This window comes from Pseudomonas sp. FEN (assembly GCF_904067045.1).
Classification (GTDB): Bacteria; Pseudomonadota; Gammaproteobacteria; order Pseudomonadales; family Pseudomonadaceae; genus Aquipseudomonas.
In genome coordinates, this window is sequence record NZ_CAJFDC010000001.1 from 453,648 (window position 1) to 511,318 (window position 57,671).

Here is a 57,671-nt window from a genome sequence, read left to right on the forward strand (position 1 = left end):
ACTCACGAACCAGGGCCAACTTGTCCCACTCGCGTAGCTGCCGGCAATCGACGATCCCCAGCCGCCCGAGCTTGTCCGCCGTGACCTTGCCGACCCCATGCAGCTTGTTGACCGGCAAGCCGGCAACGAAATCCTCCACCTGGTCCGGGGTGATCACAAACAACCCATTGGGCTTTTTCCAGTCACTGGCAATCTTGGCCAGGAACTTGTTCGGCGCCACCCCGGCAGAGACAGTGATATGCAGTTGTTTCGAGACCCGACGGCGGATGTCCTGAGCGATGCGTGTCGCGCTGCCGGCAAAGTGCGGGCTATCGGACACATCCAGGTAAGCCTCGTCCAGCGACAAGGGCTCGATCAGGTCGGTGTAGTCGCGAAAGATCGCCTGAATGTCCTTCGATGCTTCCTTATAGGCATCCATGCGTGGCTTGACGATCAGCAGGTCCGGACACAGGCTCAAGGCATGCCGTGACGACATCGCCGAACGCACGCCAAAAGCCCGCGCCTCGTAATTACAGGTGGCAATCACTCCGCGCCGATCCGCTGAGCCCCCTACCGCCATGGGCTTGCCAGCCAGGCTCGGGTTATCACGCATCTCGATGGCGGCGTAGAAGCAATCACAGTCGACGTGGATGATTTTGCGTTGCGTCATGAAAACAGTGTTCATTCAGGGAGCGGAGACGATACAGACCAGCAGTATCTCACTGACACCTGTATATAGCACCAGTAGTTTGATTCTTCCTCTTCATCTGTAGGAAACAGCTCGGTTAAATTTAGTTTCTCAATCGAAAAGCATTCAACGATAGAGCTGGAGGCCTTGCCCGGCATGGCTTCGAGGCTTGCCGCAGGCCCCGCTGAAAGCGCTAAGCATTTGAACAATAAAGGGGTTTTTCTCAATTAAGGTTTGACAGCAGAGCGATTCTCTGTAGAATGCCGACACACAGACGCGGGATGGAGCAGTCTGGTAGCTCGTCGGGCTCATAACCCGAAGGTCGTCGGTTCAAATCCGGCTCCCGCAACCAAACATCAAAAAAGGCTACCCGAAAGGGTGGCCTTTTTTGTGCGCGCTCGTTTCTTGCCCAAGACACAACACTCACGGACATCCGTGGGAGCTGAGCCTTGTACAACCGATGAGGGTGCTGCCGCTGACAAGCCTGGCGCATCGCGCCGCTTATCGGGCACTGAGAAGCCGACAAAAAACCTTGATTGTCGGACACTTATCGAAACGGCTCGGTCAAATCGAGACTTTGCGCATTATTTTGACCAAGCGGACCATTAATGGTTGACACCCCGGCGTTCGGCTGTAGAATGCCGCCACACAGACGCGGGATGGAGCAGTCTGGTAGCTCGTCGGGCTCATAACCCGAAGGTCGTCGGTTCAAATCCGGCTCCCGCAACCAAACATCAGAAAAGGCTGCTCGAAAGAGTGGCCTTTTTTGTATCCGCCGAAAAAACTTTCATCCAATCACGACTGGATTGATCGAACCCTCGACGGATACCGGAGTCAATGGCTGCACAGGCTAAGCTGAATCCGCAACAAACTTCCTCTACAACAGCCCGGGGCGTGGGTCGCCGTATAACGGCCAGACACGTTAATATTTGTACTTATTTTGTTCATAGGGATTGGTAACTTGGCCGGATACCCCCATCCTGTCGCGCACAATCCTAGAGGTGATTGATGCGCGCCAACTCGTCCGAACCACACGATACTGTTACAGCGACACACCCGATCATCGCCACCCGCCTGCGCTGGCTGGATCTGTTGAGCAAGTACCGACAATCCGTCGGTCTCGCCGTCACTCTGTTTCTGTTCGCTATCGCGCTGATCGCTTGTCACCACCTGCTGATCGAACTCGACCTGGACGCCCTGCACAGTTCGATTCTCAGCGTGCCGAAGCCTGCCTTGGGCGGCGCGTTGGCGGCGACAGCCATCGGCTTCATTATCTTGCTGGGCTATGAATGGTCCGCCAGTCGCTACGCCGATGTGAAACTGCCGGGGCGGACTTTGGTGCTCGGCGGCTTCACCGCCTTCGCCATCGGCAACGCTATCGGCCTGTCGCTGCTGTCCGGCGGCTCGGTGCGTTATCGACTGTATGCCCGTCACGGCCTGGGAGCCGCCGAAGTCGCGCGGATGACCCTGTTCGCCAGCCTCTCGCTCGGTTGCGCCCTGCCACCGCTGGCGGCCCTGGCGACCCTGAGCAACCTGCCCGCGGCATCCGAAGCCCTGCACCTGCCGGCTACCCTCCTCGGTGGCATCGCCGTGGCCGTACTGGCCCTGACGGCCCTGCTGGCGCTCGGCATCTACCGTCGGCGCCTGCCGGAACAGCCGATCAAGGACAACCTGCTGGTCAAGGTCGGACGCCGCACCCTGCGCCTGCCCAGTGCCCGCCTGACCCTGCTGCAACTGGTGATTACCGCCCTGGATGTGGCCGCCGCCGCGACCGTGCTCTATCTGCTGCTGCCCGAGGCTCCAGCGTTCGGTCCGTTCCTGCTGGTGTACCTGCTGGCCCTGGCCGCCGGCGTTCTCAGCCACGTGCCGGGCGGCGTGGGCGTGTTCGAAGCCATCCTGCTGGCGGCCTTCGCCAATGAACTGGGCGCCGCGCCGTTGGCCGCCGCGCTGCTGCTCTATCGCCTGATCTATGTGCTGTTGCCGTTGCTACTGGCCTGCCTGGCGCTGTTGAGTACCGAAGCCCAGCGCCTGATGACCACCCGGCAAAGCATGCGGGTCGCCTCCGGTTTCGCCGCGCCGATCCTGGCCGTACTGGTATTCCTTTCCGGCGTGGTCCTGCTGTTCTCCGGTGCGACCCCGGAAATCGACACCCGCCTGGAAGGTATCGACTTCCTAGTCCCGGACCGCCTGATCGACGCCTCGCACTTCGGTGCCAGCCTGGTGGGCGTATTGTGCCTGCTGCTGGCCCAGGGCCTGCGGCGCCGCCTGTCCGCCGCCTGGATGCTGACCATGACCTTGCTGCTGGTGGGCGCCCTGCTCTCGCTGCTCAAGGGCTTCGACTGGGAAGAAGCCAGCATGCTCACGGCCACCGCCTGTCTGCTGGGGATTTTCCGACGCTCCTTCTATAGACCCAGCCGCCTCACCGAACTGCCCTTCTCGCCGCTCTATCTGGTGGCCAGCCTTTGCGTGCTCGGCGCCTCGGTCTGGCTGCTGCTGTTCGCCTACCAGGACGTGCCCTATAGCCACGAACTCTGGTGGCAGTTTGCACTGGATGGCGATGCCCCCCGCGGCCTGCGTTCACTGCTGGGGGCCGCCGTGGTGCTGGTCGCCGTTTCGCTGACCTGGTTGCTGCGTACCGCGCGTCCGGTGATTCACCAACCCACCGCCGAAGAGATGGAGCGTGCGGTCAAGATCCTGATGGCCTCGGACCAACCTGACGGCGGCCTGGCCCTGACCGGTGACAAGGCGTTCCTGTTCCACCCCAGCGATACCGCCTTCCTGATGTACGCCCGTCGCGGCCGCAGCCTGGTGGCGCTCTACGACCCGATCGGGCCGACCCGCCAGCGCGCCGAGCTGATCTGGCAGTTCCGCGACCTGTGCGACACCCATCATGCCCGCCCGGTGTTCTATCAGGTGCGCGCCGAGAACCTGCCGTACTACATGGACATCGGCCTGACCGCCATCAAGCTCGGCGAAGAAGCCCGGGTCGACCTGCATCGCTTTGACCTCGAGTCCAAGGGCAAGGAGATGAAAGACCTGCGCTACACCTGGAACCGTGGCAGCCGTGACGGTCTGTCGCTGGAGATCTACGAACCGGGACAGGCCCCACTGGATGAACTCAAGGTCATCTCCGACGCCTGGCTCACCGGCAAGAACGTGCGCGAGAAAGGTTTCTCGCTGGGCCGTTTCAGCCCCGAGTACATCAATCACTTCCGCGTCGCGATCGTCCACTTCGAGGGGCGTCCGGTGGCCTTCGCCAACCTGCTCGAGACCCACAGCCATGAATTGGCCAGTCTCGACCTGATGCGTTCGCACCCCGAAGCGCCCAAGTTGACCATGGAGTTCTTGATGGTTGGCCTGATTCAGCACTATAAGGCTCACGGTTACGCCCGCTTCAGCCTGGGCATGGTGCCGCTGTCGGGCTTGCAGCCACGCCGTGGCGCCCCCTTGACCCAGCGCCTGGGCTCGATGGTGTTCCAGCGTGGCGAGCAACTCTACAACTTCCAGGGCCTGCGGCGCTTCAAGGACAAGTTCCAGCCTGACTGGGAACCCCGTTACATGGCCGTGCCGGCAGGACTCGATCCGCTGGTCGCATTGGCCGATACCGCCGCCCTGATCGCGGGCGGCCTGACTGGATTGGTGAAACGCTGATGATTCAACGCTCCTGGCGGTTTGTATTGATAATCGTGCTACTCCTGGTTGCGCTCGCGGGAGGCGGCTACTGGGTCTGGAACCGCCCCGCGCCGGAACCCACCCTTGAACACCTGAGCCAGCCCGACGGTTCCACCCTGACCCGCCTGGTCCCCGGCACCACGCCCAAGGCCCAGGTGGTCGTCGCGACTCTCGCCGAAGAGGCCCTGAGCGACAAGCAATTGTCCGCCCTGAGCCGTGGCGGCGCCGCGCAGATCGTCCAGGTGATCCTGCCCAAGGATGACTGCAAGCTGCAGCAGAAGGCCCTGGACAGCGCCCTGCAACAACTGAAGGGGCCGGCGACCCTGGTCAGCGGCATCGGCCCGGGCGCCTCCCTGGCCTGGAATTGGCTGGCGACCCAGAGCGACGACAAGGCCCAGGCCATCTCGGTGGGGTTCGCACTCGAGCAACCGGGTTGCACCACCGCGGTACCGAAGAGCGCCGCCCATGGCCACTGGCTGGTCGCGTGGAACGACGGCCCGGATGATCCGAGCGCGGCGTTCGTGCGCGACCAGCCGAATGCCGAAACCAGCATCAGCGACTATGACGTGCATCTGCCTCAAGTGCTGAACAACGAGCTGCGCAAGATGCTGGTGGGTTCGGACAACGGCGGCCTGGCCATTCCCGTGGTGGAAGTCCCGGCGGGCCAGACTACCGATACCGTGACCCTGTTCCTCTCCGGCGACGGTGGCTGGCGCGACCTCGACCGCGACGTGGCCGGCGAGATGGCGAAGATCGGCTACCCGGTGGTGGGCATCGACACCCTGCGTTACTACTGGCAGCACAAGAGCCCGGAACAGAGTGCCGCCGACCTGACCGAACTGATGCAGCACTACCGGCAGAAATGGGGCACCAAGCGTTTCGTCCTGACCGGCTACTCCTTCGGCGCCGACGTACTGCCGGCGATCTACAACCGCCTGCCGGAAGCCGAGCAGCAACGGGTCGATGCGATCATTCTGCTGGCTTTCGCCCGTAGCGGCAGTTTCGAGATTCACGTTGACGGCTGGCTGGGCAAGGCCGGCATAGAGCTCGATACCGGTCCGGACATGGCCAAGTTGCCGGCGGCCAAAGTGCTGTGCATTTACGGCCAGGACGAAGTGAAGGACAGCGGCTGCACCACCACGACCGCGGTAGGGGAAGCGGTCAAATTGCCGGGAGGCCATCACTTCGACGAGAACTACCCGGCGCTGGCCAAGCGCTTGGTGGATGCGATACAGAAGCGTCAGGTCAAAAGCGAATGATGCAAGCCCTGTAGGAGCGGTGCTTGCCCGCGAAGCTCTTGGCGATCTCAAGGCCCCATCGCCGGCAAGCCGGTTCCTACAAGGGTAGCGTAAGCCGCCCAAGAAAAAGCCCCCGCTGCCGCAAGGCAACGGGGGCTTTTTCATGCCCGGAGAATCAGATCTCGACCTGCGTCCCCAGCTCGATCACCCGGTTCACCGGCAGCTTGAAGAAGCGCAGGTTACCGTTGGCATTCTTCAACATGAAGGCGAACAGGCTCTCGCGCCAACGCGCCATGCCGACGATCTTCGAGGCGATCACCGTCTCGCGGCTGAGGAAATAGGTGGTGCGCATCGGACTGAAATCCAGATCATCCAGATGGCACAGCTTCAGCGCCTGAGGCACATCCGGCTCATCGATAAAACCAAAGTGCAGGATGACCCGGAAGAACCCCTCGCCATAAGAATCGACCTCGAACCGTCGCTGCGCCGGTACCCGTGGAATATCTTCATAGACCACCGTCAGCAACACCACCTGCTCGTGCAGCACCTGGTTATGCAGCAAGTTGTGCAACAACGCATGGGGCACCGCGTCCGGCCGCGCGGTAAGGAATACCGCCGTACCCTGCACCCGGTGCGGCGGCTGCACGCGGATACTGCCAATAAAGATCGGCAATGGCAGGCCTCCTTCGTCGAGGCGATCCATCAGCAGCTCCTTGCCGCGTTTCCAGGTGGTCATGAGGATAAACAGCACAATCCCCGCCAACACCGGAAAGGCACCGCCCTGGACGATCTTCGGCACGTTGGCGGCGAAGAACAGCCCGTCCACCAGCAAGAAACCCACCAGGATCGGTACGGTCAGGATCGGCGACCATTTCCACAGCAGCAGCATCACCGCCGCCACCAGGATACTGGTGATCAGCATGGTCCCGGTCACCGCCACGCCATAGGCCGAGGCCAGGGCATTGGACGAGCCGAAACCGAGCACCAGCAGGATCACGCCGATCATCAGGGTCCAGTTCACCGCACCGATATAGATCTGCCCTTGCTCGGCACTCGACGTGTGCTGGATATACATGCGCGGGATGTAGCCCAACTGGATCGCCTGGCGGGTCAGGGAGAACGCCCCGGAGATGACCGCCTGGGACGCGATCACCGTCGCCAGGGTCGACAGCACCACCAGCGGAATCAAGGCCCAGCCCGGCGCCAGCAGATAGAACGGGTTACGCGCCGCATCCGGCGTTTCCAGCAGCAAGGCACCCTGACCGAAGTAGTTCAGGACCAGCGCCGGCAGCACCAGGGCGAACCAGGCGCGGGCAATCGGCTTGCGACCGAAATGGCCCATATCGGCGTACAAGGCTTCGGCACCGGTCAGCGCCAGCACCACGGCGCCGAGAATCGCCACGCCCATGCCCGGGTGATTGGTAAAGAAGCGCACGCCCCAGACCGGGTTCAACGCGTTCAGCACTTCCGGGTGCAGGGAAATACCGTAGCCGCCCATGATCCCCAGCACCACGAACCACGCCACCATCACCGGCCCGAACAGCTTGCCGATACTCGCGGTACCGTGTTTCTGGATCAGGAACAACGCCACCAGCACCACCAGCGACAGCGGCACCACCCAGTGTTCCAGACCGTCAAAGGCGATCTCCAGGCCCTCGACCGCCGACAGCACCGAAATGGCCGGGGTGATCATGCTGTCGCCATAGAACAGTGCCGCGCCGATCAACCCGAGCACCACCAGCGTCGACTGCAATTTCGGATAGGACGCCGATGCTCGCCGCGCCAACGCGGTCAGGGCCATGATCCCGCCCTCGCCCTGGTTGTCGGCACGCAGGATAAACAACACGTACTTGATCGAAACCACCCAGATCAGCGACCAGAAAATCAGCGCCAGGATCCCGAAGACACCGTCATGGTTGACCTGCACCCCGTAACCGCCAGTGAACACCTCCTTGAGGGTGTATAACGGGCTGGTGCCGATGTCGCCGTACACCACCCCTACCGCCGCTACCAGCATCCCCAACGGCTTTGCCGTCGAGTGTCCGACCTGCCCCTCACTCACTGCCTGACCACCCATCTACTACTCCTACACCCCAGACGAAGGCTTCTTTCAAGAAGCACTATGCTTTTTCACGCAGCATGCGCTGTTTTTCTTACAGTTGCCGACGATTTATAAGTCATCGGTTATTTGAAACAAAAAATGACAGCGTCGCGCATTGCCGCGAAGCATAGCGCAGCACTCGTCGCATTTCCCTGTATAAAGCTGGTCAAGTGCCTCGGCCATCGCTAGAATTGCGCACTTTTTGATCAGAGGCGCGTCAGCGCCCAAGCGATGCCCCTGCCCCAAGCGGCTCGACACCCTATACCGAGGTTAGACATGTCCACCCCTACCGCGCCAGCCAACCCCAAGGTCGGCTTCGTATCCCTGGGTTGCCCGAAAGCACTGGTCGACTCCGAGCGCATCCTGACGCAACTGCGCATGGAAGGCTATGACGTGGTGTCCACCTACCAGGACGCCGATGTCGTGGTGGTCAACACCTGCGGCTTTATCGACAGCGCCAAGGCCGAGTCCCTGGAAGTGATCGGCGAAGCCATCAAGGAAAACGGCAAGGTCATCGTCACCGGCTGCATGGGTGTCGAAGAAGGCAACATCCGCAATGTGCACCCCAGCGTGCTGGCCGTCACCGGCCCGCAGCAGTACGAGCAGGTGGTCAACGCCGTGCACGACGTCGTACCGCCGCGCCAGGACCACAACCCGCTGATCGACCTGGTGCCGCCACAGGGCATCAAGCTGACCCCGCGCCACTACGCGTACCTGAAGATTTCCGAAGGCTGCAACCACAGCTGCAGCTTCTGCATCATCCCGTCGATGCGTGGCAAGCTGGTCAGCCGTCCGGTGGGTGACGTGCTCGACGAGGCCCAGCGTCTGGTCAAGTCCGGGGTCAAGGAACTGCTGGTGATCTCCCAGGACACCAGCGCCTACGGTGTCGACGTGAAGTACCGCACCGGTTTCTGGAACGGCGCGCCGGTGAAAACCCGCATGACCGAACTGTGCGAAGCCCTCGGCACCTTGGGTGTGTGGGTGCGTCTGCACTATGTCTACCCGTACCCGCATGTCGACGAGTTGATCCCGTTGATGGCCGCCGGCAAGATCCTGCCGTACCTGGACATCCCGTTCCAGCACGCCAGCCCGAAAGTGCTCAAGTCGATGAAGCGCCCGGCGTTCGAAGACAAGACCCTTGCTCGGATCAAGAACTGGCGGGAAACCTGTCCAGACCTGATCATCCGTTCGACCTTCATCGTTGGCTTCCCCGGCGAAACCGAGGAAGACTTCCAGTACCTGCTCGACTGGCTGACCGAAGCCCAGCTCGACCGCGTCGGCTGCTTCCAGTACTCACCGGTGGAAGGTGCGCCGGCCAACGACCTGGGCCTGGACGTGGTCCCGGATGAGGTCAAGCAGGAGCGTTGGGATCGCTTCATGGCCCATCAGCAGGCCATCAGCAGCGCCCGCCTGCAACTGCGCATCGGTCGCGACATCGAAGTACTGATCGACGAAGTCGACGAACAAGGCGCGGTCGGCCGTTGCTTCTTCGATGCCCCGGAAATCGACGGCAACGTGTTCATTGACGGTGCCGGCGATCTCAAGCCCGGCGACAAGGTCTGGTGCCGCGTCACCGATGCCGACGAATACGACCTGTGGGCTGAAACCATCTAAGCTGCAAAAATTTGAAAAGCCCCGCTCTTTCAACAAGATGCGGGGCTTTTTTACGTCTATAGTCTGGCTCATGAACAACCGCGACGGAAGGAATCTGCTGCATGCGCCAGCATTCGGTCATCCATACGCCCAAACCCGGCGACTACCCCGAGCTGGCCCGCCTCTGGGAGGCCTCGGTGCGCGCCACCCATGAGTTCCTTCCGGACAGCTACATCCAACTATTGAAAAACATGCTGCTGACCCATTACCTGGATGCGGTCATGCTGATCTGTACCCGCGATTCGCGCCAGCGCATCACCGGGTTTGCCGGGGTCGCGGCGGGCAAGGTCGAAATGTTGTTCATCGCGCCACAGGAACGCGGCAAAGGCCTGGGCAAACAATTGCTCCGCTACGCCATCGAGCAGTTGAATGCCGAGGAACTGGACGTCAACGAACAGAATCCCCAGGCCATCGGTTTCTACTTCAAGCAGGGATTCGAGGTGATCGGTCGCTCGGAGAAAGATGGCATGGGCCAACCCTACCCGTTGCTGCATCTGCGCCTGAAACGCCAGCCGTAGGGACCGACTTGCCGCGGTCGGCGCTCCGACGATGGCGCCGGCACAGTCACCGGCCTCATCGCCGGCAATCGAGTGTCGAGCGGCGTACAGAGGCCGCGCCTTGCCCGGGCCATGCGACAAATGTTGCCGGGCTTAACCGGCGCCAGGCAGGTACAATACCCGCCCCCCTTTTTTACGGCCGCCGTCATGTCTGAACCCATTCGCCTTTCCAAACGCCTGATCGAGCTGGTCGGCTGCTCCCGTCGGGAGGCCGAACTGTTCATCGAAGGCGGCTGGGTCACGGTCGATGGCGAAGTCATCGACGAACCGCAGTTCAAGGTCGAGGCGCAGAAAGTCGAACTCGACCCCGAAGCCAAGGCCACCGCGCCGGAACCGGTGACCCTGCTGCTGCACCAACCCGCCGGCCTGGACCCCGACGGCGCCCTGCAACTGCTGCGCGCCGAGACGCTCTCCGAGGAGCACCGCTATGGCAAGCGCCCGCTCAAAGGGCATTTCCTGCGCCTGACCGCCGGTGCCGACCTGCAAGCCGGCGCCAGCGGCTTGGTGGTGTTCACCCAGGACTGGAAAATCCTGCGCAAACTCACCGCCGACAGCGCCAAGATCGAACAGGAATATGTGGTGGAAGTCAGCGGCGATATCGTCGAGCACGGCCTCAACCGACTGAGCCACGGCCTGACCTACAAGGGTCGCGAGCTGCCTGCGGTAAAGGCCAGCTGGCAGAACGAGAACCGCCTGCGTTTCGCGATGAAAAATCCGCAACCCGGGGTGATTGCGCTGTTTTGCCAGGCTGTCGGGCTCAAGGTCGTGGCCATCCGGCGAATCCGTATCGGCGGCGTGTCCATCGGCAAGGTGCCCGTGGGCCAGTGGCGCTATCTGTCGACCAAAGAAAAATTCTAACCCCCTTTTCAACGTCGCGCAGATGCGTGGCGTCTACCTCTCAGGATGGCTCACATGATTCACAACGACGTACTGCGTAGCGTGCGCTACATGCTCGACATCAGCGACAACAAGGTCGTCGAGATCATCAAGCTGACCGGCTTCGACGTGGCCAAGGCCGATGTCGTCAGCTATCTGAAAAAGGACGAGGAAGAGGGCTTCGTGCATTGCCCGGACGAGGTCATGGCGCATTTTCTCGATGGCCTGGTGATCTTCAAGCGCGGCAAGGACGAAAGCCGTCCACCGCTGCCAGTCGAACTGCCGGTGACCAACAACATCATCCTGAAGAAACTGCGGGTCGCCTTCGAGCTGAAGGAAGACGACATGCACGCCATTCTCAAAGCCGCCGAGTTTCCCGTGTCCAAGCCTGAACTGAGCGCGCTGTTCCGCAAGTTCGGCCACACCAACTACCGTCCCTGCGGCGACCAGTTGCTGCGCAACTTCCTCAAGGGCCTGACGTTGCGCGTTCGCGGCTGATCCGCGGCAACGTGCATGACGCATCATTGCGCCGCCCAATAGTGGCTCCGCTTTTGGCACCTGACGGCTAGGGTATCAACACCTTTTCGCGCTCAGGATTCGTCATGCACCCTTATTTCTCCCTGCAAGGCCGCACCGCGCTGGTCACCGGCGGAACCCGCGGCATCGGCAAGATGATCGCCAAGGCCTTTGTCGAGGCCGGTGCCCACGTCTACGTCTGTGCCCGGGACGCCGAAGCCTGCCAGCAGACCGCTGTCGAGCTCGGCGCCCTGGGCCACTGCCAGGCCCTGGCCGCGAATCTCGCGACCGAGGAAGGCGTGGCCGCGCTGGCGACACACCTGGGCGAGCGGATCGACCGGCTGGATATCCTCGTCAACAACGCCGGCACCACCTGGGGTGCGCCGCTGGAAAGCTACCCGATCAAGGGCTGGGAAAAGGTCATGCAACTGAACGTGACCTCGGTCTTCAACTGCATCCAGCAATTCCTGCCGTTGTTGCGCAAGGCCGGTTCGGTGGAGAGCCCGGCGCGAATCATCAATATCGGTTCGGTCGCGGGGATTTCCTCGTTCGGCGAACAGGCCTATGCCTACGGTCCGAGCAAGGCCGCCTTGCATCAGTTGTCACGGATCCTGGCGCGGGAACTGGTCAGCCAGCACATCAATGTCAATGTGATCGCGCCGGGGCGTTTCCCGAGCAAGATGACCCAACATATAGGCAACGATGAGCAGGCATTGGCCGAAGACACGGCGTTGATTCCGATGAAACGCTGGGGCCGCGAGGAAGAGATGGCGGCACTGGCGATCAGTCTGGCGAGCACCGCCGGGGCTTATATGACGGGCAATATCATCCCGCTGGATGGCGGCTTCAGCCTGTAACGCCAGGAACGGTCGGACGCTGATTTGTGGTGAGTGGGCTTGCCCACGCTGGGTCGCGGAGCGGCCCCAAAACCAGCTATCGCGGTCTACCTGACACACCTGGCTCTCCGGTTTCAGGGGGCTTCGCCCCCAGCGCGGGCAAGCCCGCTCGCCACAAGACCGGGCCCGGCTTCAAAAGTCCTTAACTGGATACTGCCGGGACAAGCCCGCTCGCCACAAATCTCATCGATCCGGAAACCCTGAGCGAATCAGATCCCGGCCCGCAACACGCTCTCGGGCAACGCCTCGCCGCGTTCGACGCTGGCTGCCACGGTCGCGACCAGGCCGTCCAGTTCATAGCCCTGGGCCTTCAGCCATTGCGCATCGTAGTAGGTGGCGGCGTAACGCTCGCCGCCGTCGCACAGGATCGCCACGATCGAACCGCTCTCCCCGGCCTGGACCATCTGCCGCGCCGCCATCAGCGCACCGATCAGATTGGTCCCGCTGGAGCCACCGACCCGCCGCCCCAAGCGTTGCGCCAGGTAGTGCATGGCCGCCAGGGACAAGGCGTCAGGCACCTTGACCATGGCATCGATCACCTTGGGCAGGAACGACGCTTCGACCCGCGGACGCCCGATCCCTTCGATACGCGACCCGCAGTCCAGGCGCAGGCTGGCATCGCCGGTCTGGTAGAAATCGAAGAACACCGATCGCTCGGCATCGGCGCACAACACCCGGGTGCAGTGCTGGCGATAACGCACATAACGGCCAAGGGTCGCCGTGGTACCGCCGGTACCAGGGCTGGAAATCAACCAGCTCGGTTCCGGGTGACGCTCGAAACGCAACTGCTGGAAAATCGACTCGGCGATGTTGTTGTTCGCTCGCCAGTCGGTAGCCCGCTCGGCATAGGTGAACTGGTCCATGAAATGACCGCCGCTCTCCCGGGCCAGGCGCTCGGACTCGGCATAGATCTGTGTCGGATCCTGCACCAGGTGACTCTGGCCGCCATAGAAAGCGATCTGCTTGATCTTTTCCTGAGAGGTACTGGCCGGCATCACGGCAATAAACGGCAGTCCCAGCAGGCGCGCGAAGTAGGCTTCGGAAACCGCCGTTGAACCGCTGGACGCCTCGATCACCGGCGCCCCCGGACGCAGCCAGCCATTACACAGCGCATAGAGGAACAGCGAACGCGCCAGGCGGTGCTTCAGGCTGCCGGTCGGATGACTGGACTCATCCTTGAAGTACAACTCGATGCCCGGCAAGCCCGGCAACGGCAAAGGGATCAAGTGAGTATCGGCACTGCGCTGGAAGTCGGCTTCAATGATCCGGATAGCTTCCCGGGCCCACTGTCGGTTGTCGCTCATGATGGGTTACTCGTCTTGGAACGGATGCGCTCGAAAGCACTGACGGATGGCTGCGCCACTGGCCCATGGCCAAACCGCTGAAGGATAAAGAGAGATCGGGGCCCTGACAGGCCTTAGCGCAATAAAGGGTTAACTATAGGAAGTTTCCTACGCGACGCACAGATACAGTGAAGACGCATTTCGACACACAACTGCTAGGCTCTTGGCAATCACCCTCTAGATCACTACTTATAACAAAAAAGAATATAATTTTTGTTTTAACAACTAACAGTACGGGTTAGGGTGTCCCACCTTTCGAATTCATCAATGGAGAGCGACCTTGCCTCTGCGTAGCACTTTCACCCGTTTCTTTCAGTTGGAAGCTGCCAGCGGTCTGCTATTGATCGCCGCGGCAGCCTTGGCCCTGATCATCAACAACTCGCCGCTGTCGCATCTCTACGGCGGCCTGCTGGACGTACCGGTGGTGGCCCAGGTTGGCGCCCTGACAATCGCCAAGCCGCTGCTGCTGTGGATCAACGACGGCCTGATGGCGCTGTTCTTCCTGCTGATCGGCCTGGAGGTCAAGCGCGAACTCCTCGACGGCCATCTGTCCAAGCCCTCGCAGGTGGTGCTGCCGGGCGCGGCGGCCATCGGCGGCATGGTGGTGCCGGCGCTGATCTACTGGTTTCTCAACCGCGACAATCCGGCGGCATTGGCCGGCTGGGCGATTCCCATGGCCACCGATATCGCCTTCGCCCTCGGCGTGTTGGCCTTGCTCGGCAAACGGGTGCCGGTGTCGCTGAAACTGTTCCTCATGACCCTGGCGATCATCGACGACCTGGGCGCGATCATCGTCATCGCGATTTTCTATTCCCATGAACTGTCGACCCTGTCACTGATGCTGGCGGGGGCCTGCCTGGTGGCGCTGATCGCGATGAATCGCCTCGGCGTGGTCAAACTCGGGCCCTATCTGGTAATCGGCCTGATTCTCTGGGTCTGTGTGCTCAAGAGCGGCGTGCATGCCACGCTGGCCGGCGTGACCCTGGCATTCTGCATTCCGTTGCGCACCCGCAATGCCGAAAGCTCGCCGTTGCTGAGCCTGGAGCATGCGTTGCATCCCTGGGTGGCGTTCGGCATCCTGCCGCTGTTCGCCTTTGCCAATGCCGGGGTATCCCTGGCGGGCGTGAACCTGGAAAGCTTTACCCATCATGTGCCACTGGGCATCGCCGCCGGCCTGCTGCTCGGCAAGACGGTCGGCGTCTTCGGCCTGACCTGGCTGGCGGTCCGGGCCGGCCTGGCAACGCTGCCGAAAGAGGCCAACTGGGGACAACTGCTCAGCGTGGCGATTCTCTGCGGGATAGGTTTCACCATGAGCCTGTTCGTCGGCTCCCTGGCCTTTGTTCCGGGTAGCAGCGACTACGCGGGCATGGATCGCATGGGGATTCTTACCGGCTCCATCCTCGCGGCAGTGATCGGCTATGCGGTGATGGCCATGGCCAGCCGCAAGCCCGGCACGCCCCTGTAGACGCACCAAAAAAGAAAACCCCGACCAGTTGGCCGGGGTTTTCTTTTGACAGCGGATCGCGAAATCAGTGAGTCACGCGGCTGGTGCCGCCAACGGTGGCAATACGCACGCGCTCGCCAACCCGGAAGATTTCGTTCGGCTGAACTTCCTGCACATAGGCACGCATGCTGCCGTCATCTTCACGCACGGTGATTTCAACGCCCTGGGCGCTGGTCAGGCCTTTTTCGGCCATGTTGCCGAGCACGCCACCGGCGACCGCACCGATCACCGCGGTCACGATACTGCCACGGCCACCGCCGATGGCGCTGCCGCCAACACCGCCGACAATCGCACCGGCACCGGCACCGATAGGCGAATTGGTACCTTCGATTTTCACCGGACGCAGCGACTCGATAGTGCCCATGCGAATGGTCTGGACGCGACGTGCTTCGTCACGGGAATAGGAATCGCCGGTCAGGCTGTTGGTGCAACCACCCAGCAGCATGGCCATCGTGGAGAAGGAAGCAATCAACAAAACAGACTTACGCATAGGATCAACTCCAAAGGACATGACTTTAATTAAACTCCGCAGCTTGATCCCTGTCACGGCAGCGCACGGATAAAATGCTTTCATTCAGCGCCAGTACAGCCTCGGCGTCCAAATGAACAGGGGCATAGGGTAGCGCGATTTCGATCCGCCTGCCCGGGCAGCCAAACACTTGAAACAATCCGCGACAACTGAATCGCCACGATCCCCCCTCAACCCGCAAAGAACCGACATGGACTACTTCATCATCGCAATCACTACGGCAGCCGGATTGTATTTCCATGGCTGGCTGTATATCAGGATCAGACGCTGGACGGACCGCGACCTGGCGTTATCGCTAGCGGGAGACAACGAAGGACGCAAAAAGTTCATGCTCGAACGCCTGGCGGCCGCCAGGGAGCAAAAGGTCAAACGCCGGGACTTGCAGCAATGGCTTGAGGCCGCGGCGGCGAGCTATCCAGAGCAGGGCCTGGACCCGCACTCGCCGGGCGGCAATCAGGCGAGCCCGCCGGCAATGCCGCCCGATAGCGGTGTAGACAGCCCACGCAACTAAGGCGCGAGACGCCGGCGGGTCCAGTCCGCCCCCGTCAGACGGTAGTCAAGGCGGTCATGCAGGCGGCTGGCGCGCCCTTGCCAGAACTCGATGCGCTCCGGCAGCAAACGATAGCCACCCCAGTGTTCGGGACAATGCGGCTGTGTATCGCTGAAGCGCGCTTCGGTGTTCTTGAGCAAGGCCTCGAGCTCTGCCCGATCAGCAAGCGCCCGGCTTTGCGGCGAGGCCCAGGCCCCCAGCCGACTGCCCAATGGACGCACCTGGAAGTAGGCGTCCGACTCCTGCGCCGAGACCTTGACCACCCGTCCCTCGATCCGCACCTGACGCTCCAGGGTCGGCCAGAAGAATGTCATCGCGGCAAAGGGCCGAGCCGCCAGTTGCCGACCCTTGTCGCTTTCGTAGTTGGTGAAGAAGGTAAACCCCGCCTCGTCCAACCCCTTGAGCAACAGAATACGGCAATGCGGGCGCCCGTCCTCGTCCACCGTCGCCAGGGTCATGGCATTGGCTTCGACAGGCGCCTGCTCGGTCTTCACCGCCTCGGCAAACCACTGGTGGAACAGCGCGAACGGCTCGACCGGGGCCAGGGCCTCGGTGAGTCCGTCACGGATGTAGTCGCGGCGCATATCCGCCAGGGCTTGAGTCATGACGCGCTCCTTCTCGATAGTCGGGTCAGTTCTTGGCCGTGCTGTCGCTGGTGGCGTCTTTCTTCGCCGGCGCAGCCGCTTTGTCCGTCGCCGGCTTGGTTGCAGCCTTCTTCTTGACCGGTGCCTTCTTCGCCGCATGAGCCGGAGCTTTCTTACCCTTGGTGGATGCAGCGGCTTTCTTCGTCGGTGCTGGGGTAGCCGCCGGCTTGACGTCCGCGGCCGCTACCAAGGTGGCCGGAGCTGGAGGTGGAAGCGGAATGCTGTATTTGCTCAACAACGCGACCATGGTGTTCTGCGGCGTCAGGATGATTTCCACGCGACGGTTCAGGGCACGACCTTCGTTGCTGTCATTGGCGGCACGTGGCATGTCCGCGCCCATGCCACGCAGCATCAGGCGATCACGATGCAAGCCGCTGAGGCCGAAAATCGCCGCGACGGACTGGGCCCGTTGCTGGCTCAGGGCCTGGGTCGACTCGGAGGAGGTGCTATTGTCGCCGTGGCCGAGGATCAGCACCGCGGTCTTGGGGTCACCCTCGACAGTCTTGGCGATGCGAGTGAAGGGACCGAGGGTGACCGGCAGCAACATCTCTGGACGTTTGGGGTTGTAGAAACCGTCCACCGGGGCGATCACCACCAGCACGTTTTCACGCCGCTCCAGCTTCAGGGAGCTGTTCTGGATCGCGGTACGCAGACGCGGTTCGTAATCATCGAGCCAGGCCTGGGTAACTTTTGGATCAGGCATCGGCACGGCCTTGACCGGCGCCGGGGCGGCTTCCTTGGCCTTGTCCGAACTGCCAAACGGCCACCACCAGTGACTGGCGGAGTCCGCCTGCGGGGCCGGGTTCGTCGCGGCGGCGACCGCCGTGGCCAGTGGCACGGGCTTGTCCTGCGCCTTGGCAGCCGGCGCGACGGCCTGGGCAGAATCCTTCACGGCAGGTTTATCGGACGAACCGAACGGCCACCACCAGTTGCTGCCAGTGTCCGCGCTGGCTGCCGGCGCGGCGACAACGGCTGGCGCGGCGGCGGGTGCTGCCGGGGTGGCCGGTGCGGTTGCCTTGGCGGCGTCCTTGAGCGCTGGCGCCGGAGCGCTGACGCCCGGCTTGGCCTGGGGCTTGGCGGTGTCCTTGCTGGCCACAGGTGCTACAGGTGCCGCTGGCGTACTCGCGGGGGCTGTCGCCGGGGTATGAGCAACATCCTTGTCCGCACTTTGTGGAGTTTGTGCGCAACCGGTCACGGTCAGGCAGATGGCCAGGGCGAGAGACTTGTTCGATGACATTGGATATCCACAAAATGAGATAGAGAAACAAGAGCCGGTCAGGCCCGATGAAACCATAGATTAGAAAGCAAAAAAGCCACGGGGTTCCGCCCCCGGACTTTATCCACGCATTCTACAGACAGCCGGCGAAAATCCGTACCAGCTTCTGTGCCCGCGGGTCCATCAATACATAGGGGCCGAGGGTATTGGTGACGAACCCGAAGGCGACATCGTGCTCGGGATCGGCAAAACCGACGGAGCCGCCAGCACCAGGGTGTCCGAAAGCCTTGGCCCCGAGACCGAAGGTGGCGTTGGCGACAGCCGGCTGGTCGAGCATGCAGCCCAAGCCGAAACGGGTCTGGGTCAGCAGGGTCTTGTCCATGCCCAGGCTGTGCTGACGCGTCAGCTCCTCCAACATGTCGGCCTCCAGCAGGCGACCGTCGAGCAGGCCGCTGTAGAACCCCGCCAGGCTACGCGCATTGCCATGCCCATTGGCGGCGGGCTGCTGCATGCGCCGCCATTCCGGCTTGTTGGTGCTGGTCATGATCGATGGTGGATTGGTGAAGGCCCGGGTGCTCATCGCCTCGGGCTCGCGCAGGGTCACTTGCAGCAGACGCTGGGCCGCCGCGTCGCCGAAATTGCCCTTGCTCCGGGCGATATGGGCCACACGATGGAACTCCTCATCCGCCAGGCCGACATGGAAGTCCAGGCCCAGCGGCCGGGAAATCCGCGCCACGATGGACTCACCCGGCCCGCGCCCGTCGGCGCGCCGCAGCAACTCGCCGACCAACCAGCCATAGGTGATCGCGGCATAGCCATGGCCCTCGCCGGGCGTCCACCAGGGCGCTTCGGCCGCCAGGGCGTCGACCATGGTCTGCCAGTTGTAAAGTGCTTCGGGGGGCAGCAACTGGCGCAAGGCCGGCAAACCGGCCTGATGGCAGAGCAACTGGCGCAAGGTGATGCCGGCCTTGCCGGCGGCGGCGAATTCCGGCCAATAGTTGGCAACCGGAACATCCAGCTGCAATTTACCCTCGGCCACCAGTTGCAGCGCGGTGACGGCGGTGAAGGTCTTGGTGCAGGAAAACAGGTTGGCGATGGTGTCACTGTGCCAGGCCTCGGCACGGTCCTTGTCGGCGGTACCGGCCCAGAGATCGACCACGGTCTCACCGCCGATCTGGATACAAAGCGCGGCGCCACGCTCCTGGGGATCGTCGAAAAGGGCCGCGAAGGCTTCGCGCACCGCCTCGAATTGAAGTTCGAAATGACCCTGAATCTGCACCCGTGACTCTCCTGCCGCAACACCTTCGAAAATGGCCTGCATTGTTCCAGCGATTGACGGGTTTGGGAACAGACGTGGGTCGGACAATTCGTAACGCCTTGCAAGGGCTATCTGACATTGCACGGCGATTTGCAGGAATGGGAGCGACTCACCGAAAACAGCCTGCGCTGCGTGTGTGGGAGCGGAGCTTGCCCGCGAAGGACGCACCGCTACGCTTCAGTTGGACCGCATCACCGTTCTTCGCGGACAAGCTCCGCCCCCACACCCATGCGCCAGGCTTTCACTCAATGGCCGTTGCCGGAATGGCCGCCAGGGTCGGGATGGCCGGCTCCCGGCCCACCCGTACTGGCCGCCCGAGCGTTGGCGCCGCTGTCCTCCTGGTCGATACCCTTGGCGGCTTTCTGCTGTGCGGCCACCTTGGCTTTCTCGGCTTCCTTGTTGAGCAGCTCAAGGGCCTGCAGGTTGCTCTTGCGCACGCTCTCGACAAACCCCTGGAACGGCACATCGGTAATCCCCACCAGGCCGAAGTGACCGTTTTCGCCGTCCAGCAGACGACCGGTCACCGGCTGGTCGAGGTACTGGAACCAGTGCACGCCGACGATCGAAGGCTCGGCCACCGCCTGTTTGAGGAACGCGGCATAGGCCGGGCCACGATCCTCCTCCCGGGCCAGTTCGGTCACGCCGCCCCAGAACGGGCCGCGATCCTTCGAACCGAAGTTGAATTCGGTGATCAGCACCGGCTTGTTCAGCGCCTCCAACTGATCGAAGTCGTAACCATCCTGTGGCTTGAGGGTGTAGAAGTTGAAGCTCAATACATCGCAGTACTGGGCACAGGAGGCAACGGCCTCGGGGGTGCTGACGGCAAAACGACCGCCCAGCAGCAAATGGTTCGGCGCATGCCACTTCAGCGAGTCGGAAATGGTCTTGAAGTAGGCGTCGGCAAATACCTTCTGGAAATACTTCAAGTCCGCCTCGATTTGCGGGTGCGCGGGATCGGGCAACGGCGCCTCGAAACCCGGGTCTTCCATCTGCTCCCAGGTCGGAATCTCCACCCCCCAAGCCTTGGACAGCCCCTGCTGGTTGCGGTACTTGTCCCGCAACTGCTTGAGGAAGGCGCGCTTGGCCGGCACGTCGGTGGTCATGCGCAAAGTGCCGTAGGCCAGGGCATAACGGGATTTCGGATCATCGCCATGACCGGCCCAGGCCAATTCGTTATCGGCGAAATAGCCCACCAGCCAGGGGTCGTCGCGATGGTCGCGGGTGGCAATCGCCACCGCGCGCTCGGTGGCCATGGCAAAACGCGGGTCGAACGGATCGGGCATGCCGCCCCACCAATCGCTGCCGGTGCTGATGCTGGCGTAGTCACCGACGATCGACAGCGGCAAGGTGTAAGGCATGCGCTCGCTCACGCCGAGGGCCGGATCGCTCCAGTTGCCGACGGTGTTGAAACCCCAGGCCTGCAGGCGGTCGAGCGTGTGCTTCTGCCAGCGCTGCGCGTCCAGACCCGGGGCACACGGCACCTTGGGCTGCTCTGACTCGGCCGCCAGGCACGGCGCGCCATAGGTCCGTTGCAAGTTGGCGGCATAGAAATCGAACCAGCGTCCGGACTTGAAGGCCCGCCCCTGGGAGGCCCCGGTGGTAATGCCGTTGTCGCCCTTGCCATAGTAGGCGGCCAGGGGCTCACCCTCCTTGGGCAGATCGCTGAACATGCCCTCACGACCTTCGATATAGGTCTGCTGATCGCCGGCAGTCACGGTGTTGACACCCAGGGAGTAGAACGGATGCCCCTCGGGAGTCACCAGGTACCAGCGGCCATCCTGCTTTTCGCTACGAAAGAAGCCCGTGGCCTCGAACAGTGGGCCCTTGAGCGAACCGCCGAACTTGTCCCGGGCACTGTGCTCGCGCTCGGCCAGCCAGGTTTTCAGTTGCTGGCTCTCCTTGCTCGCGGCGGCCTTGAGCTGGTCGTCGCTGCCGACCTTTTCCGGCCATTTGGCCCGGGTCGACTGGCCGTAGCCGTCCACCAGCGTGCCATAGACGGCCTTGACCACATCGTCGCCGTTCTGCACGCCGAAACGTTCCAGCAGGATATTCTGGGCCACTCTGGGCGCGTCCATCGACAGGGTCACGGACACCACCTGCTGGAGATTCAATTCACCCTGGCTGCTGGCCAGCAACACACGCTGGCCATCGACGGTCATCGGCATCGGCGGACCGGCACGCATGCCCTGGCTCAACGGAGAACTGGCCTGCAGCGGCACCAACAAGGTCTGGGCGGGGCCGGCCGGCAGGTCGACACGACTGGTGAGGGTCTTGCCGTCGCTGCTCTGGATCGTCACATTGAGGGTCAGTGCCCAATCCATCGCACTCTGGATCCGCAGGCTCATGGCCCCGGCCTGCGACCAGTCCCAGGCCCCGGTCTGGGGCGTGAGGCGCAAGCTTGGGCGCGCCGCCGGATTGAAGGTGATCCGCCGTAACACCTCGCCCTCGGCCGTCTGTTCCGCGTTGTATTGCGGCAGGCTGGCATCCACGGTTGCCACCTGTACCACGTCGGCGGGACGAACGAAGTTGAACAGCGTCTGTTGCCCGGCAGGCGCAGCCCACAGCGGCGTGGCGAACAACAAGGCAAAAACGGCGGGCAGCGTACGGCCAATCATATGAATCAAACTCTCCCTTACGGCCAGTCAAAGGCCAGCGTGACGCCAAGCGGCGCCATCCGTAGACAACGAAGTTGGTAATTTAACCTACATCACATCAAGAAATTTCTCGCCGAAAGGGCGGCAAGGCGTTGAGGATAGCTTTACCGTAGCGCTGGGTGACCAAACGCCGGTCCAACAAAGTGATAATCCCCCGGTCTTCCTCGGTACGCAGCAGCCGGCCACAGGCCTGGACCAACTTGAGGGAGGCGTCCGGCACGGAGATCTCCATGAACGGGTTGCCGCCACGGGCTTCGATCCATTCGGCCAGCGCCGCCTCGACCGGATCGTCCGGGACCGAGAAAGGAATCTTGGCGATCACCACGTGTTCACAGTAAGCACCGGGCAAATCCACCCCTTCGGCGAAGCTCGCCAGACCGAACAGCACGCTGGAGTCGCCACCATCGACGCGGGCCTTGTGCTTGTTGAGGGTTTCCTGCTTCGACAGGTTGCCCTGGATGAATACCTGCTTGCGCCAGTCGCGATCCAGGCCGTCGAACACGTCCTGCATCTGCTTGCGCGAGGAGAACAACACCAGCGTGCCCTTGGAGCCTTCCACCAGTTCCGGCAGGTCGCGGATGATCGCCGCGGTATGCGCCATGGCATCGCGGGGATCGGCATTGAGGTTCGGCACCCGTAGCACGCCGGCATCGGCGTGATGGAAGGGACTCGGTACCACCGCGGTCACGGCTTTCTTCGGCAGGCCGGCCCGCATGCGGAAACGGTCGAAGGTGCCCAGGGCGGTCAGGGTCGCCGAGGTCACCAGGGCACCATAAGCCACGTTCCACAAGTTGCGGCGAAGCATTTCCGCGGCGAGGATCGGACTGGCGTTGACCTCGATGTCAAACAGCGCACCACTCTCGGCCAGGCTCAACCAACGGGCCATGGGCGGATTGTCTTCCGGGTCTTCGGCGGTGAAGGCAGTCCACAGCTCCCAGTTGCCCTGGGCGCGGGACAGCAAACTGCCGAACAGCGGGTACCACTCCTCGGCCTGGTGGCTGGCGATGCCGATATTGACCTCGCCGTCCATGCCCTCCTTGAGCAACTCGGTCAGGCGCGTGAACAGGTCGTTGAGGCGGGCAAAGCCTTTCTTCAGCTCGATGCCCATCTCACGGATATGCTGCGGAATCACCCCGCCGACGAAACGATGGCGCGGCCGCTCGCGGCCCTCGGTGTCTTCGCCGGTCTTGAAATCGGCGAGTTGCTCGCAGGCGCTGAACATGAACTGCTGGTGGGTCTTGATCTCCCGCGCCAGTTCCGGCACCTGCTCGATCAACTTGCCCAGGTCTCCGGGCAGCGGATGCTGGGCCAGCAACTTGGTCAGGTTCTTGGCGGTCTGCTCCAGCCAGTCGGCGGTGGAGCGCAGGCGCGTGTAGTGGGCGAAGTGGCCGATGGCCTTGTCCGGCAGGTGGTGACCTTCGTCGAACACATACAGGGTATCGCGCGGGTCGGGGAGCACCGCGCCACCGCCCAGGGCCAGGTCGGCGAGGACCATGTCGTGGTTGGTCACGATCACGTCGACCTTGCCCATGCCTTCGCGGGCCTTGTAGAAGGCGCACTGGCCAAAATTGGGGCAATGGCGGTTGGTGCACTGGCTGTGATCGGTGGTCAGGCGCGCCCAATCGGCGTCTTCCAGGGCGCTGGGCCAACTGTCGCGGTCGCCGTCCCATTTGTTCCCGGCAAGCTTCTCGATCATGCTGGTGAACAGCTTCTGGCTGGCCTCGTCGACCTCGATGCGGAAACCCTCCTCTTCGAACAACTGCGCGGTAGCCGTCTGCGCGTGGCCTTCCTGCAACAGCATGTCGAGCTTGGACAGGCACATGTAGCGCCCACGGCCCTTGGCCAGGGCGAAGCTGAAGTTCAGGCCGCTGTTGCGCATCAGGTCGGGCAGGTCCTTGTAGACGATCTGCTCCTGCAGCGCGACGGTGGCGGTGGCGATCACCAGGCGCTTGCCGGCGGCCTTGGCGGTGGGAATCGCCGCCAGGCTGTAGGCCACGGTCTTGCCGGTGCCGGTGCCGGCTTCCACCGCGACCACGGCCGGATCGCCACTGCGCCGGCCTTCGTCATCGGTGTCGATATCGCCGAGGACCTTGGCCACTTCGGCGATCATCAGGCGCTGGCCGTAACGCGGCTTGAGGCTCTTGGCCTCGAGAAAACGCGAATAGGCGCCCTGGATCGTGGTTTTGAGTTCGGTGCTGATCATGAGTCTTCGGGCGCAAGAAACGCTGGATAAATTTTCAGTGGTTCGAATGGACGGCTATCATACCCCGCTAAATCCTCGCGTGCCGCACGGAGTACCTGAATGACACCTTTTGCCCTTGTCTACACCCTGCATGTCCTGGCCGCACTGGTCTGGGTCGGCGGTATGTTCTTCGCCTGGATGATCCTGCGCCCGGCGGCCATGGCCGCGCTGGAAGGCCCGGCCCGACTGAAGCTGTGGGTCCAGGTGTTCCAGCGTTTCTTTGTCTGGGTCTGGGTCGCGGTGGTGCTCCTGCCGGTCAGCGGCGTGGGCCTGATCCAGTTGCGCTTCAGCGGCTTCGAGACCGCACCGCGTTATGTGCAGGTCATGATGGGGCTATATATCGTGATGGTTGCACTGTTTATTCGTATCCAGTCGTTGCAATTGCCGGATTTGCGCCGCGCGGTGGAGGCCCAGGACTGGGCGGCGGGTGCTGCCGCGCTGGGGCGGATTCGGCGACTGGTGGGGATCAATCTGCTGGTCGGCTTGGTGCTGGTGGCCATCGCGGCGGCACGTCCGATGTTTTGACTGGAACTGACTGAACGCAGGCGCAAGGCTTCCCACTAACAGGCTGGGAGCCCGGCTTGCCGGCGATGACGACCGCGAGAGCGATGCAAAACTCGCGGGCCCCTTCGCGAGCAAGCTCTGCTCCTACAGGTCCGAGGTGTTTTTGAGACCTGTTACAGGCGCTGAACCGTCACGCTGCCCGCCGGGCCAACCGGTCCCGGCTTGCCCGCCTGGCCCGGACGACCTGACTTGCCACCGGCGGTGTCGTAGACAAAGCAGCCCTTGGCCTTGCCGCCAGCACCCGGATGCCCCGCCGCTCCGGCAAGTCCTCCGGTACCGCCATCGACCAGCACCTGGATCTGCGCCGCCGGGTAATCCCGGGGCAACTGCAAGCGAACCTGCGCGCCCGCCGCGCCCGGATGACCGTCGCCACCGTTATCACCGTCCGCGCCTTGTCCGGCCGCGCCCCAGGTGCATCCAGGTTCCTCGCCATTCGCGCCGTCGAGCCCGACGTAGCCCGGCACGCCGGCGCCACCACGGGCATCCACCGACAACAACGGGCCGCTGAGGGCATCGATGCGCAGATCCAGGTTACGTCCCGGCGAAGGGGCTCTCTGGTAGGTACCCGGCGCACCGCGCGCGCTGATCTGGCTGCCACTGCCCAGTTCGGCGCGCGTGGCCTTGAGGGCGAAACCCTGCTCGCTCGGTACGATGGCAATACGTGCCTCATGCCCCAGGTGCAGTTCGCCGATGTTCAGTTGCGTGACGCTGGCGGGGACCAGCAAGGTGCCAAAGTCGGCCACATCCAGGCGCTCGAGTTGCAGCACCGAGGTACTGGCGGGCAAGCGCAGCATGGAATTGGTTTCGACGCTGACGACCTGGGCGAACGCCAGGGGGCTGCACAAGGCAGCCAGCAGGCACAGGCTACGCATGTTGGTGTTCCTCACGAGTGGGCAAAGGCTGGATTTGCAGGTGGAACAAACCGAACAGCAGGATCTGCGCCCGGTCACGCCAGGGATGGGCACGCTCGCGCACGCTGCCATTGAACAGCAGCACTTCCAGCAAGTGCGTCAACAACAGCAGACTCCCCGCCAGGTCGACCAGCACCCGGAACGGACTGATCAACGGCTGCACCAGGTTGACCAGCACCACCAACCAGAACACCAGCGTCAACACTTTCCCCAGCCCCCAAAGCACCTTCATATGCCCCCCTGATGAGTTATTCTTTGGCGCACAGTAAGGCGAGTCAGGGCAGTTTGCCAGTGGCCGTTGAAAATTCGCCCGTGTTTGCCGTTCCGACCGAGGTATCCCGATGATAGAAAGCCTTTCCACGCGAACGCCCCAGCAAGCACTGGCGGCCTTGCTGGACCGTTACGCCCCGCAAACCCTGCTGCTCGTAGGGGCTGGCAGCTTTCCGGCACTCGAGGCGTTCCAGGCCGCCCACCCCGAGGCCCAGCTAGCCTGCGCCGCACCGGGTGCCCTGCCGGCCGAATTGGCCGCCCGACGTTTCGACCTGGCCCTGGTGGTCGACTGCCTGGAACACCTGCCCAAGCGTGACGGTCGGCAATTGCTCGGTGGCATTCGCAATCTCAATGCCAGCCGTATCGCGGTGCTGGTGGACATGACCGCCAGCGGTTGGCAGGACAGCGACTTCTTCGCCCTGGCCCTGCAAAGCAGCGAACGTTTTGCCCGCGACGAACAGGTGCTGACGCTATTCACCTATGATCTGAAGGAATACAAACAGGTGCCGGACTGGCTGAACGCCAAGTTCTGGGCCAATCCGGAAAATTTCGGCAAGTACTGGTGGTGATTCCCGTGAGCACATCCATCTGTCCCTGTGGTAGCGGCAACCCGCTGGAAGCCTGCTGCGGCCACTATCACTCAGGCTATCCCGCCCCCTGCGCCGAAGCCCTGATGCGTTCGCGCTACTGCGCCTATGTGTTGGGCCTGGTGGACTACCTGGTGGACACCACGCTGCCCCTGCAACAACCCGGGCTGGACCGCCAGGCCATCGGCGAATGGAGTGCGCAGAGCACCTGGCTGGGCTTGCAGGTGGAAAGCTCGGAGGTCTTCGGCGGCCAGCCCGAGCATGCCTTCGTGACCTTCACCGCGCGCTGGCACGACAGCAACGGCGAGCACAGCCATCGGGAAAAATCGTCCTTCGTGCAAAGCGCCGGGCGCTGGTATTTCATCGACCCCACCGTACCGCTCAAGGCCGGGCGCAACGACGCCTGCCCTTGCGGCAGCGGGCAGAAATTCAAGAAGTGCTGCGCAAGCTACCTGCTCAGCTGAAGCTCAGGTGTGAGATGTCGGGCATCGCGATGGCGGGAGCGCCCGGCAGTTGCCCCATGTCGGCACCTACCGGCGCGACGCTGAACGCCGACAGATCCACCGCCACCGCGACCGGTTCAGGCTTGGGGTCCTGCAGGTCGCTGCCGACCTCGGCGATCCCGAAGTCCGGGGCGTCGACCGCACTGAACGCCGCCATATAAGCATCGCGCGGCACCACCTGGGCATGGCCTGGCATCGGCGGCAACGCCGCCATCTCGATCTCCTCGACCGCCATCTCGACCACCGCGACCAGCGCCCCGGCCCGCTCGATGGTTACCCGATATTTTTCCGCCGCGGCCGCATCGAGGTTGCTCTTGAGCACCAGGCGCCGCCCGGAAAACAGCAGTTCGATACGCTGGGCATCGGCCTGGAACAGCCGGGCCAGGTTGCTCTTGACCTGATCGACCGGCGCACCGGGCAGCGACTCGCCACTGAAGACAATCTCGTAAAGCGTCATGATCACACTCCTGTGCGCCAGCCTGATCCGTTGCACGAATGGTCAGCAGTATCACCCAGTGGATTTACCGCCACAACCACGCGCTTTTTTTGCCACGGGCTTGCTATGCTGGGGCTTAGGCGGGAGGAACCCCATGTATTCACGAACACTCGGCACGCTCGGCCTGCTCATGTTGTTGACGCTTTCCGGCTGTGCGTCCTGGTTCGATAATGGTGCCCGCGAGCCCGAGGTTCGCCTGGTGCGCGTCGAGCTGATCAAGGCACGGCTGGTGCAGCAGCAGTTTCGCCTGCACTTTCGTATCGACAACCCCAACGACGACAGCCTGACCGTGCGCAGTCTGCACTATCGCCTCTATCTCGATGACTGGCTGCTGAGCGAAGGCGAATCCAATGGCTGGTTCAGCGTGGAAGGCAACAGCCATGCCTTGCTGGTGATCCCGGTCAGGACCAACCTCTGGGAACACCTGCGCGACCTGCACAAACGCCTGAAACATCCCCATGAGCCGATCCCCTACCGACTGGAAGGCGAGCTGGAAACCGGACTATTCCTCAGTCATGACGTGCACCTGGAGCGCAAAGGCGAGATAATTCCCGCCGATATTACTGCGGAGTGACACCAGCATGACCCAGCAACCCCATGTCCACGGCCCTGATTGCAACCACGATCACGAACACCATGAGCACCACGATCACGACCATGGACATGTCCACGGTCCGAACTGCGGTCACGCTCACCAGGAGCCCGTGCGCAATGCACTGAAAGACGTCGGGCGCAACGATCCGTGCCCGTGCGGCAGCAGCAAGAAATTCAAGAAGTGCCACGGGGCCTGAGGCCCGAAGAAATGCGTCTGGCAACGCGAAACCCGTAGGAGCGAGCGTGCTGGCGATGTCGTTCGCAAGCACGGTGCGAGGTTCAAGGGCCTCATCGCCGGTAATCAAGCCTCGACCGGCCGCTCCTACAAGTGGATGGGCGCTACTGGAACAGCGCCTCGCTGGACAGCCCGTTCTTCTCGAGGATCTCACGCAGGCGCTTGAGCCCCTCGACCTGGATCTGCCGGACGCGCTCACGGGTCAAGCCGATCTCCAGCCCGACATCCTCCAGGGTGCTGCTCTCATGCCCGCGCAGACCAAAACGTCGTACTACACCTCACGCTGCTTGTCGGTCAATTCCGATAGCCACTGGTCGATGCTCTGGGACAGGTCGTCGTCCTGAAGCAACTCGCAGGGATCGGTAGGCCGATCATCGGTGAGGGTATCGAGCAACGTCTTGTCGGAGTCCGGTCCCAGCGATACATCCACCGAAGACACCCGCTCATTCAGGCCGAGCATGCGCTTGACCTCACCCACCGGTTTCTCCAACAGGTTGGCGATTTCTTCCGGGGACGGCTCATGATCGAGCTTCTGGGTCAGCTCCCGGGCCGCCCGCAGGTAGACGTTCAATTCCTTGACCACATGAATCGGCAGGCGAATGGTCCGGGTCTGGTTCATGATCGCCCGTTCAATCGTCTGGCGGATCCACCAGGTAGCATAGGTTGAGAAGCGAAAGCCGCGTTCCGGATCGAATTTCTCGACGGCCCGGATCAAGCCGAGGTTGCCCTCTTCGATCAGGTCCAACAAGGAAAGACCGCGATTGACGTAGCGTCGGGCGATTTTCACCACCAGCCGCAGGTTGCTTTCGATCATGCGCTTGCGGCCCGCGGGATCGCCACTTTGCGACAAGCGCGCAAAATGAACTTCTTCTTCCGGGGACAACAAGGGGGAAAAACCGATTTCATTGAGATACAACTGGGTCGCATCCAGCGCCCGTGTGTAGTCAATGTACTTATGCTGCTTAAGCGAAGCAGCACTTTTGGCCTTGGCACGAACTGGGGTTGGAGAACTGTCGTCCTCCGGCATCATGTCCATGACGATGTCGGAGTCCATAAGGAGCACCTCATCATCGATGTCAAACCCCGGGGCTTCTTTACTGAGAGCCATTGTTATAGTCCTTTGGTGAGTTCGACCTCAAGCTCAAGCGACGCCTTTATCCTTGGCAACGCTGGAACCTGTTCCCGCTACATCAGGAGAACAGGCTGGAAAACGGATCAACGACGCGGCAGGAATTGCAGTGGGTCTACGGGTTTCCCCTGGCGGCGAATCTCAAAATGCAGTTTCACCCGGTCTGTACCAGTTGATCCCATTTCGGCAATTGTCTGTCCGACCTTGACCTGCTGCCCCTCCCGAACCAACAGCCTACGGTTGTGACCGTAAGCACTGACGTAGGTATCGCTGTGTTTGATGATGACCAGTTCACCGTAGCCCCGCAACCCACTCCCGGCGTAAACAACTGACCCATCAGACGCAGCTAAAACAGGCTGTCCCAAATCCCCGGCGATATCAATACCTTTATTCAAACTACCGTTTGAAGAGAATTTTCCAATCAAAATACCATTCGAAGGCCACGCCCAGCCCTTGGGCGCGGGACCCGCCGGCGGGCTCGGCGTCGCCGCTGGAGGCGCCTGGGTCGCGGGTTGCGCGGCGGTTGCGGGAGTGGATGCGGAGTTGGCCGGGTGCCGGGTGATGGTGAACTTGCCCGACGGCGAAGCCGTTGACGCTGCCGAGGCTGTCGAGGCGACGGCCGTCGGCGTTGAATTTGAACGGCTGTCGAAACGAATCGCCTGACCGACGTGAATCGTGTACGGCTCGGGGATATTGTTGCGCGCGGCCAGGGCTTTCCAGTCCCAGCCGTAGCGAAAGGCGATCGAGAACAAGGTATCGCCTTTCGCGACCACGTGCTGGCCGGTGGTGGTCATCGGCTTCTGCGGCGTGGCACTGGCGGTTGCATTGTTACCGTTACGATCGACGACGCGCACGCCGCCCTTTGGAGCACTGGAGCAACCAGCCAGTAAAGCACTGAGGGCAAGGCCGATCATCAGGCACTGAACGCTTGCTTTACCCATACGCTGCCGAATGACTGTGAGACTCACCCGCCGCTCCCTTTGTGGTGGCTGAAATATAGAGTGCCTGTGCAGGCGATAATATGGCGTAAGTATAACTGGCTGTTGGAATTTCACGGACAACAAAGCCGAATCGGCTGACCCCGTGTAGCGGGCATCAGGAAAAACCCGAGGCATTTTAAACATTCGCGTCCCATCAGGTCCCGCCCTAAGACCCACGACCTTAAACAGAATTCATTGCCGTTCAACAAATGTTCAGGCCAAGGGTCCGTTAAGCAGCGGGACGAAACGGACCGCGCCCAATACATGTCGGGAAAAACCCTGTTCTTCGCGCACGATCAGCAGCAACTGCTGGACTTCACCGGCACCCACCGGAATCACCATGCGCCCGCCCGGGGCCAGTTGATCGAGCAACGCCTGCGGAACATCCGTGGCTACCGCGGTGACAATGATGCCATTGTAGGGTGCCAGCGCCGGCCAGCCCTCCCAGCCGTCGCCCCAACGGAACACCACGTTGCGCAGGTTGAGCTCGACCAGGCGCTCCTTGGCGCGATCCTGCAAGACCTTGATCCGCTCCACCGAAAACACCCGCTCCACCAGCTGCGACAACACGGCCGTCTGGTAGCCCGAACCGGTGCCGATTTCCAACACTTTGTCCAGTGGCCCGGCCTCCAGCAGCAGCTCGCTCATGCGCGCCACCATATAAGGCTGGGAAATGGTCTGGTTGTTGCCGATCGGCAACGCGGTATCTTCGTAGGCACGATGGGCCAGCGCTTCATCGACAAATAGATGCCGGGGCGTGCGACGGATCACTTCCAGAACCTGGGCGTTGGACACGCCTTCTTCATAAAGCCGCTGAATCAGGCGTTCGCGGGTTCGCTGGGAAGTCATGCCGATACCGCGGCGCATCAGCTCGTCTTGCTCACGGGACATCAGGCAAGTCCCTCCAGCCAACTGCCCAGCGACTGGAAGGCATCGTTGAAGGTACGATCCAGTTGCAGTGGCGTCACCGAGACAAAACCTTGCATCACGGCATGAAAATCGGTACCCGGACCGCCATCTTCGGCATCGCCGGCGGCGGCGATCCAGTAACCGGCCTTGCCCCGTGGGTCGACGACCCGGGTCGGCGCCGCGGCCCGGGCACGATGCCCCAGGCGCGTCAGCTGGATACCGCGGATGCGCTCCAGGGGCAGGTTGGGAATATTCACATTGAGCACCGTTCGCGCTGGCAGCGCCAGCCCTTCATGGGCCTGTACCAGCAGGCGCGCGAAATGCGCGGCGGTGGCCAGGTTCTCGACCTGGCGCGAAACCAGCGAGAACGCGAACGAAGGCCCACGCAGAAAGCGTCCTTCCAGGGCCGCCGCCACCGTACCGGAATACAGCACGTCATCCCCCAGGTTGGCCCCCAGGTTGATACCGGACACCACCATATCCTGTTCCTGCTCCAGCAAGGCATTGAGCCCGAGGTGCACGCAGTCGGTGGGTGTGCCGTTGAGGCTGATAAAGCCGTTGGGCAATGTATGCGGGTGCAGCGGGCGGTCCAGGGTCAGCGAGCTGCTGGCACCGCTTTTGTCCTGGTCCGGGGCAATCACCTTGCACTCGGCATAATCCGCCAGCGCAGCATGAAGCGCGGCGAGACCGGGGGCGAAAACCCCATCGTCGTTCGAAATCAGAATACGCATGAGCTGTCCGTCTGCCCTGCCGGCACCAGATCGACGAGTTCGCGCACCAAAGCAGTGGCGAAGCATCCGGCCGGAAGGACGAATTCCAGTTGCAGAATGTCCAGCGAGGGATAATGCCACGACAGCCGGCCAATGGGCAGCCGCAGGATGCGACGTTCGTGTTCCATTGCGGCCTTGACCAGCCATTGACAGAGTTCGGTCTCGCGCTCGGCCACCGCCTGTTCCAGCGCAAAGGTCATGCCCGACGCGGGGGACGGGCCCTCGCCCCACTGCGGACCGGTGGGGTGCAGGTCGAGAATGGCCAGGCGCGGGTCATCGCACTCGGCTTCACCGGCCGGGAAGAAACTGCGACTGTCGGTGAACGCCAGCAGGTCGCCGACCTGGGCACGGTTCCAGCTGCCGTCGGCGACACGCGCCGCCAGCACCTGGTTGAACAGGTAGCTACGGGCCGTGGACAGCAGCCGCGAACGGACATTGCGTTGTTCGGGCAAAGCCTGGCGGGCCGCGTAGGCACGGGCCTCACCGAGGTTGCCGCCGAGGTGGCCGAAACGCTGGGCACCGAAATAGTTGGGAATACCTTGCTCGGCGATCCGCTCGAGGCGTTGCTGCAAAGCGTCCTTGTCCGCGTTCAATTGGGTCAGGCGCAAGGTGAAGCCGTTGGCGGCATGGGCACCGCGTTGCAGCTTGCGCTTGTGCCGGGCGGTCTTGAGGATCAGCAGGCTGTCGTTCTGCGCCGCCGACAGGTCCGGGTCGGCCTTGCCCGGCAGTTGCACGCTGAACCATTGGCGAGTGAGGGCCTGGCGGTCCTTGAGGCCAGCATAACTGACCGTGCGCAACGGCACGCCGGCGGCCTTGGCGATACGCCGGGCAGCCTCCTCGGTGTTCAGGCCGCGTTTCTCCACCCACAGCCACAGGTGCTCGCCTTCCCCCGTCAGAGGGATATCGAGGACCTCATCAACCTGGAAGTCTTCGGCCGTGGCCTTGAGCACCGCGCTACCCAGGACATCGCCGTAGGCACGTGGGCCCAGCAGTTCCAGTTCGGTCATGCGCGCAGCAACAAAGCGACGCAATGCACCGCGATGCCTTCTTCACGGCCGGTAAAGCCGAGCTTTTCAGTAGTAGTGGCTTTGACGTTCACTTGATCCAACTCGACTTCAAGATCCGCGGCAATCAGCGCGCGCATCGATTCAATATGCGGCGCCATTTTCGGCGCCTGGGCAACGATGGTGCTATCGACGTTGCCGACTTTCCAGCCCCGGGCCTTGATCAGCGACACCACGTGACGCAGCAGCACACGGCTGTCGGCGCCCTTGTAGGTCGGATCGGTATCCGGGAAATGCTTGCCGATGTCGCCCAGGGCAGCCGCCCCCAGCAGCGCATCGCTCAAGGCATGCAGCAGCACGTCGCCGTCGGAATGGGCCAGCAGCCCGTGGTGGTGCGCAATCCGCACGCCACCCAGGGTGATGAAGTCGCCTGCGGCGAAACGGTGCACATCATAGCCGTGGCCAATACGCATAAAAAAACGCCCCGATGTAAGTCAGGGCGTGATTCTACCTATTTTGTTCAACATTAGGTTCTAGTACGAGAATTAGCCAGGCGAAGCTCAGGCAAGGCAAAAATAGGCGAGGAAGCGCGGTTGACTGTAGTCAATGAGCATTCCGAGCCTATTTTCAACGCGGCAGGAGCGAGTACGGGCAATTATCGTGCGGAACCTGGGCTAAGAGCTGCGCTGTGATGTCGCAGGTGATCGTCAATGAAACTGGCGATGAAGAAATAGCTATGGTCGTAGCCCGGCTGCAAGCGCAATGTCAGCGGATGTTGCGCCAGCTTCGCCGCCTGCTGCAGCGCCTCGGGCTTGAGCTGGTTGGCCAGGAAATCGTCACGATCGCCCTGATCCACCAGGATCGGCAGCTTCTCGGTCGCCTCGGCAATCAGCGCGCAGGCATCCCACTCACGCCAGCGCGAGCGTTCTTCGCCCAGATAATGGGAAAAGGCCTTCTGCCCCCAGGGACAATCCATCGGGTTGCTGATCGGCGCGAAGGCCGACAGCGACTGATAGCGTCCTGGGTTGCGCAAGGCACACACCAGCGCGCCGTGCCCGCCCATGGAATGACCGCTGATACCACGCTTGTCCGAAGCCGGGAAATGCGCCTCGACCAGTGCCGGCAGCTCATGCACCACATAGTCGTGCATCCGGTAATGCTGGGCCCAGGGTTGCTGGGTGGCATTGAGATAGAAACCGGCGCCCAGGCCGAAGTCCCAGGCCTTGTCCGGGGCCCCCGGCACATCGGCGCCACGCGGGCTGGTGTCCGGCGCGACGATGATCAACCCCAGCTCGGCCGCCAGGCGCTGGGCGCCGGCCTTGTGCATGAAGTTCTCGTCGGTGCAGGTCAGGCCGGACAGCCAGTACAACACTGGCAGCTTGCCGCCCTGCTCGGCCTGCGGCGGCAGATAGACGGCGAACACCATGTCGCAGCCGAGGACTTCGGAATGATGCTTGTAGCGTTTGTGCCAGCCGCCGAAGCTTTTCTGACAGGACAGGTTTTCCAGGCTCATGACCGACCTCAGAAATGGATGACGGTACGAATGCTCTTGCCTTCATGCATCAGGTCGAACGCCTTGTTGATATCCTCCAGGCCCATGGTGTGGGTGATGAAGGTATCCAGCGGGATTTCGCCCTTCTGCGCCATTTCCACGTAGCTCGGCAATTCGCTGCGCCCGCGCACGCCACCGAAGGCCGAACCGCGCCAGACGCGTCCGGTCACCAACTGGAACGGCCGGGTCGAGATTTCCTGGCCGGCACCGGCCACGCCGATGATCACCGACTCGCCCCAGCCCTTGTGGCAGCATTCCAGAGCGGCACGCATCAGTTGCACATTGCCGATGCACTCGAAGGAAAAATCCACGCCGCCATCGGTCATGTCGACAATCACGTCCTGGATCGGCCGATCGAAATCTTTCGGGTTGACGCAATCGGTGGCGCCCAGTTGCCGGGCGATTTCGAACTTGGCCGGGTTGATGTCGATGGCGATGATGCGTCCGGCCTTGGCCTTGACCGCGCCAATCACCGCCGACAGGCCGATGCCGCCGAGGCCGAAGATTGCCACGGTGTCGCCCGGCTTGACCTTGGCGGTATTGATCACCGCACCGATCCCGGTGGTGACGCCGCAGCCGAGCAGGCAGACCTTCTCCAGCGGTGCGTCTTTCGAAATCCTGGCTACGGAAATTTCCGGCAACACGGTGTACTCGGAGAACGTCGAGGTGCCCATGTAGTGGAAAATCGTCTCGCCTTTATAGGAAAAGCGCGAAGTGCCATCCGGCATCAAGCCCTTGCCCTGGGTAGCGCGAATGGCCTGGCAGAGGTTGGTCTTGCCCGACAGGCAGAATTTGCATTTGCCACATTCCGGGGTGTAGAGCGGGATGACGTGGTCGCCCACCGCCACCGAGGTCACCCCCTCGCCGATCGCTTCGACAATCGCCCCGCCTTCATGGCCGAGGATCGAGGGGAAGATGCCTTCCGGGTCGGCGCCGGACAAGGTGTAAGCGTCGGTATGGCAAACGCCGGAGGCCACGACACGCAACAGCACTTCGCCGGCCTTGGGCATGGCGACATCGACTTCGACGATCTCGAGGGGCTTCTTGGCCTCGAAGGCAACGGCGGCACGTGACTTGATCATCCAGCAACTCCTGAAAAAGTGAATAACGAAACGCCAAGTGTAAATCAGCCTTGATTGATTAATAATCCGGTCAAAAGCAAAACATTATTGCTGAGCAGGGACAATCTAATGAATGACAACCGCTGGGAGGGCATCGACGAGTTCGTCGCCGTGGCCGAATGCAGCCAATTCACCGCGGCAGCCGAGCGCCTGGGGGTGTCCTCTTCCCACATCAGCCGGCAGATCGCCCGGCTGGAGGAACGCCTGCAAACCCGTCTGCTCTATCGCAGCACCCGGCGCGTGACCCTGACCGAGGCCGGTCAGACCTTTCTGCAACATTGCCAGCGCCTGCAGGATGGCCGCGAAGAAGCCCTGCGCGCGGTGGGCGACCTGACCAGCGAACCCAAGGGCATGTTGCGCATGACCTGCGCCGTGGCCTATGGCGAACGCTTTATCGTGCCGCTGGTGACCCGTTTCATGGGGCTGTATCCGCAGTTGCGGGTGGATATCGAGTTGAGCAATCGCACCCTGGACCTGGTGCATGAAGGGCTGGACCTGGCGATCCGCCTGGGCCGCTTGCAGGATTCACGACTGGTGGCGACCCGGCTGGCCCCACGGCGGATGTATCTGTGCGCGTCGCCGTCCTACCTGGCGCGCTATGGGCGCCCGCATAGCTTGTCGGAATTGAGCCGGCATAACTGCCTGATCGGCAGCTCGGATATCTGGCAACTGGAGCAGAACGGGCGGGAGTTTTCCCAGCGAGTACAAGGCAATTGGCGCTGCAACAGTGGGCAGGCGGTGTTGGACGCGGCGTTGCAGGGGGTCGGGTTGTGTCAGTTGCCGGACTATTACGTGCTTGAGCACTTGCACAACGGCACGTTGATTTCCTTGCTTGAAGCCCATCAGCCACCGAATACGGCGGTGTGGGCGCTGTATCCGCAACAGCGGCACCTGTCGCCGAAAGTGCGCAAGCTGGTGGATTATCTCAAGGAGGGGTTGGCCAAGCGGCCCGAGTACAGCGTTTGATGGTCGCCTTGCTGGCGATGGTGTCCGTTTGAGCGGCGCCAGTCTCAAGGGACTATTCGTGGGCAAGCCCGGCTCCTACAAGTTTGTGTCGTACACAAAACAGGTGTACGGCGCCGAACGGTAGGAGCCGGGCTTGTCGGATCGCCGCAGCGCCGTGAAGACGCCGGTGCTAACGACACAAGACTTGAGGCTCTCAGTGACGGTTGGCCCAACGCAGGCGCAACCACTCCAGGTCCTCGGGACGGGTGATCTTGATATTGTCCGAACGCCCTTCGATCAGGCGCGGCGCCTGGCCTGCCCATTCCATCGCCGAGGCTTCATCGGTGATGATCGCATCGGCCACCAGGCTGTCGGCCAGTGCCCGGTGCAAGGCCCCCAGGCGGAACATCTGCGGCGTATAGGCCTGCCAGATCAAGCTACGGTCGATGGTTTCCAGCACCCGCCCGTGCTGGTCCACGCGCTTGAGCGTGTCCCGGGCCGGCACGGCCAGCAGGCCGCCCACCGGGTCATTGGCCAACTCCGCGAGCAAGCTGTCGAGGTCGTGACGCGACAGATTCGGCCGCGCCGCATCGTGGACCAGCACCCAATCATCCTCCGCCGCCCCCAGGGTATGCAGGTGCAGCAAGGCATTGAGTACCGAGTCGGCCCGCTCGCCACCGCCGTCGACCCGCTGGATACGCGGGTCCGCGGCGCAGGCCAGGCCCGGCCAGTAGGGATCGTGCGGCGCCAGGGCAACCACCAGGCCCTTCAAGCCCGGATGATCGAGGAAACAGCCAAGGCTGTGTTCAAGAATTGTGCGCCCGCCCAGTAACAGATACTGCTTGGGACGGTCCGCGGCCATGCGAGCACCGACGCCCGCGGCAGGAATCACGGCCCAGAAGGCCGGTAGAGAGAAGTCAGTCATTGCGCCAGCTGATAAAGGGTTTCACCGTCCTTGACCATGCCCAGCTCATGGCGAGCGCGTTCTTCAACGGTCTCCATGCCTTTCTTCAGTTCAAGAACTTCCGCGTCGAGCACGCGATTACGTTCCAGCAGACGCTCGTTTTCGGCGTGCTGGTCGGCAATCTGCTGTGTCAGGTCGGCCACCTGCGCCAGGCTCCCATTGCCCACCCAAAGGCGATACTGCAGGCCAGCCAGCAGCAAGAGCAGAACGAGGAACAACCAATAGGGACTGCGCATCGAATTTCAGTTATCCAGTGGAAAAGACAGCCTTGCCAACCATTTCGAACCGACTGATAGCACGAAGCCTGGAAGAACCAGGCTTGTGCTATCAAAGCATCAGATTAGTGCTAAAAAACTCGCCATAGCGACTTTTCCGACACAATCCAGTGTCTTTTTACCATCTACGGCTTAACCGCGAAACTCGGCGCGACCGTTGTACCTGGCCTTGGCACCCAGTTGCTCTTCGATACGCAGCAGTTGGTTGTACTTGGAAACGCGGTCGGAACGGCACAGCGAACCGGTTTTGATCTGGCCCGCGGCGGTGCCCACGGCCAGGTCGGCAATGGTCGAATCTTCGGTCTCACCGGAACGGTGCGAGATCACCGCGGTGTAGCCGGCGGCCTTGGCCATCTGGATGGCTTCCAGGGTTTCGGTCAGGGTGCCGATCTGGTTGAACTTGATCAGGATCGAGTTGGCGATCTTTTTATCGATGCCTTCTTTCAGGATCTTGGTGTTGGTAACGAACAGGTCATCGCCTACCAGTTGGGTCTTCTCGCCGATCTTGTCGGTGAGAATTTTCCAGCCCGCCCAGTCGGATTCGTCCAGACCGTCTTCGATGGAGATGATCGGGTAGCGCTCGGTCAGGCCTTTGAGATAGTCGGCGAAACCTTCGGCGCTGAACACCTGGCCTTCGCCGGACAGGTTGTACTTGCCGTCTTCGTAGAATTCGCTGGCGGCGCAGTCCAGGGCCAGGGTCACGTCGGTGCCCAGGGTGTAACCGGCATTGGCCACGGCTTCGGAGATCACTTTCAAAGCGTCTTCGTTGGAGGCCAGGTTCGGTGCGAAACCACCTTCGTCACCCACGGCAGTGCTCAGGCCACGCGCCTTCAGCACGGCTTTGAGGTGGTGGAAAATCTCGGTGCCCATGCGCAGGCCTTCGGAGAAGGTCTTGGCGCCCACCGGCTGAACCATGAATTCCTGGATGTCGACGTTGTTGTCGGCATGCTCGCCACCGTTGATGATGTTCATCATCGGTACCGGCATGGAGTAGACACCCGGCGTACCGTTGAGGTTGGCGATGTGTGCGTACAGCGGCAGGTCCTGGTCCTGGGCGGCGGCCTTGGCGGCAGCCAGGGACACGGCGAGGATGGCGTTGGCGCCCAGGGTCGCCTTGTTCTCGGTACCGTCCAGCGCGATCATCGCCCGGTCCAGGGCTTTCTGGTCGGAAGGGTCCTTGCCCAGCAGCAACTCACGGATCGGGCCGTTGATGTTGCCGACGGCCTTCAGCACGCCCTTGCCCAGGTAACGACTCTTGTCGCCATCACGCAGTTCCAGCGCTTCACGCGAACCGGTGGAAGCACCGGACGGCGCGCAGGCGCTGCCGATGATGCCGTTGTCCAGAAGCACGTCCGCTTCCACAGTGGGATTACCACGGGAGTCGAGAACTTCACGACCTTTGATGTCGACGATTTTTGCCATTGTTGTAAGCACTCCAAAGTTGACGAAAACGCTGTAGGAGCCGAGCTTGCTCGCGATGAACGATAACGCGGTCGGTCTGATAGAACGAGGCGCCAACATCGCGAGCCAGCTCGACTCCTACAAGAGCCATTCGGCCGGCAGGCCAGAGCGATAGATAAAACGTGCGGTACTTTACCGGAGATTTGAGGATTACGCGGTTTCTACCGTCGGAAAACTCTTCACCAGTGTATCCAAAGCCTTGAGTTGGGCCAGGAATGGCTCCAGTTTGTCCAGACGCAAGGCACAAGGTCCGTCGCACTTGGCGTGGTCCGGATCCGGATGCGCTTCCAGGAACAGGCCGGCCAGACTCTGGCTCATGCCGGCCTTGGCCAGGTCGGTGACCTGGGCCCGACGACCACCGGCGGAATCCGAGCGACCGCCGGGCATCTGCAAGGCGTGGGTCACATCGAAAAATACCGGGTATTCGAACTGCTTCATGATCCCGAAGCCGAGCATGTCGACCACCAGGTTGTTGTAGCCGAAGCTCGAACCGCGCTCGCAGAGGATCAACTGGTCGTTGCCCGCTTCCACGCACTTGCTCAGGATGTGCTTCATTTCCTGGGGGGCGAGAAACTGGGCTTTCTTGATGTTGATCACCGCGCCGGTCTTGGCCATGGCCACCACCAGGTCGGTCTGGCGCGACAGGAAGGCCGGCAACTGGATGATCTCGCAGACCTCGGCGACCACGGCGGCCTGGGCCGGCTCGTGGACGTCGGTAATGATCGGCACGCCGAACGCCTGCTTGATGTCCTGGAAAATCCGCATCCCTTCTTCCAGGCCTGGGCCACGGTAGGAGCTGACGGACGAACGGTTGGCCTTGTCGAAGCTGGCCTTGAACACGTAGGGGATACCGAGTTTCTCGGTAACCTTCACGTATTCCTCACAGACCTGCATCGCCATGTCACGGCTTTCCAGTACGTTCATGCCGCCGAACAGCACCATCGGCTTGTCGTTGGCAATCTCGATATCGCCTACGCGGATGATCTTTTGGGCCATGCTTCTATCTCTCCGAGATCACGCGTTCTTCTGGTGTTGAGCCAAGGCCGCCTTGACGAAACCGCTGAACAGCGGATGGCCGTCACGCGGGGTCGAGGTGAACTCAGGGTGGAACTGGCAAGCGACGAACCAAGGATGATCCGGGGCCTCGACCACTTCCACCAGCGCGCCGTCACCGGAGCGACCGGAAACTTTCAGGCCGGCTTCGATGATCTGCGGCAGCAGCTTGTTGTTCACTTCGTAGCGGTGACGGTGACGCTCGACGATCACGTCCTTGGCATAGCAGTCGTGCACCAGCGAGCCGGCTTCGAGCAGGCAGTCCTGGGCGCCCAGGCGCATGGTGCCGCCCATGTCCGAGGTTTCGGTACGGGTCTCGACCGCGCCAGTGGCGTCTTCCCACTCGGTGATCAAGCCAACCACCGGATGACCGCTGCTGCGATCGAACTCGGTGGAGTTGGCGTCTTTCCAACCCATCACGTTACGGGCGAACTCGATCACCGCCACTTGCATGCCCAGGCAGATACCCAGGTAGGGCACCTTGTTTTCCCGAGCGAACTGGACGGCGGTGATCTTGCCTTCCACGCCACGCAGGCCGAAACCACCGGGAACCAGGATGGCATCAACCCCTTCGAGCAGCGCGGTGCCCTGGTTTTCGATGTCTTCGGAGTCGATATAACGCAGATTGACCTTGGTACGGTTGGTGATGCCGGCATGACTCATCGCTTCGATCAGCGACTTGTAGGCGTCCAGCAGCTCCATGTACTTGCCGACCATGGCGATGGTGACTTCGTGTTCCGGGTTCAGCTTGGCGTCAACCACCGCGTCCCACTCGGACAGATCGGCGCCGCCGCATTGCAGGCCGAAACGCTCGACGACGAAATCATCCAGGCCCTGGGAGTGCAGGATGCCCGGGATCTTGTAGATGGTGTCGGCGTCTTCCAGCGCAATCACCGCACGCTCTTCAACGTTGGTGAACTGGGCAATCTTGCGACGCGACGAGACATCGATCGGATGGTCGGAGCGGCAGACCAGGACGTCCGGCTGCAGGCCAATGGAACGCAGTTCCTTGACCGAGTGCTGGGTCGGCTTGGTCTTGGTTTCGCCGGCCGTGGCAATGTACGGCACCAGGGTCAGGTGCATCAGCATCGCGCGCTTGGCACCGACTTCGAAACGCAACTGACGGATGGCTTCAAGGAACGGTTGCGACTCGATGTCGCCCACGGTCCCGCCGATTTCCACCAGGGCCACGTCGGCGTCGCCGGCACCCTTGATGATGCGGCGCTTGATCTCGTCGGTGATGTGCGGGATCACCTGGATGGTGGCGCCCAGGTAATCGCCACGACGCTCCTTGCGCAGCACGTGCTCGTAGACACGGCCGGTGGTGAAGTTGTTGTTCTGGGTCATGGTCGTGCGGATGAACCGCTCGTAGTGACCCAGGTCCAGGTCGGTCTCGGCACCGTCATGGGTGACGAAGACTTCACCGTGCTGGAACGGGCTCATGGTGCCCGGATCGACGTTGATGTACGGGTCCAGTTTGAGCATGGTGACTTTCAGCCCCCGCGCCTCCAGGATGGCCGCCAATGAAGCCGAGGCAATGCCTTTCCCCAATGAAGAAACAACACCGCCCGTGACGAATATGTAGCGCGTCATGAAAAACCCTAGAAGTCTGCGTTAAAGCGGTCCGAGCCGCCGGGGAAAGCGAAGGAAGGCCGAAGCCCCCGATTACCTGCGATCATCACAGTGCACCTTTCGAAAAACTGCTGCGTTGAGACGGTCCGCGGGAAAAACCCACGGTACGGTGCGCGCTACACATTTTTTGGAATCGCCCGGCAAAGACAGCCTGGTAATCGGCAACTCCTGCAATTGCTGGCAATCCACAGAAGTTGTATCAAGAAGGGAGCGTAGTCTACCGGAAAGCACCTTTCAGCTCAAACCTTGATCGCTCGAAGGTGGCTGCCAATGTAAATGCCAGTCCCCCAACGCCCCGCCATCCAGGCCTGGCAGGTTCGCCACGGCAAGCAATTCCTCGCCCCGATAGAGCAGCGGCAATCGGCCGCGGACAAACCAGGGCACGCCACTTTCGTTAAGCAGGCGCTTCAGATCGCGGTGTCCGCGGTCCGGCAGGTTCAGCACTTCGCCGCCCTGGCGATAGCGGACCTGCAAAGGACCGGGCGGCGCGTCACCGACCACCAGCAGTTCGCCGTTATCCGGCAGTTCCAGCGGACGGTTCGGACAGTTCCAGTCGATATTCGCCAATGGCTGGCGTAACCAGGAACCGCTCAACCACCACAGATGCTCGTCGGCACGGTGCAATTCGCCCTCCGCCAGGCGCCACTTGGGGCGGGCGTCATGGGCGGCATCGCGCAGATCGTCCCAACCGGCCCAGTGATCGCTGTCCGGCAGCCGGGTCAGGGGCGCCAGCCAATGCCGCAGGGCGTTGCGCTGGCGCGCCGGGGACAGGTCGATCAAGGCGTCGAGGGCCAGCGAGGGCATGCCCAGCCAGACGTGCCGGGAATGCGCCAAGGCATCGTCGAGGTCGACTTCGGCCAGTTCGTCGAGCAGCTCCTGGGCCTCGCGCAGGTGCGCGGCGCTCCGCACCATGCTGCTCACCGCCTGCGGCCAGCGCTCGGTCACCTCGGGAAAAATCCGCCGGCGCAGGAAGTTGCGCGAGAACTGTTGGTCACTGTTGGACGGATCCTCGATCCAACTCAGGCCGTGTTCCTGGGCATAGCGCTCGAGTTCGGCCCGGGAAACCTCCAGCAACGGCCGCACCAGATAGCCACCACCGACCTCGCGCTGCCCCGGCATGGCCGCCAGGCCACGCACCCCGGCACCGCGCAGCAGGCGAAAGAGCAGGGTTTCGGCCTGGTCTTCGCGATGCTGGGCGGTCAGCAGCACGTCGTGCAACTGAGTGACACCGGCAAAGGCCAGGTAGCGCGCGTCGCGGGCGGCACGCTCAAGGCTGGCCCCGAGCTGGACACTGACCCGGATCACCTGCAACGGCACCCCCAGCCCGTCACAAACCGCCTGGCAATGGGCCGGCCAGCCGTCGGCGACCGCCTGCAGTCCATGGTGGACGTGCAAGGCGGCAAGCCTGGGCAGGGGCCGGGTTTTCGCCAGGGTGGCGAGCAGATGCAGCAGGACCGTGGAGTCCAGGCCGCCGGAGAAGCCGATCCGCCAGGTCTGGGCATTGCGCCAGGGCGAAAGGGCTTCGAGCAACCGGCAAGGCAGATCGATATCAGGCTGACGCATGGGTTGCCCCCCGCGCTGGCTCATGAACGATAACGCGCGCTATCAGAGACCGTAGCTCATCAGACGCTCGTAACGACGAGCCAGCAGCGCATCGTTGTCGAACTTCTTCAGCATAGCCAACTGCGCACTGAGCTCGGCACGGATCGACGCCGCCGCCGTGGCCGGATCGCGATGCGCGCCACCCAGAGGCTCGACAATCACCTTGTCGACAATGCCCAGGCCCTTGAGCCGCTCGGCGGTAATGCCCATGGCTTCGGCCGCGTCGGGGGCCTTCTCGGCGGTTTTCCACAGGATCGAGGCGCAGCCTTCCGGGGAAATCACCGCGTAGGTCGAATACTGCAGCATGTTCAACTGGTCGCACACGCCAATGGCCAAGGCACCGCCGGAACCGCCCTCACCGATCACGGTGGCGATGATCGGCGTCTTCAACCGCGCCATCACCCGCAGGTTCCAGGCAATCGCTTCGCTCTGGTTGCGTTCTTCGGCGTCGATGCCCGGGTAGGCGCCCGGCGTATCGATGAAGGTCAGGATCGGCATCTTGAAGCGCTCGGCCATTTCCATCAGGCGGCAAGCCTTGCGATAGCCTTCCGGACGCGGCATGCCGAAGTTGCGACGGACCTTCTCGCGTACTTCACGGCCTTTCTGGTGGCCGATGACCATCACCGGCTGGCCGTCCAGGCGGGCAATACCACCGACAATCGCCGCATCATCGGAGAAATGCCGATCACCATGCAGTTCGTCGAACTCGGTGAAGATGTGCTCGATGTAGTCCAGGGTATAGGGGCGACGCGGGTGACGCGCCAGACGCGCGATCTGCCAGCTGGTCAGCTTGCCGAAAATATCTTCGGTCAGCGTGTTGCTCTTGTCCTGCAGGCGGGAAATCTCATCGCCGATGTTCAGCGAATTGTCGTTACCGACCAAGCGCAGCTCTTCGATCTTGGCTTGCAGGTCAGCGATCGGCTGTTCGAAATCAAGAAAATTCGGGTTCATAAGCATCCGTCTTGGGTCGAGCACAGTAGTTTTTACACAGCCTGGCCGGCCGATTGATCTGTATCGCGCCCTACCTTACGGGATATGGCGCGCTCAGGTCGAGATTAAAAATAGGGTCAAGGTCGGCGCGCACCCAGTGCGCCACCGTCCTAACGGTATTGGAGGAAGACGTTGTCTCGCCCGAACTGGTCACGCAATGCCTGAATCAGACTGTCTGCCGGATCGATCCGCCAGCTCTCGCCGAACTGCAACAACGCCTTGGCGTCGGGGCTGGTGTACTCCAGGGTGATCGGGCAAGCGCCCCGGTGCTTGCCGAGCAACTCGCCCAGCCAGCGCAGTTGATCGCCCTTGAGCGCGGCACTTTGCAGCTTCAGGCGCAGGCTTTCAGCCAGGTTGGTGCGGGCGTCTTCCATGCTCATCACGCGCTTTACCCGCAGGCGCAGGCCGCCGGAGAAGTCATCGTTGCTGACTTCACCCTCGACCACCACCATGGCGTCGGTCTGCAACAGCGACTGGGCCGACATGAAGGCATCGGCGAACAGCGAGGCCTCGATTCGCGCCGAGCGGTCATCCAGGGTGATAAAGCCCATCTTGTCGCCTTTTTTGTTTTTCATCACGCGCAGGTTGATGATCATCCCGGCCACCGTCTGGGTATCACGGGCCGGTTTCAGGTCGATGATGCGCTGCCGGGCGAAACGGCGGATCTCGCCTTCGTACTCGTCGATCGGGTGGCCGGTAAGGTACAGGCCCAGGGTATCTTTCTCGCCCTTCAGACGTTCCTTGAGGGTCAGTTCCTTGGCCTTGCGGTGATTGGCGTAGACATCGGCGTCTTCTTCGACGAACAACCCGCCAAACAGGTCGGCATGGCCGCTGTCATGGGTTCGGGCGGTCTGCTCGGCGGCCTTGATCGCCTCCTCCATCGCCGCCAGCAATACCGCGCGGTTACGATCGATATTGGCCTGGTAGGACTTCGCCTCGTCATGAAAATGCGGACCGAGACGATCCAGCGCACCACTGCGGATCAGGCCGTCGAGGGTGCGTTTGTTGATGCGCTTGAGGTCGACCCGCGCGCAGAAGTCGAACAGGTCCTTGAACGGACCGTCCTGGCGCGCTTCGGTAATCGCTTCCACCGGGCCCTCGCCGACGCCCTTGATGGCCCCCAGGCCATAGATGATCCGGCCTTCGTCATTGACCGTGAACTTGAACTCCGAAGCGTTCACGTCCGGCGCGTCGAGGCGCAGCTTCATGCTGCGCACTTCCTCGATCAAGGTCACGACCTTGTCGGTGTTGTGCATATCCGCGGACAGCACCGCGGCCATGAACGGCGCCGGGTAATGAGCCTTCAGCCAGGCGGTCTGGTAGGAGACCAGGCCATAGGCGGCGGAGTGCGACTTGTTGAAACCATAACCGGCGAACTTCTCCACCAGGTCGAAGATGTTCCCCGCCAGATCCGGGTCAATATTATTAGTGGCGCAACCTTCGATAAAGCCGCCACGCTGCTTGGCCATTTCCTCGGGTTTCTTTTTACCCATGGCCCGCCGCAGCATGTCCGCGCCGCCAAGGGTGTAGCCGGCCATGACCTGGGCGATCTGCATCACCTGTTCCTGATACAGGATGATGCCGTAGGTCGGCGCCAGCACCGGCTTGAGGCCTTCGTACTGGTAGTCGATATGCGGATACGCCAGCTCGGCGCGACCGTGCTTGCGGTTGATGAAGTCGTCGACCATGCCGGACTGCAGTGGCCCCGGACGGAACAGGGCCACCAGGGCGATCAGGTCTTCCAGGCAGTCGGGCTTGAGCTTCTTGATCAGCTCCTTCATGCCACGCGATTCAAGCTGGAATACCGCCGTGGTCTCGGCCTTCTGCAGCAGGCTGTAGGTCGGCTTGTCGTCCAGCGGGATAAAGGCGATATCCAGCGGCGGCTCATTGACCTTGGCGCGGTCACGGTTGATGGTCTTCAGCGCCCAGTCGATGATCGTCAGGGTCCGCAGGCCGAGGAAGTCGAACTTCACCAGACCGGCGGCCTCGACATCGTCCTTGTCGAACTGGGTCACCAGGCCATCACCGGCCTCGTCGCAGTAGATCGGCGAGAAGTCGGTCAGCTTGGTCGGCGCGATCACCACGCCACCGGCGTGTTTACCGACGTTACGCACCACGCCTTCGAGCTTGCGCGCCATCTCCCAGATTTCCGCCGCCTCTTCATCGACCTTGATGAAGTCCCGGAGGATTTCTTCCTGCTCGTAGGCTTTTTCCAGGGTCATGCCGACTTCGAAGGGGATCATCTTCGACAGGCGGTCCGCCAGGCCATAGGACTTGCCCTGGACCCGCGCGACGTCACGGACCACGGCCTTGGCGGCCATGGAACCGAAGGTGATGATCTGGCTCACCGCGTTGCGGCCATACTTCTCGGCCACGTAGTCGATCACCCGGTCGCGACCGTCCATGCAGAAGTCGACGTCGAAGTCGGGCATGGAAACCCGTTCCGGATTGAGGAAACGTTCGAACAGCAGGTCATATTCCAGTGGATCGAGGTCGGTGATCTTCTGCACGTAGGCCACCAGCGACCCGGCACCCGACCCCCGGCCGGGGCCGACCGGCACGCCGTTGTTCTTGGCCCACTGGATAAAGTCCATCACGATCAGGAAGTAGCCGGGGAAGCCCATCTGGATGATGATATCCAGCTCGAAATTCAGCCGGTCGACATAGACCTGGCGCTTGCTTTCGTAGTCTTCGGTGGTGTCCCGGGGCAGCAGCACCGACAACCGCTCCTCAAGGCCGTCGAAGGACACCTTGCGGAAATATTCATCGATGGTCATGCCTTCCGGGATCGGGAAGTTGGGCAGGAAGTGCTTGCCCAGCTTCACTTCGATGTTGCAGCGCTTGGCAATCTCGACGGTGTTTTCCAGGGCGTCGGGCAGGTCGCTGAACAGCTCGGCCATTTCCTCGGCGCTTTTGAGGTATTGCTGGTCGCTGTAGTTCTTCGAGCGGCGCGGATCGTCAAGAGCCCGGCCTTCACCGATGCAGACGCGGGTTTCGTGGGCCTCGAAATCTTCCTGCTTGATGAAGCGCACGTCGTTGGTCGCGACCAGCGGCGCGCCCAGCTTCTCGGCCAGGGCCACGGCGGCGTGCAACTGTTCTTCGTCGTTGGGACGGTTGGTGCGCTGGATTTCCAGGTAGAAGCGATCCGGGAACACCGCCATCCAGTCGCGGGCCAGGGTTTCGGCTTCCGCGACGTCGCCGCCGAGCAGGGCCATGCCGATCTCGCCCTCCTTGGCCGCCGAGAGCATGATCAGGCCTTCACTGGCCTCGGCCACCCACTCGCGCTCGATGATGATCATGCCGTTGCGCTGGCCATCGATAAAGCCGCGGGAAATCAGCTCGGTGAGGTTACGGTAGCCGAGCGCGTTCATCACCAGCAGGCTGATACGGCTCAGCGGCGCATCGGGGTCCTTGTTCGACAGCCACAGGTCGGCACCGCAGATCGGCTTGATCCCGGCGCCCATGGCGGCCTTGTAGAACTTGACCAGGGAACACATGTTGTTCTGGTCGGTCACCGCCACGGCAGGCATGTTCATGCCGGTGAGGGCCTTGACCAGTGGCTTGATCCGGACCAGACCGTCGACCAGGGAGTATTCAGTGTGCAGGCGCAGATGAACGAATGAAGCCGGCATAGTGATCCTGTAGAAGCATGAAAAACGACAAGGCCCGGATTGTACCGGGCCTTGGCTAAAACATCAGCAGACTAAAACCCGACGAGACCTTCGCGGGCCTCCCAGGCCAAGCGTACCGGTGCGAACGAACGCCGGTGAATCGGGGTCGGCCCCAGGCGGTTCAAGGCTTCCAGATGCACAGGTGTCGGATAGCCCTTATGCCCGCCAATGCCGTAACCGGGGTAGATCGATTCGAAAGCAGCCATTTCACGATCACGGCTGACCTTGGCCAGGATCGACGCCGCCGCAATAGCCGGCACCTTGCCATCGCCCTTGACCACCGCCTCCGCCGGCATCGGCAGTTTCGGACAGCGGTTGCCGTCGATCATCGCCAGCTTGGGCTGGATGTGCAGACCCGCGACCGCCCGCTGCATGGCGAGCATGGTGGCATGGAGAATATTCAACTCGTCGATTTCCTCCACTTCGGCACGCGCGATACACCAGCTCAGGGCCTTTTCGCGGATTTCGTCGTAGAGTTTTTCGCGCCGGGCTTCGGTGAGTTTCTTCGAATCGTTCAGGCCGAGGATCGGGCGCTGGGGATCGAGAATCACCGCCGCCGTGACCACCGCGCCGCAGAGCGGGCCGCGGCCGACTTCATCGACACCGGCAACCAGGTCTTCGGCATCGGCCACCAGGGTGAAATCCAATCCCATCTGCATCTTTACATGACTCATAATGTTTTGCCGATCAGCTTCAACACCGCGTCGGCAGCCTGGTTCGAGGCGTCCAGGCGCAAGGTGCGGTGGATTTCATCGAAGCCCCGGGTCTGCTCCTGGCCATCTTCGATCAACGGCGACAAGGTCTGCGCCAAGGCTTCAGGCGTGGCGTCGTCCTGCAGCAACTCGGGCACCAGCAGACGCTGGGCCAGCAGGTTCGGCAGCGAGATATAGGGGCTTTTTACCAGCCGCTTGAGAATCCAGAAGGTCAGCGGCGCCAGGCGATAGGCGACCACCATCGGACGCTTGTACAGCAGCGCCTCCAGGGTCGCCGTACCAGAGGCGATCAGCACCGCGTCGCAGGCGGCCAGGGCCTTGTGGGACTGCCCGTCAAGCAGGGTCAACGGCAGGTCGCGACCGACCAGCAAGGCCTCGATCTGGGTACGCCGCTGTGGGCTGGCGCAAGGCATGACAAAGCGAATACCCGGGTGCATATCGCGCAGGCGTTGCGCCGTATCGAGGAACAAGCCCCCCAGGCGCCCGACTTCGCCACCGCGACTGCCTGGCATCAGCGCCACCAATGGGCCTTGCGGCAAGCCGAGCTCAGCCCGGGCGGCGGCGCGGTCGGCCTGCAGGGGAATGGCATCGGCCAGAGAGTGCCCGACAAAACGCACCGGCACGCCCTTCTCCTCATAGAAGCGCGCTTCGAACGGGAACAGCGTCAGCATCAGGTCGCAACCCTCGCGGATCTTCAGCACCCGCTTCTGCCGCCAGGCCCAGACCGACGGACTGACGTAATGCACGGTCTTGATCCCGGCACGCCGCAGCTTGAGTTCGATATTCAGGGTGAAATCCGGGGCATCAATGCCGATGAACACATCCGGCCTTTCGGCGATCAGCGTCTGGATCAACAATTTTCGGCGTTTGAGCAGCTCAGGCAAGCGGCCCAGCACTTCCACCAGGCCCATGACCGACAACCGCTCCATGGGAAAATAGGACACCAGGCCTTCGGCCTGCATCAGTGGTCCACCGACCCCGATGAACTCGACCTCGGGATGCCGGGCCTTGATCGCCCGCATCAGACCGGAGCCGAGAATATCGCCGGAGGCTTCCCCGGCGACCAACGCAATTCGCAAAGTCGCCATGATCAGCGGGTAATGCCGCGGGTCGAGGACTGGATCGACTTGAGGAACACGCCCACTTCCGGGTATTGCGCGGCGGGCTCGGCCAGTTCGGCGACGGCTTGCTCCACCGTCAGCCCCTGGCGGTACACCACCTTGTAGGCCCGGCGCAGGGCGTGGATCACTTCCTCGCTGAAGCCACGACGGCGCATGCCTTCGAAGTTCATGCTGCGCGCCTCGGCGGGGCTGCCGAACACCGTGACATAGGCAGGAACGTCCTTGCCGATGGCGGTACCCATGCCGGAAAAGCTGTGGGCGCCGATATGCACGAACTGATGGACCAGGGTGAATCCCGACAGGATTGCCCAATCATCCATATGCACATGCCCGGCCAACGCGGTGTTGTTGACCAGGATGCAATGGTTGCCGATAACGCTGTCATGGCCGATATGCGCGTAGGCCATGATCAGATTGTGATCGCCCAGGGTGGTTTCCGAACGATCCTGTACCGTACCGCGATGGATGGTCACGCCCTCGCGAATAACGTTATGGTCACCGATGACCAGGCGCGTCTCTTCGCCTTTGTACTTGAGATCGGGCGTGTCCTCACCTACCGAGGAGAACTGGTAGATGCGGTTGTGTTTGCCGATCCGGGTCGGGCCCTTGAGAATCACATGCGGCCCGATCACTGTTCCCTCGCCGATTTCCACACCTGCGCCGACGATCGACCAGGGGCCGACCTCAACGCCCTCGGCCAGTACGGCCGTCGGATCGATGATTGCGCGAGGGTCAATCAAACTCATACTTTCTGTTCCGCACAGATGATCTCGGCCGAGCAGACCGGCTTGCCATCGACCGAAGCCTGGCACTCGAACTTCCAGATCTTGCGCTTGCAACTGATGAACTTGGCTTCGAGGATCAGCTGATCACCCGGCAGCACTGGCTGGCGGAAGCGCAGCTTATCGGAACCGACGAAGTAGTACAGGGTGCCGTCGGAAGGTTTCACATCCAACATCTTGAAACCCAGGATACCGGCAGCCTGAGCCATGGCTTCGATGATCAACACGCCCGGCATGATCGGATGCGCTGGGAAATGGCCATTGAAGAAAGGCTCGTTGATGCTGACATTCTTGTAGGCACGAATGCGCTGGGCCTCGACATCCAGTTCCACCACCCGGTCCACCAGCAGGAACGGGTAACGGTGAGGCAGGTATTCGCGAATCTCTTTGATGTCCATCATTTCGTGGGGAAGCCTGTAGTAAAGAGTGGGAGCGCGTCATGCGCGCTCCTCTAGCAAATCAAGAAGGCAGCTTTCGTAGGGACTCAGGCGGCTACTTGATATGGAAAATGGTATCAGCCATCTGATGAAGCATTACCGTCCGGGGTCACGTCCCCTACTCGCTTTTCCAACTGACGCAAGCGCCGCGCCATGTCGTCGAGCTGGCGAATTCGCGCCGCGCTCTTGCGCCACTCGGCGGCCGGCTGCATCGCCGTGCCGGAAGAATAGGCACCCGGCTCGGTAATCGAGTGGGTCACCATGGTCATCCCGGTAAGAAAGACGTTATCGCAGATCTCGATATGCCCGACCAGACCGACGCCACCGGCGAGCATACAGTGCTTGCCGATCTTGCTGCTGCCGGAAATCCCGCAGCAGGCGGCCATGGCCGTGTGATCGCCAACCTGAACGTTGTGGGCGATCTGGATCTGATTGTCGAGCTTGACCCCATTACCGATGATCGTATCGGCCAAGGCACCGCGGTCGATGGCGGTGTTGACGCCGATTTCCACGTCGTCGCCAACGGTCACGCCGCCGATCTGGGCAATTTTTTGCCAGATACCCTTTTCGTTGGCGAAGCCGAACCCTTCACCACCAAGCACGGCACCGGACTGGATCACCACGCGCTTGCCGATGCGCACGTCATGGTAAAGAGTCACGCGTGGCGCCAGCCAGCCACCTTCACCGATTTCACAGCGGGCACCGATAAAGCACTGGGCACCGACAGTGACACCGGCAGCAATGCGCGCACCGCTCTCGATCACCGCAAAGGCGCCGATACTGGCGGTCGGATCGACCAGTGCATCGGCAGCCACCACCGCGCTCGGGTGAATCCCGGCAGGCGCCTTGGGCTTGGGATCGAACAGGTGCGAGATACGCGCATAGGCCAGATAAGGATCGGCCACCACCAACGAGTCCCCGGCATAACCCTCGGCATCAGCGGCCTTGAGCAGCACGGCGCCAGCCTGACTGTCAGCGAGATATTTACGGTACTGGGGATTTGCCAGAAAGCTCAACTGAGCTGGGCCAGCCTCCTGCAAAGTGGCTAGCCCAGTAATTGGTTTCTCCTCGTTGCCACGCAAGGTGGCACCGAGGATCTCGGCCAACTGGCCGAGCTTGATAGTCGCTGTCATGGATTACTTCAGCTGGTTCATGCGCTCGATCACCTGGCGGGTGATGTCGTACTGCGGTTTGACATCGATCACGGCGCCACGCTCGAATACCAGGTCAAAGGCACCTTTCTTGATGACTTCTTCCACGGCGCTGTCGAGCTTGGGCTTGAGCTGCTTGAGCATCTCACGGTCGGCAACGGCCTTGGCTTCGTTCAGTTCCTTGGACTGGAACTGGAAGTCACGGGCTTTTTGCTTGAATTCCAGCTCCAGACGCTCGCGCTCGCCTTGCTGCATCTTGTCGCCGCCCGCTACCAGACGATCCTGGATACCCTTGGCGCTGCTTTCCAGAGCCTTGAGTTTGGTCAGTTGCGGACCGAATTTTTTCTCGGCATCGACGGCGTACTTCTTGGCTGCGTCGGATTCCAAAAGGGCCATCTGATAGTTCAGGACCGCGATTTTCATTTCGGCAAAGGCCGGGGTCGCGACCAGGATAGTGGCCAGCAGAACCAGTTGAGTCAACTTACGCACGATAAACTCCTACAAAATCCATTGTCGTTGTCTAGGGTCAGGCCGTTAGAAGGTCTGACCGAGGGAGAATTGGAAAACCTGGGTTTCAGCGTTATTCGGTTCTTTGATCGGCATCGCCACGGCGAAACTCAATGGCCCCAGGGCAGTTACCCAGGTCAGGCCAACACCCACGGAACTGGCCATATTGCTGAAACTGATGTCATTGCACTGAGTCTGCGACAACGTGCCATTGGTGTTCCTGACCTGTTCGCACTTGGAGTCGAACACGTTACCCACATCCCAGAACAACGAGGTGCGCAGCGAACGCTGGTCTTTCACGAATGGCAGCGGGAACAACAGCTCCGCACCACCTTGAATCAGCACGTTACCACCGAACGGCAAGGCGCTTGTGCTGGTATCGGCCACCGTACCAACGTTACCGGTCACATCCACGCCACGGCTTGGTGTACCGCGTGGGCCCAGGGTGCTGTCCTTGAAGCCGCGTACCGAGTTGAAACCACCAGCATAGTAGTTCTCATAGAACGGCAGACCGCTGGTCGAACCGTAGCCATCGCCATAACCCAATTCGGTGTGGAACCGCATGGTGTAGGTGTCGCTCAACGGCTGGAATACCTGACCACGGTAGTCGAGTTTGAAGAACAACAGGTCGCTGCCTGGAATCGTGCTTTCCAGGGTCAGGCTCTGGGAATGACCACGGGTTGCCAGGACGCCTTTGTTCAGGGTCGATTCCGACCAGCCGGCCGAGGCCTTGTAGTTCAGGAAGCTGTCGCCCTGCTGGTTAACGAAGTTGAAAATTTCGTCAACGGTGTACAGGCCGGTCTGGATCTTGTCCTGCTGGGCCGTCAGGCCAAAGGTCAGGCGCGACGTCTCGCTGATCGGATAGCCGACGCTGACACCGGCACCCAGGCTGTCCACGGCATAACTGGCAACGCTGACATCGAGCTGGCTGTAGTCGGTGGTGCGGTAGAACACGTTGTAACCCAGGCTGACACCGTCCGGCGTCCAGTAGGGGTCGACATAACCGAAGTTATAGCGGCTCTGGTACTGGCTGCGGGTCAGGCCGATGCTGACCTTGTTACCGGTCCCGAGGAAGTTGTTCTGGGTGATCGAACCGCCGAGGATCAGGCCGGCGCTCTGGGCAAAGCCGACGCTGGCGGTAATCGAACCCGAAGCCTGCTCTTCCACCGCGTAGTTCACGTCCACCTGGTCGTCGACACCCGGGACGGCCGGGGTCTCGACGTTCACTTCCTTGAAGAAGCCCAGGCGCTCAAGGCGGGTCTTGGACTGGTCGATCAGGTAGGTGGAAGCCCAACCGCCTTCCATCTGGCGCATTTCACGACGCAGCACTTCGTCGGCGGACTTGGTGTTGCCACGGAAGTTGATACGGTTGACGTAGGCACGCTTGCCCGGATCGACCACGAAGGTGATATCGACGGTGTGATCGTCATCGTGCGGCGTCGGTACGCCGTTGACGTTGGCGAAGGTGTAGCCGTCGTTACCCAGGCGGCGGGTGATCAGTTCCGAGGTGGTGGTCATCAGCTTGCGCGAGAACACCTGGCCCTTCTCCACCAGCAGCAGCGACTTGACCTGGTCTTCAGGGACTTTCAGGTCACCACTGAGCTTCACGTCACGGACCTTGTACTTCTGGCCTTCGTTGACGTTGACAGTGATATAGACGCTTTTCTTGTCCGGGGTGATGGACACCTGGGTCGAGGCGATATCCATGTTGATATAGCCACGGTCCAGGTAGTAGGAACGCAGGCGTTCCAGGTCACCGGAGAGCTTTTCGCGGGCGTACTTGTCATCGTTCTTGAAGAACGACAACCAGTTGGTGGTCTTGAGTTCGAACAGATCGATCAGGTCTTCGTCCTTGAACACCGAGTTGCCCACCACGTTGATGTGCTGGATCGCGGCGACGGTGCCTTCATTGATCTTGATCTTCAAGCCAACGCGGTTACGCGGCTGGGGAACGACTTCGGTCTCGACCTCGGCCGAATAGCGGCCTTGGGCCACATATTGACGTTGAAGCTCGTTACGCACGCCCTCGAGGGTCGCACGCTGGAAGATTTCACCCTCGGCCAGACCGGACTGTTTCAAGCCCTTCATCAGGTCGTCGGTGGAGATCGCCTTGTTGCCTTCGATATCGATACTGGCCACCGAGGGTCGTTCAACGACCGTGATGACCAGGACGTTACCTTCGCGCCCCAGTTGGATATCTTGAAAGAAACCGGTTTTGAACAGCGCGCGAGTGGATTCCACCAGGCGACGGTCATCCGCTTGCTCCCCGACATTCAACGGTAACGCACCAAAGACGCTACCGGCGGATACCCGCTGGAGGCCGTTGATACGAATATCGGAGATAGTGAAGGACTCGGCGTGAACTTCGGCGATCATCAATACGGTAAGGACCGCAGTTAGCAGCAGACGTTTCATGAAGTCCTTTCTTATTCCAACTGGCAATAAACAAACTGCCGCAAAATGCGGCAGATTCGCAATTTTCGCGAAGCGTTACAGTCGACCCAGATCGTTGACCAGGGCAAGCAACATCACCCCGACCACCAAACTGATACCGATCTGAATCCCCCAACCTTGCACCCGATCCGACAAGGGACGCCCACGCGCCCACTCGATCAGATAAAACAGCAAATGTCCCCCATCCAGTACCGGGATGGGCAACAAATTCAGAACCCCGAGGCTGATACTCAGATAAGCCAGGAAATTCAGGAATTCAGCGACGCCCGACTGGGCAGAAGCGCCCGCCACTTTAGCAATGGTTATCGGTCCACTCAAGTTTTTTACCGAGAGCTCGCCGAACAACATTTTCTTTAGCGAGTCCAGGGTCAGGACACTCATGGTCCAGGTACGTCTGGCACCCTCGCCAATGGCGGCCAGCGGGCCGTAACTCACCTCGCGAACCATCTCCGGCGGCCAGTCCACCGCCTTGACCCCGGCCCCCAGATAACCACTCGCCGCCTTGCCTTCACCGCGTGAGGCCAGGGTCAGCGGGACATCGATTTGAGCACCATCGCGCTCGAGGCGCAGCACAACTTTAGTGTCAGGACGTACACGAACCCAATCCACCACCTGCTGCCAATCGCTCAGAGGCTGGTCATTCAGGGCCAACAGGCGGTCGCCGGTCTTGAGACCGGCCGCCTGGGCCGGCCCCTTCGGATCGAGCTCGGCCAGCACCGGCGGCAATGCCGGACGCCACGGGCGAATCCCCAGGGACTTGATCGGATCCGGCTCATCGGCCCCTTTCAACCAGTGATCCAGCGCCAGCTCGCGCGGTGAGTCGGCGCTCGAACCGGGCTCACGGACCCGCAGCTGCAGGCTACCGCTTTCTCCCAGACGCCTTACGAGTTGAAGGTTGACCGCGCCCCAACCGGTAGTGGGCTCGCCATCAATGGCAACAATTTCCTGACCACTGCTCAATCCGGCCTTCTCGGCCAGGCTGCCGCTTTCCACGGTACCGATGACCGGACGCACCTGCTGGCTGCCCAGCATCGCCAGGCCCCAGAAAAACACGATGGCCAGGAGAAAGTTGGCAATCGGGCCGGCGGCCACGATCGCGATACGCTGACGTACCGACTTGCGGTTGAATGCCTGGTCGAGCAAGTGAGACGGCACTTCAGCCTCGCGCTCGTCGAGCATCTTCACATAGCCGCCCAACGGAATCGCAGCCACCACGAACTCGGTCCCCCGGCGATCATGCCAGCGCAGCAACGGCATGCCGAAGCCCACGGAAAAACGCAGGACCTTGACGCCACAACGCCGCGCAACCCAGAAGTGGCCGAATTCGTGGAAGGTCACCAGCACACCCAGGGCCACCAGGGTGCCGACTATCATATAGAGCGCGCTCATTTACTTTCTCCGCAATCCCAGGTGTCGACAGACCCGAAGGCTACGCCAGATTCATCGCCCGTGGCGACTGAGCCACTGCTCGGCCAGTGCCCGAGCCTTGGCATCCGCCGCGAATACCGCATCGAGCTCGTTGACCGCGACCACCGGCTCCAGGTTCAAGACATCCTCGATGATACGCGCGATCTCGAGGTAACGGATGCGCCGTTCGAGAAATGCCGCCACCGCCACTTCATTGGCCGCATTCAACATCGCCGGCGCACTGTTACCCGCTTCGGCGGCCTCGCGGGCCAGGCGCAGACAAGGAAACCGCTGCTCGTCCGGGGCCTGGAAGTCCAGGCGCGCCACGGCAAACAGATCCAGCGGCGCCACCCCGGAATCGATGCGTTCAGGCCAGGCCAGGGCATTGGCGATCGGCGTGCGCATGTCCGGATTCCCCAACTGCGCCAGCACCGAACCGTCGACATAATCGACCAGCGAGTGAATCACACTCTGCGGGTGGATCACCACCTCGACCTGAGCCGGCTTGGCATCGAACAACCAGCACGCCTCGATCAGCTCCAGGCCCTTGTTCATCATACTTGCCGAGTCGACCGAGATCTTGCGCCCCATCGACCAGTTGGGATGAGCGCATGCCTGCTCGGGGGTGACATCACTCAATTCGTCCAGCGGCGTTTGCCGGAACGGACCACCCGAGGCCGTCAGGAGAATGCGCCGCACACCGAC

General features: G+C 61.9%; 50 protein-coding genes, 2 tRNA genes and 2 pseudogenes (2 of these 54 cut by a window edge). 17 read left to right on the plus strand and 37 right to left on the minus strand.

The window, feature by feature from the left end:
* Positions 1–649: the 5' portion of a DNA polymerase IV gene (gene dinB, locus PFEN_RS02205; protein ID WP_191485401.1), read on the minus strand. Its footprint begins 413 nt before the window's first position; 649 of the gene's 1,062 nt are visible here — the first part of the coding sequence; the start codon lies at positions 647–649; the stop codon falls past the left edge of the window.
* A 293-nt stretch (positions 650–942) separates the two neighbouring features.
* Between dinB and PFEN_RS02210 the strand changes: the two genes are divergently transcribed.
* The 4 genes from PFEN_RS02210 to PFEN_RS02225 all read left to right on the plus strand — a co-directional run bounded on the left by PFEN_RS02210 (position 943) and on the right by PFEN_RS02225 (position 5,598).
* A tRNA-Met gene (locus PFEN_RS02210) sits at positions 943–1,019 on the plus strand.
* 301 nt (positions 1,020–1,320) lie between these two features.
* Positions 1,321–1,397 (plus strand) — tRNA-Met (locus PFEN_RS02215).
* Positions 1,398–1,675: 278 nt separating this feature from the next.
* Positions 1,676–4,318 carry a bifunctional lysylphosphatidylglycerol flippase/synthetase MprF gene (mprF, locus tag PFEN_RS02220; RefSeq protein ID WP_191485402.1) on the plus strand — a complete coding sequence of 881 codons (2,643 nt, stop codon included), beginning with the start codon at positions 1,676–1,678 and terminating at the stop codon, positions 4,316–4,318.
* Entirely contained in the window at positions 4,318–5,598 is a 1,281-nt protein-coding gene (locus PFEN_RS02225) for a virulence factor family protein (RefSeq protein ID WP_191485403.1), read from the plus strand. Before mprF ends, PFEN_RS02225 begins: the two co-directional genes overlap by 1 nt.
* Positions 5,599–5,752: 154 nt before the next feature.
* Here the strand turns inward: PFEN_RS02225 and PFEN_RS02230 are convergent, their stop codons facing one another.
* Positions 5,753–7,654 carry a potassium transporter Kup gene (locus PFEN_RS02230; protein WP_191485404.1) on the minus strand — a complete coding sequence of 634 codons (1,902 nt, stop codon included), beginning with the start codon at positions 7,652–7,654 and terminating at the stop codon, positions 5,753–5,755.
* Positions 7,655–7,954: 300 nt separating this feature from the next.
* On the opposite strand from PFEN_RS02230, the gene rimO reads away from it, so the two are divergent.
* From rimO to PFEN_RS02255, 5 genes are all read left to right on the plus strand, one after another.
* A complete protein-coding gene (gene rimO, locus PFEN_RS02235; protein WP_191485405.1) occupies positions 7,955–9,292 on the plus strand; it encodes a 30S ribosomal protein S12 methylthiotransferase RimO in 1,338 nt (445 codons plus the stop codon).
* A 101-nt stretch (positions 9,293–9,393) separates the two neighbouring features.
* A complete protein-coding gene (locus tag PFEN_RS02240; protein WP_191485406.1) occupies positions 9,394–9,849 on the plus strand; it encodes a GNAT family N-acetyltransferase in 456 nt (151 codons plus the stop codon).
* A gap of 186 nt (positions 9,850–10,035) precedes the next feature.
* The gene (locus PFEN_RS02245) at positions 10,036–10,746 is read left to right on the plus strand and encodes an rRNA pseudouridine synthase (protein WP_191485407.1); all 711 of its coding nucleotides are present in this window, start codon (positions 10,036–10,038) and stop codon (positions 10,744–10,746) included.
* A gap of 54 nt (positions 10,747–10,800) precedes the next feature.
* A complete protein-coding gene (locus PFEN_RS02250; RefSeq protein ID WP_191485408.1) occupies positions 10,801–11,262 on the plus strand; it encodes a DUF1456 family protein in 462 nt (153 codons plus the stop codon).
* Positions 11,263–11,366: 104 nt separating this feature from the next.
* Entirely contained in the window at positions 11,367–12,137 is a 771-nt protein-coding gene (locus PFEN_RS02255) for an SDR family oxidoreductase (RefSeq protein WP_191485409.1), read from the plus strand.
* A gap of 248 nt (positions 12,138–12,385) precedes the next feature.
* On the opposite strand, the gene PFEN_RS02260 is transcribed toward PFEN_RS02255, so the two are convergent.
* Complete coding sequence (locus PFEN_RS02260) at positions 12,386–13,483, minus strand: PLP-dependent cysteine synthase family protein (RefSeq protein WP_191485908.1); 1,098 nt, start codon at positions 13,481–13,483, stop codon at positions 12,386–12,388.
* 316 nt (positions 13,484–13,799) lie between these two features.
* Between PFEN_RS02260 and nhaA the strand changes: the two genes are divergently transcribed.
* Positions 13,800–14,984: a Na+/H+ antiporter NhaA gene (nhaA, locus tag PFEN_RS02265; protein ID WP_191485410.1), complete on the plus strand. Its 1,185-nt coding sequence runs from the start codon at positions 13,800–13,802 to the stop codon at positions 14,982–14,984.
* A gap of 64 nt (positions 14,985–15,048) precedes the next feature.
* Here the strand turns inward: nhaA and PFEN_RS02270 are convergent, their stop codons facing one another.
* Positions 15,049–15,513: a glycine zipper 2TM domain-containing protein gene (locus PFEN_RS02270; RefSeq protein WP_191485411.1), complete on the minus strand. Its 465-nt coding sequence runs from the start codon at positions 15,511–15,513 to the stop codon at positions 15,049–15,051.
* Positions 15,514–15,742: 229 nt separating this feature from the next.
* Between PFEN_RS02270 and PFEN_RS02275 the strand changes: the two are divergent.
* Positions 15,743–15,970 (plus strand): annotated as a pseudogene (locus tag PFEN_RS02275) (hypothetical protein); the annotation flags it as partial.
* A gap of 89 nt (positions 15,971–16,059) precedes the next feature.
* Here the strand turns inward: PFEN_RS02275 and pdxH are convergent.
* The 5 genes from pdxH to dinG all read right to left on the minus strand — a co-directional run bounded on the left by pdxH (position 16,060) and on the right by dinG (position 24,137).
* A complete protein-coding gene (gene pdxH / locus PFEN_RS02280) occupies positions 16,060–16,707 on the minus strand; it encodes a pyridoxamine 5'-phosphate oxidase (RefSeq protein WP_191485412.1) in 648 nt (215 codons plus the stop codon).
* A 25-nt stretch (positions 16,708–16,732) separates the two neighbouring features.
* Complete coding sequence (locus tag PFEN_RS02285) at positions 16,733–17,983, minus strand: OmpA family protein (protein ID WP_191485413.1); 1,251 nt, start codon at positions 17,981–17,983, stop codon at positions 16,733–16,735.
* 112 nt (positions 17,984–18,095) lie between these two features.
* Positions 18,096–19,241 (minus strand): serine hydrolase domain-containing protein, encoded by a 1,146-nt coding sequence (locus PFEN_RS02290; RefSeq protein ID WP_191485414.1) that lies wholly within the window; start codon positions 19,239–19,241, stop codon positions 18,096–18,098.
* A gap of 284 nt (positions 19,242–19,525) precedes the next feature.
* Positions 19,526–21,895, minus strand: a complete 2,370-nt coding sequence (locus tag PFEN_RS02295) for a beta-galactosidase (protein WP_191485415.1) — start codon at positions 21,893–21,895, stop codon at positions 19,526–19,528.
* Positions 21,896–21,992: 97 nt separating this feature from the next.
* Positions 21,993–24,137 carry an ATP-dependent DNA helicase DinG gene (gene dinG, locus PFEN_RS02300; protein ID WP_191485416.1) on the minus strand — a complete coding sequence of 715 codons (2,145 nt, stop codon included), beginning with the start codon at positions 24,135–24,137 and terminating at the stop codon, positions 21,993–21,995.
* Between the two features lie 99 nt (positions 24,138–24,236).
* Here dinG and PFEN_RS02305 point away from each other — a divergent pair, with 99 nt between their 5' ends.
* Positions 24,237–24,701, plus strand: coding sequence for a CopD family protein (locus PFEN_RS02305; RefSeq protein WP_191485417.1), 465 nt, complete (start codon positions 24,237–24,239; stop codon positions 24,699–24,701).
* Between the two features lie 152 nt (positions 24,702–24,853).
* On the opposite strand, the gene PFEN_RS02310 is transcribed toward PFEN_RS02305, so the two are convergent.
* Entirely contained in the window at positions 24,854–25,612 is a 759-nt protein-coding gene (locus PFEN_RS02310; RefSeq protein ID WP_191485418.1) for a collagen-like protein, read from the minus strand.
* Positions 25,605–25,883, minus strand: coding sequence for a DUF1145 domain-containing protein (locus PFEN_RS02315; RefSeq protein ID WP_191485419.1), 279 nt, complete (start codon positions 25,881–25,883; stop codon positions 25,605–25,607). The genes PFEN_RS02310 and PFEN_RS02315 overlap by 8 nt, the downstream gene beginning before the upstream one ends.
* 109 nt (positions 25,884–25,992) lie before the next feature.
* Between PFEN_RS02315 and PFEN_RS02320 the strand changes: the two genes are divergently transcribed.
* A complete protein-coding gene (locus PFEN_RS02320) occupies positions 25,993–26,490 on the plus strand; it encodes a DUF6231 family protein (RefSeq protein ID WP_191485420.1) in 498 nt (165 codons plus the stop codon).
* Positions 26,491–26,495: 5 nt separating this feature from the next.
* Positions 26,496–26,972, plus strand: a complete 477-nt coding sequence (locus PFEN_RS02325; RefSeq protein WP_191485421.1) for a YchJ family protein — start codon at positions 26,496–26,498, stop codon at positions 26,970–26,972.
* On the opposite strand, the gene PFEN_RS02330 is transcribed toward PFEN_RS02325, so the two are convergent.
* Positions 26,965–27,468, minus strand: coding sequence for a hypothetical protein (locus tag PFEN_RS02330; RefSeq protein WP_191485422.1), 504 nt, complete (start codon positions 27,466–27,468; stop codon positions 26,965–26,967). The genes PFEN_RS02325 and PFEN_RS02330 overlap by 8 nt on opposite strands.
* A 133-nt stretch (positions 27,469–27,601) precedes the next feature.
* On the opposite strand from PFEN_RS02330, the gene PFEN_RS02335 reads away from it, so the two are divergent.
* Both PFEN_RS02335 and PFEN_RS02340 read left to right on the plus strand, forming a co-directional pair.
* On the plus strand, positions 27,602–28,081 hold the full coding sequence (locus PFEN_RS02335) for an LEA type 2 family protein (protein WP_191485423.1): 480 nt from the start codon (positions 27,602–27,604) through the stop codon (positions 28,079–28,081).
* Positions 28,082–28,088: 7 nt separating this feature from the next.
* Complete coding sequence (locus tag PFEN_RS02340) at positions 28,089–28,298, plus strand: SEC-C metal-binding domain-containing protein (RefSeq protein ID WP_191485424.1); 210 nt, start codon at positions 28,089–28,091, stop codon at positions 28,296–28,298.
* 142 nt (positions 28,299–28,440) lie between these two features.
* Here the strand turns inward: PFEN_RS02340 and rpoS are convergent.
* The 8 genes and pseudogenes from rpoS to PFEN_RS02380 form a co-directional block, all read right to left on the minus strand.
* Positions 28,441–29,444, minus strand: a pseudogene (rpoS, locus tag PFEN_RS02345) (RNA polymerase sigma factor RpoS).
* A 107-nt stretch (positions 29,445–29,551) separates the two neighbouring features.
* On the minus strand, positions 29,552–30,433 hold the full coding sequence (locus tag PFEN_RS02350) for a peptidoglycan DD-metalloendopeptidase family protein (RefSeq protein ID WP_191485425.1): 882 nt from the start codon (positions 30,431–30,433) through the stop codon (positions 29,552–29,554).
* A 225-nt stretch (positions 30,434–30,658) separates the two neighbouring features.
* The gene (locus tag PFEN_RS02355) at positions 30,659–31,294 is read right to left on the minus strand and encodes a protein-L-isoaspartate(D-aspartate) O-methyltransferase (protein WP_191485909.1); all 636 of its coding nucleotides are present in this window, start codon (positions 31,292–31,294) and stop codon (positions 30,659–30,661) included.
* Between the two features lie 41 nt (positions 31,295–31,335).
* Complete coding sequence (gene surE, locus PFEN_RS02360) at positions 31,336–32,085, minus strand: 5'/3'-nucleotidase SurE (protein WP_191485426.1); 750 nt, start codon at positions 32,083–32,085, stop codon at positions 31,336–31,338.
* Positions 32,073–33,131 (minus strand): tRNA pseudouridine(13) synthase TruD, encoded by a 1,059-nt coding sequence (truD, locus tag PFEN_RS02365; protein WP_191485427.1) that lies wholly within the window; start codon positions 33,129–33,131, stop codon positions 32,073–32,075. Before truD ends, surE begins: the two co-directional genes overlap by 13 nt.
* On the minus strand, positions 33,128–33,601 hold the full coding sequence (gene ispF, locus PFEN_RS02370; RefSeq protein WP_191485428.1) for a 2-C-methyl-D-erythritol 2,4-cyclodiphosphate synthase: 474 nt from the start codon (positions 33,599–33,601) through the stop codon (positions 33,128–33,130). Before ispF ends, truD begins: the two co-directional genes overlap by 4 nt.
* Positions 33,602–33,783: 182 nt before the next feature.
* On the minus strand, positions 33,784–34,641 hold the full coding sequence (gene fghA / locus PFEN_RS02375) for an S-formylglutathione hydrolase (RefSeq protein WP_191485429.1): 858 nt from the start codon (positions 34,639–34,641) through the stop codon (positions 33,784–33,786).
* Between the two features lie 8 nt (positions 34,642–34,649).
* Positions 34,650–35,762 (minus strand): S-(hydroxymethyl)glutathione dehydrogenase/class III alcohol dehydrogenase, encoded by a 1,113-nt coding sequence (locus PFEN_RS02380; RefSeq protein ID WP_191485430.1) that lies wholly within the window; start codon positions 35,760–35,762, stop codon positions 34,650–34,652.
* A 108-nt stretch (positions 35,763–35,870) separates the two neighbouring features.
* Between PFEN_RS02380 and PFEN_RS02385 the strand changes: the two genes are divergently transcribed.
* Positions 35,871–36,767 carry a LysR substrate-binding domain-containing protein gene (locus PFEN_RS02385; RefSeq protein ID WP_191485431.1) on the plus strand — a complete coding sequence of 299 codons (897 nt, stop codon included), beginning with the start codon at positions 35,871–35,873 and terminating at the stop codon, positions 36,765–36,767.
* A gap of 193 nt (positions 36,768–36,960) precedes the next feature.
* Here the strand turns inward: PFEN_RS02385 and ispD are convergent, their stop codons facing one another.
* The 17 genes from ispD to ispC form a co-directional block, all read right to left on the minus strand.
* A complete protein-coding gene (ispD, locus tag PFEN_RS02390; protein ID WP_191485432.1) occupies positions 36,961–37,671 on the minus strand; it encodes a 2-C-methyl-D-erythritol 4-phosphate cytidylyltransferase in 711 nt (236 codons plus the stop codon).
* Positions 37,668–37,946: a cell division protein FtsB gene (gene ftsB, locus PFEN_RS02395; protein WP_191485433.1), complete on the minus strand. Its 279-nt coding sequence runs from the start codon at positions 37,944–37,946 to the stop codon at positions 37,668–37,670. Before ftsB ends, ispD begins: the two co-directional genes overlap by 4 nt.
* 171 nt (positions 37,947–38,117) lie before the next feature.
* Positions 38,118–39,407, minus strand: coding sequence for a phosphopyruvate hydratase (eno, locus tag PFEN_RS02400; RefSeq protein ID WP_191485434.1), 1,290 nt, complete (start codon positions 39,405–39,407; stop codon positions 38,118–38,120).
* 189 nt (positions 39,408–39,596) lie between these two features.
* Positions 39,597–40,442: a 3-deoxy-8-phosphooctulonate synthase gene (gene kdsA / locus PFEN_RS02405; protein ID WP_191485435.1), complete on the minus strand. Its 846-nt coding sequence runs from the start codon at positions 40,440–40,442 to the stop codon at positions 39,597–39,599.
* Positions 40,443–40,460: 18 nt separating this feature from the next.
* Positions 40,461–42,092 carry a CTP synthase gene (locus PFEN_RS02410; protein ID WP_191485436.1) on the minus strand — a complete coding sequence of 544 codons (1,632 nt, stop codon included), beginning with the start codon at positions 42,090–42,092 and terminating at the stop codon, positions 40,461–40,463.
* Between the two features lie 273 nt (positions 42,093–42,365).
* Positions 42,366–43,694, minus strand: a complete 1,329-nt coding sequence (gene tilS, locus PFEN_RS02415; RefSeq protein ID WP_191485437.1) for a tRNA lysidine(34) synthetase TilS — start codon at positions 43,692–43,694, stop codon at positions 42,366–42,368.
* A 42-nt stretch (positions 43,695–43,736) separates the two neighbouring features.
* Positions 43,737–44,684: an acetyl-CoA carboxylase carboxyltransferase subunit alpha gene (locus PFEN_RS02420; RefSeq protein ID WP_191485438.1), complete on the minus strand. Its 948-nt coding sequence runs from the start codon at positions 44,682–44,684 to the stop codon at positions 43,737–43,739.
* A gap of 149 nt (positions 44,685–44,833) precedes the next feature.
* Entirely contained in the window at positions 44,834–48,355 is a 3,522-nt protein-coding gene (gene dnaE / locus PFEN_RS02425; RefSeq protein ID WP_191485439.1) for a DNA polymerase III subunit alpha, read from the minus strand.
* A gap of 71 nt (positions 48,356–48,426) precedes the next feature.
* The gene (gene rnhB, locus PFEN_RS02430) at positions 48,427–49,053 is read right to left on the minus strand and encodes a ribonuclease HII (protein WP_263596582.1); all 627 of its coding nucleotides are present in this window, start codon (positions 49,051–49,053) and stop codon (positions 48,427–48,429) included.
* An 11-nt stretch (positions 49,054–49,064) separates the two neighbouring features.
* A complete protein-coding gene (lpxB, locus tag PFEN_RS02435) occupies positions 49,065–50,195 on the minus strand; it encodes a lipid-A-disaccharide synthase (RefSeq protein WP_191485441.1) in 1,131 nt (376 codons plus the stop codon).
* 2 nt (positions 50,196–50,197) lie between these two features.
* Positions 50,198–50,974, minus strand: a complete 777-nt coding sequence (lpxA, locus tag PFEN_RS02440) for an acyl-ACP--UDP-N-acetylglucosamine O-acyltransferase (protein WP_191485442.1) — start codon at positions 50,972–50,974, stop codon at positions 50,198–50,200.
* Positions 50,971–51,411 carry a 3-hydroxyacyl-ACP dehydratase FabZ gene (gene fabZ / locus PFEN_RS02445; RefSeq protein ID WP_040064770.1) on the minus strand — a complete coding sequence of 147 codons (441 nt, stop codon included), beginning with the start codon at positions 51,409–51,411 and terminating at the stop codon, positions 50,971–50,973. Before fabZ ends, lpxA begins: the two co-directional genes overlap by 4 nt.
* 113 nt (positions 51,412–51,524) lie before the next feature.
* Positions 51,525–52,580, minus strand: coding sequence for a UDP-3-O-(3-hydroxymyristoyl)glucosamine N-acyltransferase (gene lpxD, locus PFEN_RS02450; RefSeq protein ID WP_191485443.1), 1,056 nt, complete (start codon positions 52,578–52,580; stop codon positions 51,525–51,527).
* Positions 52,581–52,583: 3 nt separating this feature from the next.
* Positions 52,584–53,087 carry an OmpH family outer membrane protein gene (locus PFEN_RS02455; protein ID WP_191485444.1) on the minus strand — a complete coding sequence of 168 codons (504 nt, stop codon included), beginning with the start codon at positions 53,085–53,087 and terminating at the stop codon, positions 52,584–52,586.
* 45 nt (positions 53,088–53,132) lie between these two features.
* The gene (bamA, locus tag PFEN_RS02460) at positions 53,133–55,520 is read right to left on the minus strand and encodes an outer membrane protein assembly factor BamA (RefSeq protein ID WP_191485445.1); all 2,388 of its coding nucleotides are present in this window, start codon (positions 55,518–55,520) and stop codon (positions 53,133–53,135) included.
* Positions 55,521–55,595: 75 nt separating this feature from the next.
* Entirely contained in the window at positions 55,596–56,948 is a 1,353-nt protein-coding gene (gene rseP / locus PFEN_RS02465; RefSeq protein WP_191485446.1) for a sigma E protease regulator RseP, read from the minus strand.
* A gap of 51 nt (positions 56,949–56,999) precedes the next feature.
* Positions 57,000–57,671, minus strand: the 3' portion of a protein-coding gene (gene ispC, locus PFEN_RS02470; RefSeq protein ID WP_191485447.1) for a 1-deoxy-D-xylulose-5-phosphate reductoisomerase. It continues 519 nt past the right edge of the window; 672 of the gene's 1,191 nt are visible here — the last part of the coding sequence; the start codon falls outside the window, past its right edge; the stop codon is at positions 57,000–57,002.

Bases quoted from the DNA above. Each gene is read 5' to 3' on its own strand.
- PFEN_RS02270 (WP_191485411.1), bottom strand. From the start codon at position 15,513: ATGCGTAAGTCTGTTTTGTTGATTGCTTCCTTCTCCACGATGGCCATG.
- kdsA (WP_191485435.1), bottom strand. From the start codon at position 40,442: ATGGCCCAAAAGATCATCCGCGTAGGCGATATCGAGATTGCCAACGAC.
- pdxH (WP_191485412.1), bottom strand. From the start codon at position 16,707: ATGACTCAAGCCCTGGCGGATATGCGCCGCGACTACATCCGTGACGGA.
- PFEN_RS02385 (WP_191485431.1), top strand. From the start codon at position 35,871: ATGAATGACAACCGCTGGGAGGGCATCGACGAGTTCGTCGCCGTGGCC.
- PFEN_RS02355 (WP_191485909.1), bottom strand. From the start codon at position 31,294: ATGACTTCCCAGCGAACCCGCGAACGCCTGATTCAGCGGCTTTATGAA.
- PFEN_RS02310 (WP_191485418.1), bottom strand. From the start codon at position 25,612: ATGCGTAGCCTGTGCCTGCTGGCTGCCTTGTGCAGCCCCCTGGCGTTC.
- ftsB (WP_191485433.1), bottom strand. From the start codon at position 37,946: ATGCGCAGTCCCTATTGGTTGTTCCTCGTTCTGCTCTTGCTGCTGGCT.
- truD (WP_191485427.1), bottom strand. From the start codon at position 33,131: ATGACCGAACTGGAACTGCTGGGCCCACGTGCCTACGGCGATGTCCTG.
- rnhB (WP_263596582.1), bottom strand. From the start codon at position 49,053: ATGCAGATGGGATTGGATTTCACCCTGGTGGCCGATGCCGAAGACCTG.
- rseP (WP_191485446.1), bottom strand. From the start codon at position 56,948: ATGAGCGCGCTCTATATGATAGTCGGCACCCTGGTGGCCCTGGGTGTG.
- PFEN_RS02420 (WP_191485438.1), bottom strand. From the start codon at position 44,684: ATGAACCCGAATTTTCTTGATTTCGAACAGCCGATCGCTGACCTGCAA.
- PFEN_RS02225 (WP_191485403.1), top strand. From the start codon at position 4,318: ATGATTCAACGCTCCTGGCGGTTTGTATTGATAATCGTGCTACTCCTG.
- dinG (WP_191485416.1), bottom strand. From the start codon at position 24,137: ATGATCAGCACCGAACTCAAAACCACGATCCAGGGCGCCTATTCGCGT.
- lpxB (WP_191485441.1), bottom strand. From the start codon at position 50,195: ATGGCGACTTTGCGAATTGCGTTGGTCGCCGGGGAAGCCTCCGGCGAT.
- PFEN_RS02255 (WP_191485409.1), top strand. From the start codon at position 11,367: ATGCACCCTTATTTCTCCCTGCAAGGCCGCACCGCGCTGGTCACCGGC.
- ispD (WP_191485432.1), bottom strand. From the start codon at position 37,671: ATGACTGACTTCTCTCTACCGGCCTTCTGGGCCGTGATTCCTGCCGCG.
- PFEN_RS02295 (WP_191485415.1), bottom strand. From the start codon at position 21,895: ATGATTGGCCGTACGCTGCCCGCCGTTTTTGCCTTGTTGTTCGCCACG.
- PFEN_RS02330 (WP_191485422.1), bottom strand. From the start codon at position 27,468: ATGACGCTTTACGAGATTGTCTTCAGTGGCGAGTCGCTGCCCGGTGCG.
- PFEN_RS02320 (WP_191485420.1), top strand. From the start codon at position 25,993: ATGATAGAAAGCCTTTCCACGCGAACGCCCCAGCAAGCACTGGCGGCC.
- mprF (WP_191485402.1), top strand. From the start codon at position 1,676: ATGCGCGCCAACTCGTCCGAACCACACGATACTGTTACAGCGACACAC.
- PFEN_RS02245 (WP_191485407.1), top strand. From the start codon at position 10,036: ATGTCTGAACCCATTCGCCTTTCCAAACGCCTGATCGAGCTGGTCGGC.
- ispF (WP_191485428.1), bottom strand. From the start codon at position 33,601: ATGCGTATTGGCCACGGCTATGATGTGCACCGTTTCGCCGCAGGCGAC.
- PFEN_RS02240 (WP_191485406.1), top strand. From the start codon at position 9,394: ATGCGCCAGCATTCGGTCATCCATACGCCCAAACCCGGCGACTACCCC.
- PFEN_RS02315 (WP_191485419.1), bottom strand. From the start codon at position 25,883: ATGAAGGTGCTTTGGGGGCTGGGGAAAGTGTTGACGCTGGTGTTCTGG.
- lpxD (WP_191485443.1), bottom strand. From the start codon at position 52,580: ATGACAGCGACTATCAAGCTCGGCCAGTTGGCCGAGATCCTCGGTGCC.
- eno (WP_191485434.1), bottom strand. From the start codon at position 39,407: ATGGCAAAAATCGTCGACATCAAAGGTCGTGAAGTTCTCGACTCCCGT.
- lpxA (WP_191485442.1), bottom strand. From the start codon at position 50,974: ATGAGTTTGATTGACCCTCGCGCAATCATCGATCCGACGGCCGTACTG.
- PFEN_RS02340 (WP_191485424.1), top strand. From the start codon at position 28,089: ATGACCCAGCAACCCCATGTCCACGGCCCTGATTGCAACCACGATCAC.
- PFEN_RS02335 (WP_191485423.1), top strand. From the start codon at position 27,602: ATGTATTCACGAACACTCGGCACGCTCGGCCTGCTCATGTTGTTGACG.
- PFEN_RS02285 (WP_191485413.1), bottom strand. From the start codon at position 17,983: ATGTCATCGAACAAGTCTCTCGCCCTGGCCATCTGCCTGACCGTGACC.
- PFEN_RS02410 (WP_191485436.1), bottom strand. From the start codon at position 42,092: ATGACGCGCTACATATTCGTCACGGGCGGTGTTGTTTCTTCATTGGGG.
- PFEN_RS02250 (WP_191485408.1), top strand. From the start codon at position 10,801: ATGATTCACAACGACGTACTGCGTAGCGTGCGCTACATGCTCGACATC.
- bamA (WP_191485445.1), bottom strand. From the start codon at position 55,520: ATGAAACGTCTGCTGCTAACTGCGGTCCTTACCGTATTGATGATCGCC.
- tilS (WP_191485437.1), bottom strand. From the start codon at position 43,694: ATGCGTCAGCCTGATATCGATCTGCCTTGCCGGTTGCTCGAAGCCCTT.
- rimO (WP_191485405.1), top strand. From the start codon at position 7,955: ATGTCCACCCCTACCGCGCCAGCCAACCCCAAGGTCGGCTTCGTATCC.
- fghA (WP_191485429.1), bottom strand. From the start codon at position 34,641: ATGAGCCTGGAAAACCTGTCCTGTCAGAAAAGCTTCGGCGGCTGGCAC.
- PFEN_RS02230 (WP_191485404.1), bottom strand. From the start codon at position 7,654: ATGGGTGGTCAGGCAGTGAGTGAGGGGCAGGTCGGACACTCGACGGCA.
- PFEN_RS02380 (WP_191485430.1), bottom strand. From the start codon at position 35,762: ATGATCAAGTCACGTGCCGCCGTTGCCTTCGAGGCCAAGAAGCCCCTC.
- dnaE (WP_191485439.1), bottom strand. From the start codon at position 48,355: ATGCCGGCTTCATTCGTTCATCTGCGCCTGCACACTGAATACTCCCTG.
- fabZ (WP_040064770.1), bottom strand. From the start codon at position 51,411: ATGATGGACATCAAAGAGATTCGCGAATACCTGCCTCACCGTTACCCG.
- surE (WP_191485426.1), bottom strand. From the start codon at position 32,085: ATGCGTATTCTGATTTCGAACGACGATGGGGTTTTCGCCCCCGGTCTC.
- PFEN_RS02305 (WP_191485417.1), top strand. From the start codon at position 24,237: ATGACACCTTTTGCCCTTGTCTACACCCTGCATGTCCTGGCCGCACTG.